Here is a 55,648-nt window from a genome sequence, read left to right on the forward strand (position 1 = left end):
CCCCCTGGTCGAGGACCTGGGCGAAGGCGTCCAGATCGGAGGCGAGCACGGGCGCGCCCGCCGACATCGCCTCGACCAGGACGATCCCGAAGCTCTCGCCCCCGGTGTTGGGCGCCACGTACAGGTCGACGCTGCGCAGGAAGCGCGCCTTGTCCTCGTCGCTGATCATGCCGAGGAACTCCACGCGCGGGCGCAGCTCGGCGGGGAGCGTCTCCACCGCCTCCTCCTCGTCGCCCCGGCCGGCCACCAGCAGCCGGGTGCCCGGGCGCGCGGCCAGGATCTTCGGCAGGGCCTTCATGAGGACCGGCAGGCCCTTGCGGGGCTCGTCGATGCGGCCTATGAAGCCGATGGTGTTGCCCGCCTGTTCCCCGCGGCCCTCGACGGAGCCTCGCGCTTCCTCGGACTGCCACTCGGCCTTGGGTTCGGCCTTCGCGAAGAAGTCGACGTCCACGCCGTTCGGGATCACCACGGCGTCGCCGCCCAGGTGTTCGACGAGCGTGCGCCGCGCGTACTCGCTCACCGCGATGCGCGCGCTGATCTTCTCCAGGGCCGCCTGGAGGATCGAGTAGGCGGCGACCATCGCCCGCGAGCGCGGGTTGGAGGTGTGGAAGGTCGCCACGATCGGGCCCTGCGCCGCCCAGCAGGCCAGCAGGCCCAGCGAGGGCGAGGCCGGCTCGTGGATGTGGATCACGTCGAACCCGCCCTCGTGCAGCCAGCGCCGCACCCGGGCCGCGCTGAGGAAGCCGAAGTTCAGCCGGGCCACCGAGCCGTTGTACGGCACCGGGACCGCGCGGCCGGCGGAGACGACGTAGGGCGGCAACGGGGTGTCGTCGTCCGCGGGGGCGAGGACGGAGACCTCGTGCCCGAGGCGGATGAAGTACTCGGCCAGATCCCGGATGTGGAACTGGACGCCGCCCGGCACGTCCCAGGAGTACGGGCAGACGATGCCGATCCTCACTCCGTACCCTCCCGTGGGGCCCTGTTCCGGGGCTCCTTGCCGGAATCCAGGTCGGCGAGCCACAAGCGCTGCAGCATGTGCCAGTCCTCCGGGTGCTCGGCGATCCCCGTGGCGAAGGCGTCTGCCAGCGCCTGTGTCATGACAGACGTCTTCTCGGCCCGGGTACCTGACTCGGGTACCTCGATCGGGGGATGCACGCGCCCGCGCATGACGGGCGAGTCGTCATACCAGAGCGTCACCGGCAGGAGCAGCGCGCCGGTCTGCTGGGCGAGCAGCGCCGGTCCCGCGGGCATGCGCGCGGTCTCCCCGAAGAAGGTCACCTCGACGCCGGAGGCCGACAGATCGCGGTCGGCGACCAGGCAGACGAGTCCGCCGTCGCGCAGCCGCCGGGCCAGGGTGCCGAACGCCGAGCCGCCGCTGTGCGGGAGCACCTCCATGCCGAGGCCCTCGCGGTAGGCGACGAAGCGGTCGTAGAGCGTCTCGGGCTTCAGCCGCTCGGCGACCGTCGTGAACGGCGTCTCCAGTTTCGTGGTGACCCAGGCGCCCGCCAGGTCCCAGTTGGCCAGGTGCGGCAGCGCGAGGACGACGCCCTTGCCCGTGGCCAGTCCGTCGGTGAGGAAGTGCAGGTCCTTGGGGTCGAAGCCGTCCTTGATGCGCTCCGCGCTCCAGGACGGGAGCCGGAAGGACTCCATCCAGTAGCGCAGATACGAGCGCATGCCCGCCCGCGACAGCTCGGCGAGCCGCTCGGGGCTCGCGCCGGGCACCACGCGCGCGTAGTTGCTCTCGAGCCGCTGCACGCCCTTGCCGCGCTGTCTCCAGGCGACGTCGGCGATGGTCCGGCCGAGCCGGGTGGCGACGGGCTCGGGCAGTGTCCTGACCGCGCCCCAGCCGAGTCCGTAGAGCCCGTCGGTGAGCCGCTCCCGCAGGCTGGTCACGTCGTCACCCCGCTTCTGTGCACGTCCTTCACTGTGCCGTCCCGCTTCCGTGCGAGGCGTTCCGGTTGTGGTGATCCGCCGCCGCCTCCGCCTCGGCGGATTCCCGGCGAACCGTGACGACCCGCTGGATCAGAGTGATCAGGCTGCCGACGGCGACGATCCACAGCGCGATCGGCAGCAGCACCTGGATGCCGGGCACGCCGAACTTGTGCAGACCCGCGAACCCAGCCGCGACCAGCGAGATGACCAGCCGCTCGGCCCGCTCGACGAGTCCGTTCACGGCGACGGGCAGGCCGATCGACTCGCCGCGGGCCTTGGTGTACGACACCACCTGGCCGCTGGCCAGACAGAAGATCGAGACCGCGCACAGGACGTTGTCGTTGCCGTTGCCCGCGTACCACAGGGCGAAGCCGCCGAAGATCGCGCCGTCGGCGACCCGGTCGAGGGTGGAGTCCAGGAAGGCGCCCCAGCGGCTGGTGCGGCCGAGCTGGCGGGCCATGTTGCCGTCGACGAGGTCCGAGAACACGAACAGGGTGATGACGACCGTGCCCCAGAAGAACTCGCCCCGGGGGTAGAAGACCAGCGCGCCCGCGATCACGCCGGCGGTACCGATGAGCGTGACCGTGTCAGGGCTCACGCCCCTGCGGATCAGAAACGCGGCGAACGGTGTGAGGACACGCGTGAAGAATGCACGCGCGTACTTGTTCAGCATGGCCTTCCCGACGGTCGGTGAGCCGCGCGGCCCCTGCTGGCCACCGGCTGGCCCATCGTAGCCACGCGCGTGTGTGCGCGACGGCCGGGCACCCACAGCCCGTGTCACGTCCCGGCCGGCGCCGGGGTCAGGGGCGAACGCCGCGGGCGCTGCCCGCGGGTGGCGGGATGCCGTCCTTCGTATGGACGCACCGTGACGGGAGTGCAAAGCTCGAAGACACCGCGGGCGTCACCGGATCCGCCTACCGCACGCGGGTCCGCATGTCCGCGCCCACAGAGACCTCACCGTGCACGGGAGGCAAGGCCATGGGCGACAAGGCGAACGTACACCCTGGAGCCGCCGGCAGGGCTACGGCGGCCGACCACCCCGCGTCCGTACGGAATGTGGTGCTGGTCGGCCACAGCGGATCCGGCAAGACGACACTGGTGGAGGCTCTCGCGCTGACCGCGGGAGCGGTGAACCGGGCGGGCCGCGTGGAGGACGGCGGCACCGTCTCCGACTACGACGAGATCGAGCACCGGCAGCAGCGTTCGGTGCAGCTCTCGCTGGTCCCCGTCGAATGGGACGGGGTCAAGATCAATCTGCTGGACACTCCCGGATACGCCGACTTCGTCGGGGAGCTGCGGGCCGGTCTGCGCGCTGCGGACGCGGCCCTCTTCGTGGTCTCTGCCGCGGACGGGGTGGACGGCTCCACCCGCATGGTCTGGGACGAGTGCGCGGCCGTCGGGATGCCGCGCGCCCTCGTGATCACGCACCTGGAGGCCGCCCGGGCCGACTTCGAGGAGATGACCCGGGTGTGCGCGCAGGAGTTCGGCCGGGACGACCCCGACGCCGTACTGCCCCTGTACCTGCCGTTGCACGGCCCTCAGGGGCACGACGGGCACGCGCCTGTGACCGGGCTGGTCGGGCTGCTGTCGCAGCAGCTGTTCGACTACTCCTCCGGCGAGCGCAAGGAGACCGAGCCGGGGCCCGAACATCTGCCGCTGATCGAGGACGCCCGCAACCGGCTCATCGAGGGGATCATCTCCGAGAGCGAGGACGAGACCCTCATGGACCGCTATGTGGGCGGCGAGGAGATCGACATCGGCACCCTGGTGCAGGACCTGGAGCGGGCGGTCGCGCGGGGGGTCTTCTTCCCGGTGCTCGCCGCCGCGCCGGCGGCCGAGGGCGCCCGCCAGGGACTCGGCACCGTCGAGCTGCTGGAACTGATCACGGGCGGCTTCCCCACCCCGCTGGAGCGGGAGGCGGCCGCGGTCACCACCCCCGACGGCAAGCCCCGTGAACTCGCGCTCTGCGACCCCTCGGGGCCCCTGGTGGCGGAGGTCGTCAAGACGTCCTCCGACCCCTATGTGGGCCGTATCTCGCTGGTCCGCGTCTTCTCCGGCACCCTGCGTCCCGACGACACGGTCCATGTCTCCGGGCACGGATTGTCCGACCGCGGCCACGAGGACCACGACGTCGACGAGCGCATCGGCGCCCTGTCCGCCCCCTTCGGCAAGCAGCAGCGCCCGCTCGCGCAGTGCATCGCGGGCGACCTGGCGTGCGTGGCGAAACTGAACCGGGCCGAGACCGGCGACACCCTGTCCGCCAAGGACGACCCGCTGCTCATGGCGCCCTGGGAAATGCCGGACCCGCTGCTGCCGCTCGCCATCCAGGCGCACAGCAAGCCGGACGAGGACAAGCTCAGCCAGGGGCTCGCCCGGCTGGTCGCCGAGGATCCGACCATGCGGCTCGAACAGAACCAGGACACCCACCAGGTGGTGCTGTGGTGCCTGGGCGAGGCGCACGCGGACGTGGCCCTGGAGCGGCTGCGCAGTCGCTACGGGGTCCAGGTGGACGTGGTGCCGCACAAGGTCTCCCTCCGGGAGACGTTCGCGGGGCCGTCCGGCGGGCGCGGGCGGCACGTCAAGCAGTCCGGCGGGCACGGCCAGTACGCGATCTGCGAGATCCAGGTGGAACCGCTGCCCGGCGGCTCCGGCATCGAGTTCGTCGACAAGGTGGTCGGCGGGGCCGTGCCCCGGCAGTTCATCCCGTCCGTCGAGAAGGGCGTGCGCGCCCAGGCCGCCAAGGGCGTGGCCACCGGGCACCCCCTCGTGGACGTGCGGGTCACGCTCCTCGATGGCAAGGCGCACTCCGTGGACTCCTCGGACGCCGCCTTCCAGACGGCGGGCGCGCTCGCGCTGCGCGAGGCGGCGGCCGACGCGACGATCCACCTTCTGGAACCGGTCGCCGAGGTCTCGGTGCTCGTCGGCGACGACTACGTCGGCGCCGTGATGAGCGACCTGTCCACACGCCGTGGCCGGGTCCTGGGCACCGAACAGACGAGTGGCGGCAGGACGTTGGTACGGGCCGAGGTGCCGGAGATCGAGATCGGCCGGTACGCGGTCGACCTCCGCTCCCTCTCGCACGGCACGGCACGCTTCAGCCGCTCCTACGCGCGGCACGAGCCGATGCCGCCGCAGCTCGCCCAGAAGATCCGCGAAGAGGCGCAGCGCTCCGCGTAGCCCGGCCCTGCACGTCTCCCTCCCCCCGGCGGGCGGCTTCTTGGCCGTCCGCCGACGGATGTCAGCGGCTGCGGATACGCTGATGACCTGATCAAGTTGAGACGCGATCACCACGATGACCTGTTCAACAGGTGTGCGGGGCAAGGAAGTCGGGAAGGCCGCAGAAGCGGGTTCGGCGGCGAGGGGGCGGGCAGTGACGGACGGATTCGATTTCAGCCCCGGGGCACAGGTGCCCCTCTCGGGCTCGGCGGGCCAGACGGCGGCGACCTATGCCCTGGCCTCGGCGGCCTACCGGGACGCGAAGGTCGAGACGATCCTCGACGCCAACAACGAATGGCACGAGTCGAAGGTCAGCCCTCCCCGTCCCTGGGCCAGGCTCTTCCGGCCGAACCTCGGCGAGGCCTTCTCGCTCGCGGTGCGCGACCGCATGCTGGGCGCCGACCGCAAGCCGCTCATCCAGTCCTTCGGCACCGAGCCCCAGGTGGTCGTGGAGCACTGCCTGGCCGCGCACCGCATCCGCCGGGAGCGCGACAACTGGCTCACGGCGGTGACCGTGCTGTGCGGGGTGCTCTTCCTGCCCGGGCTGCTCGTGTGGCTGCTGGTCTTCTCGATCCGCGCCACCATCGCCAAGCGGGACGCCAAGCGCGGGTCCGCCCTCGGCACCACGCTGCTGGTCGCGGTGGGCGCCCTCGCCGTGATCTTCCTGATCCGGATGCCGTTCACGGGCTTCTGGGGGTGGTATGCGCGCGCGGCGGTGGTCCTGCCGGTGATCGGCTGGTACTGGGCGAAGCAGATCTGTGAGCGGACCGCGCGGGACCTGCGTGAGCGCTGGGAGAGCCTGCTCGCCGGCGGCGGCCTGGGCGCGAAGATCCCCGAGGCGGTGCCGGGCAGCCCCGGGGAGAACTCCGCCGAGCGGCTGCGCCAGGCGCTCGTCCGGCTGAGCGCCGAGCAGCGGTCCAACTCCGTCTTCTACGCGGGGCCCAAGGGCATCCTCGGCATGGGCACGCGCTGGGGCAGCTGGCAGCTCGCCGAGGATCTCGTGCCGCGCGACCCGGACAAGGAGATCCACCCCTTCCGCAGCTGGGACGTGATCAAGGCGATCCACGACCAGCTGAGCATGCTGGAGCGCGGCCCGCTGAACACGGGCGGCTTCCCGACCCCGTCGATCAGGCACTGGATCGTCAGCCCGATCGGCGAGAAGGCCGGGGAGGTGTCCCGCCCCGAGGGCACGGACGTGGACGCGTACCAGATCAAAACGCACGCGATACAGGAGATCTGCAACAAGCAGCAGTTCGGCGGCGGTGAGCGGCACTATCTCGGGGTCCAGTGGACTCTGTGGGACGGCCAGCTGGTCCTCACCATGCTGATCACGGTGACGGTCCTGCACGAGACGCTGCGCATCGAGGTCACCGGGCACGCCCTGGGGCCGGTGAACGCGCTGTTCACGACCAAGCCCGCGGCGCCGACCAGGAAGGTGCAGAAGCAGATCAGGTTCTGGGAGACCCGCGAGGTGAAGCTCCCGCTGGTCGACACGGACGAGGTGGTGCGCCTGGCGGTCCGCGCCCCACTGACCTGGTATCCGCCGGTGCTGAACTGGCTCGGCGGCTCGCTGACCCTGCCGGAGCCCTTCGGTCTGCGTCACGCCTGGGCGGACCAGCCGTGGCGCCACCGCTTCATGGCGGACGACGCGCTGCGGGCGGCCACTCCGGTGCTGCGCGTGGTGCACGCGGCGGCGATCCGGGTGCTGGAGGAGAACGGCGTGGACACGGAGAAGTTCGGGACGCGGTCGGCGTTCCTCAGCACGCAGGTGCAGGATCCGATGCCGCGGAAGGCCGACGTCTACGACGCCTAGCGTCCGAGGCGGTCCTGCCGCGCCGCCGGGTGGCCCGGCAGGGCCGGGGCTGCCGCACCGGAGCCGTCAGGGCTTCGCCCTCACGCCGTGGGCCAGGCCTCGGCCAGCATCGCGCGGGTGTCGGCCAGCAGTTGCGGCAGCACCTTGGTGTGGCCGACCACCGGCATGAAGTTCGTGTCGCCGCCCCAGCGCGGGACGATGTGCTGGTGCAGGTGGGCCGCGATGCCCGCGCCGGCGACCGTGCCCTGGTTCATGCCGATGTTGAAGCCGTGGGCGCCGGAGGCGGTGCGCAGGGCGGTCATCGCCTGTTTGGTCAGCTCGGCCAGCTCCGCGGTCTCCGGCTCCGTGAGATCGGTGTAGTCGGCGACGTGGCGGTAGGGCACGACCATCAGATGGCCACCGTTGTACGGGTACAGGTTCAGGACCGTGTAGACCTGCTCGCCGCGCTTGACGATCAGCCCGTCCTCGTCGGACTTGGCCGGGATGGTGCAGAACGGGCAGCCGTCATCGGCGCCCGGACCGGTCGGCTTGTTCTCGCCCTGGATGTAGGCCATCCGGTGGGGCGTCCACAGGCGCTGGAACGCGTCCTGCGTCCCCACTCCGATCTGCTGCTCCGGCTCACTCGTCATGCAGTGCAGCATATGACTTCACCCGTGTGCGGCGTGGCGGCGGCCCTCGGACGCATCGGTCCCGGGCCGCCGGGCCGATGGAACGAGGCATCGGTACGGACCGCTGGGCGCCGTGGGCGTGGTGCCGTCCGCGGTGCGGTCCGGGAGACGAGGCATCGGTACGGACCGCTGGGCGCCGTGGGCGTGGTGCCGTCCGCGGTGCGGTCCGGGAGACGAGGCATCGCTACGGACCGCTGGGCGCCGTGGGCGTGATGCGGTCCGGGAGACGAGGCAGGGCCCTCGGGGCGCAGCGCTCCCCGAGGGCCCTGATGCCGTATGCGGATCGGACGCACACCTCAGAGGCGCGATCAGACCTGCGCCCGCTCCTCGACGACCTTCACGATCTTCGCGATGGCCTCGTCGAACGGGATGGCGTTCTCCTGCGAGCCGTCCCGGTAGCGGAAGGACACCGATCCGTTCGACATGTCCTCGTCGCCCGCGATGACCATGAAGGGGACCTTCTGCTTCTGGGCGTTGCGGATCTTCTTCTGCATACGGTCCGAGGAGGAGTCGACCTCGACGCGCAGGCCCTTCTTCCGGGCGGCCTCGGCGAACCGGTGCAGGTACTCGACGTGGGCGTCACCGATCGGGATGCCGATGGCCTGGACCGGTGCGAGCCACGCCGGGAAGGCACCCGCGTAGTGCTCGAGCAGCACCGCGAAGAACCGCTCGATGGAGCCGAACAGGGCGCGGTGGATCATGACCGGGCGCTGCTTGGAGCCGTCCGCGGACGTGTACTCCAGGTTGAAGCGCTCCGGCAGGTTGAAGTCCAGCTGGACCGTCGACATCTGCCAGGTGCGGCCGATCGCGTCCTTGGCCTGGACGGAGATCTTCGGGCCGTAGAAGGCGGCGCCGCCCGGGTCCGGGACCAGCGGCAGGCCCTGCTTCTCGGCGACCTGGCGGAGGGTCTCGGTGGCCTCCTCCCAGGCCTCGTCGGAACCGACGTACTTCTCCGGGTCCTTGGTGGACAGCTCCAGGTAGAAGTCGGTCAGGCCGTAGTCGCGCAGCAGGTTCAGCACGAAGGTGAGCGTCTTGTCGAGCTCGTCGGCCATCTGCTCGCGCGTGCAGTAGATGTGCGCGTCGTCCTGAGTGAAGCCGCGGGCACGGGTCAGGCCGTGCACGACACCCGACTTCTCGTACCGGTACACGGTGCCGAACTCGAACAGGCGCAGCGGCAGTTCGCGGTAGGAGCGGCCGCGCGCGTCGAAGATCAGGTTGTGCATCGGGCAGTTCATGGGCTTGAGGTAGTAGTCCACGCCCTCGTCGAGCTGCATGGGCGGGTACATGCCGTCGGCGTACCAGTCCAGGTGGCCCGAGGTCTCGAAGAGCTTCCCCTTCGTCGCGTGCGGGGTGTAGACGAACTCGTAGCCCTCTTCCTCGTGGCGGCGCCGCGAGTAGTCCTCCATCACACGGCGGACGATGCCGCCCTTGGGGTGGAAGACGGCGAGGCCGGAGCCGATCTGCTCCGGGATGGAGAACAGGTCGAGCTCGCTGCCCAGCTTGCGGTGGTCGCGCTTCTCGGCCTCGGCGAGGAAGTCCAGGTACGCCTTCAGCTCCTCCTTGGAAGGCCAGGCCGTGCCGTAGATGCGCTGGAGCATCGGGTTCTTCTCGCTGCCGCGCCAGTAGGCGGCCGCGTTGCGCATCAGCTTGAACGCCGGGATCAGCCGGGTCGAGGGCAGGTGGGGACCGCGGCAGAGGTCCTTCCAGCACAGCTCGCCGGTCTTGGCGTCCAGGTTGTCGTAGATCGTCAGCTCGCCGGCGCCGACCTCGACGTCCGCGCCGTCCTCGCTGGACGCCGAGCCCTTGAGGCCGATCAGCTCCAGCTTGTACGGCTCGTCCGCCAGCTCCTCGCGGGCGGCCTCGTCGGTGACGACGCGGCGGGAGAAGCGCTGGCCGCGCTTCTGGATCTCCTGCATCTTCTTCTCGATGGCCTTGAGATCCTCGGGGGTGAACGGCCGCGCCACGTCGAAGTCGTAGTAGAAGCCGTCCTTGACCGGCGGGCCGATGCCCAGCTTGGCCTCGGGGAAGATCTCCTGCACGGCCTGCGCCATCACATGCGCGGTGGAGTGGCGCAGGATGTTGAGGCCGTCCTCGGAGGTGATCTCGACGCCCTCGACGGTCTCGCCGTCCCGCACCGCGTAGCCGAGATCCTTCAGTTCGCCGGCCACGCGCGCGGCGATGATCGAGCGCTCGGCGGCGAAGAGGTCGGCGGCCGTAGTGCCCGTCGTCACCACGCGCTCTTCCCGCTCGGAATCGCGTTGGATGATCACACGGACGTCTGACACCGGTCTCTCCTGACTGCTGGCGGATGCGGCGCCATACCTGGAGCGCGCGCATGACTGGGATCGTACCGACCCACGGCCGCCCACCGCGAAACGGTTGTGGTCAGTCCCCCTCGCACGCCTCCTCGAAGATGTCCGTGTCCTTCGCGTCCTGGAGCGACTTCATCAGCCGGTCCCGTTCGGCCTCGTCCACCTGCACCGGAACCACCCCGGACGCGTCCACGAGGCGCCGGAAGCCGCCCCGGCTCTCCAGCCGCCCGTGCACCCGCACCGGCAGCCCGACGAGATGGGCGTAACACGCTGTCCGGTACGCCTCCTCGTCCAGGGTCATCCGTACCTGCGGCACCTCGGCCCCGGCGATGACCCGCAGCCGGACCGTGCCCTCGCCGCGCGGCGAGGAGCGGCGCAGACGTACGACGGAGCCGGTGATCCGCACCGGGACGGACGGCTCCTCGCGCAGATAGCGGGCGCCGGCCTCGCGCAGGACGGGCAGGTCTCCCGGCGAGAACTCGACGGGCTCGGCGGGCGTCGCACCGCCCTCGGGCACGCCGGCGGCAGGTGCCCACTCGACGGCGATACGGGCACCCTCGGAACCGCGCACAAAGGCCACCAGGGCCTCGGTCAGCTCACGGCTCACACCCGCCTCGACGGCGGCGTCGAAGGCGTCCATGCCTCCGGTGGCGCGCTGGTAGTCGACGGCCTCCCGGGCCGCGTAGAGCGCCTGGTGCAGCCGTACGGCGAGCGGCCGGCCGGTGGCGACGGGGACGAAGGCGGTGAGCCGGCGGCCCCCGGGGGCGGCGCCGACCAGTACGTCCTCCAGGGATGCGACGGCCGGCCTGCGGTGCCGGGCGCCGTAGTAGCCCGCACGCGCGCGGGTGGCGAGCGCGGCGGCCAGCAGCATGCCGCGGGCGGCGGAGCGCAGCTCGTCCTCGACGGCCCAGGGCGCGGTGCCCACGGGTCCCGTGGGCACGTCCCGCCACCAGTGGATCTCGTCACTGGGCACGGAGAGCCCGACCAGCACGTCACGGGCGGAGGGCGAGCCGCTGCGGGAGAGGGCGAGCAGGGCCTCGCCGAGCAGGTCGTCGCTGTCGGGGAAGGCCCGGCTCTCCGGCACCAGCAGGCTGGTGCCGCCGCTGCCCGGACCGGGCGGGGTCCACCGGCCGTAGCGCCCCGGGGCGCCGCCGCGGCGCTGCCAGCCGTGCCGGTGCAGGAGGGCGCCGAGCACGGCGGGATCGACCTGGTCCGGTGCGGGCGGCTGGTTCCACGGCGGCTCCGCGGGGTGTGGTCGGACGGCGCGGAGTGGCTCGTCGAGGGGACGGTGGGTCACGGTCTGCCTCCCGTTCCGACCCGGGTCATGATCTCGCACAGGGCACGGTCGTCGAAGATGCGCGCGGTGGGGATGCGCACGGTGGTGCGGTGCCGGCCTGTGATCGGGTGTCCGGCCAGATTGATCCAGTAGCAGCAGTGCCGCAGGTCGAGGCGGTCGTGGCCGGCCCGCAGCCACTGCTCCTGGGACCGTGGCACGATCATCACTACGAGGATCTTGTGCACGGAGACGGGGGTGCGGGCCAGCTTCGCCAGGTGCTCGTTGTCGAGCGTGAAGGAGAAGAAGCGGCCCGGAGGGTTCGGCGGGATCTGGTAGGTGCACTTGAGCTGCACCTTGATGGTGACCTCGTCATCGACGGTGTGGCCGGGGGCGCTGTGGCTGACGTGCCAGTCGATGCCGTTGTCCGGAAAGGGCTGGGACAGCGAGCAGCCGGCCGCGGCGGCGACCGCGTGCAGATATCCCACCTGCAGTGTCTCCATGCAGGCGGTGGTGGCGAGTGTGCCGCGAAGGGGGCCCGTGCGTTCGGGCAGCAGCCCGCCCCGCTCGGGCTGCGCTATCGCCATGGCCAACAGCCTTCCCCGTCGGATCGATCCCCGTGACGGGTCGCTGAACTGCAAAGACCCGTACTCCTGTTGTCTCCTCCCGGCGTACGACGCAAACAGCCCGGGTATCACCAAACGGGCAGAAGACGGTACGTCAACTGCCGAAGATGAACAAGGAGTTGAGTTCGTATGGCGTGCTGGTACGAGGGCCCCTTGGCCGCGTTCGACACGGAGACCACGGGCGTGGACGTCGAGACCGACCGGATCGTGTCGGCCGCCGTCGTCGTCCAGGACGCACCGGGCACCCGGCCGAGGGTGAGCCGGTGGCTGGTGAACCCGGGCGTGCCGGTGCCCGCGGAGGCGACGGCGGTGCACGGACTGACGGAGGAACATCTCCAGCACAACGGCCGCTGGCCGTCGCCGGTGATGGAGGAGATAGCCAGGGAGCTGGGCGAACATGCCGCGCTGGGACGGCCGTTGGTCGTGATGAACGCGCCGTTCGATCTGACGCTCCTGGACCGGGAGTTGCGCCGTCACCGCGCCTCCGCGCTGGACCGCTGGTTCGCGTCGGAGCCGCTGTGCGTGCTCGACCCGCGGGTCCTCGACAAGCATTTGGACCGCTACCGCAAGGGCCGTCGCACCCTCACCGACCTCTGCGCGCACTACGGCGTCGCCCTGGAGGGGGCACACGACGCGGCGGCGGACGCGATGGCCGCCCTGGACGTCGTACGGGCGCTCGGGCGCCGTTACGCGGCCCGTCTGGAGCGGCTGACGCCGGTCGAGCTGCACACCCTGCAGACCGGGTGGCATGCGGCGCAGGCACGGGGGCTCCAGGCGTGGTTCGCGCGCAGCGGCTCGGAGGAGGTGGTGGACCCGGCCTGGCCGCTGCGCCCGGAGCTGCCGGCGGCCGCCTGACGTGGGCCCGCGGGCGGGAGGCAGCCCTTCCGGACCCCGGCACCCCGCACACGAAAAACCGGTCCGTCTGTGACGGACCGGTCTTCTCCGGGTGGGCGATACTGGGTTCGAACCAGTGGCCTCTTCGGTGTGAACGAAGCGCTCTCCCACTGAGCTAATCGCCCGGGAACGCTGTGAAGAATACAGGTCCGGGGCCGGTTCGTTCAAACCGCTCGCAGACGCGCGAGCAGTCCCCTGCGTCCCGCCCGCATCATGAGCCAGTGGTTCGCGCGGAAGACGGGCCGCCCGGGCACGGCCCAGCGCCTGAGCAACGGCTTGGTGACCTCGACTTCCTGGTCGTAGCGGGCGAGGGTGCCGGAGGCGGTCGCGGTGACCGTCCAGCGGGCCCAGCCCTCGAGGTCGCCGGAGAGCGCGGCCTGAAGGACCCCGGCCGCCGGGTCGCGCCGCACCTCCCGCGCGGTGAAGGTGATGTCGTACGGGAGCAGCGAGCGGACCCGGACGACGTCGGTGGTGTCGTCGAGCCGGATCACCTCCCGCACCTGGGGCCACCACCTCGGGTAGTCCTCGCCGCGCTCCAGCACCGCGTACACGGCCGCGGGGGGCGCGGGCAGCGGCCACAGGCTGCGGAAGCGGTAGTGGTTCCGGTCCATGGACAGAGTGTGCCCGGGAGCGCCGCGGGTATCTGAGTATCCGTACTCATGCCGTACGCGGTGCGGCGGACCAGACTCGCGGTGCGAGCGCCGTCGCCCGTGCGGCGGCGCTCGCGGCACCCGCCCGTCGTCGAATTCCCGGCATCCACCTCGGACTTGAGGCCGGGAACAACGCCTCTTCCGCCGTACTCCCGGGGAATGCGCCGGTGTTGTGGAATACGTCCGTGGGATTCCCGTCGGCCGCCTGATCCGGAACTTCTCCCAAAAGGCCAGGGAAAACGGAAGTCCGTCTTCACCTCGCTCTCCGGGTGCTTCCCTTTCGACGAGCCCGGCGGGACTGGTTGACCCTCTTCCCGATCCACTTCGCGCGCGCCGGCGCCCACGAGGCGCAGTGGACCGTGACCGTTTCCCGCGGCGATGCCCTCACGGTCGTGAATCGATTAAGGAAAGCGCTTGCCGAGCTGGGCCCGCAGGGGGTGCGCATACGACGAGGGTGGCGGGGGGGGGGGGGGCGCGCGCCCCCCCCCCCCCCCCGGGGGGGGGGGGGGGGGCGCGGGCCCCCCCCCCCCCCGCCACCCTCGGTGCTGTGGGCGATACTGGGATCGAACCAGTGACCTCTTCGGTGTGAACGAAGCGCTCTCCCGCTGAGCTAATCGCCCGGGCGCAGGAAGAACATTACCCCATGTCAGGGGGTGCCTCGGACCAGGGCCGGATCACTCCTGCCCGATGCTCCGGGGCATGACGAGGCCGAACTTCCCTACATGGACCCCGGCAAGGGTCGCGGCGATCGCCATGCCCGCCGTCGTCAGGGCGATGTTCCGGTGGCGCAGCTCGGGGTCGAGCGCCCGCTGAGCCGCCGGTGACCTTCCGCCCGGTCCGGCGCAGCACCAGCCGGGCCCAGACGAACTCCGTCGCCCTGAGCGCCAGACCCGCGAAGGTCACGTGCCAGCCGGGACCGGGCGGCGGAAGCATGACCACGCCCGCGCCGACCACCGCGAGGCCGACCGCGAAAACGCCCACCTGCCGGCTGAGACGCAGGGCCCCTCGCCGCCGGATGAATTCCGGCGCCCGGGAACCGAGGGCCCGCTCGGACTTCCGCCGCTCCTCGGACACGGCACTCTCGCGCGGCTCGTCACTCCCCGTATTCATACGACCAAACCGCACCGGAGAGAAACCGGTCACCGGAATGGACGTATCGCCCGAAGAGCGTCTCGGCCGGATGAGGTACGTAAAGACAGGCAAAACTCTCAGAGGGGTTTACAACGGCACCGTAGGTGGCATGTCGATTTCGCCGACGTGCGAATCCCCGAGCGCACACTGAGCGAAAGGCCCTGGCGCTTATGAACACCACGGTCAGCTGCGAGCTGCACCTGCGCCTCGTTGTGTCGAGCGAGTCCTCACTGCCTGTTCCCGCAGGACTGCGGTATGACACGGCCGATCCCTACGCCGTGCACGCCACCTTCCATACCGGAGCCGAGGAGACCGTCGAGTGGGTGTTCGCCCGCGACCTCCTCGCCGAGGGCCTGCACCGGCCCACCGGGACCGGCGACGTCCGCGTCTGGCCGTCCCGTAGTCACGGTCAGGGCGTCGTGTGCATCGCCCTGAGCTCCCCGGAGGGCGAGGCTCTGCTCGAGGCCCCGGCGCGGGCACTGGAGTCGTTCCTGAAGCGGACGGACGCAGCCGTGCCGCCGGGCACGGAGCACCGCCACTTCGATCTCGACACCGAGCTCTCCCACATCCTGGCGGAGAGCTAGCGCACCACCCGTAGCCACCCGGCGCCGTCCACTCGGGGAGACGGCTCGGGCCGGGACAACCGCATACGGCACACCCGGGCGCCGTCATCGCGAGCCCTCGCGGAGGCGGCGCCCTGGCGTGTGCGCGCGGAGTGACCACACGGCTCCAGGTCGTGGCGTGAACGCTCCGCCGGGCGTCACGCGGCCAACCGACATCACGGCTTGGGCCCGTGACGGCCCCATGGCGGCGCCGAGCCGCTAGGCTCGGCCAGCATCGGCGGGCGTCCGCCCGACCCCCAGGCCAGGGAGCGACACGTGCTGATCACCCACGACACCCGGTGCGCGCTCGACCTCGTAGTGGATCTGGTGAACACCGCACCCGAGGGCGACGAGACGGACGGGCTTCCGGATGTCGCCACCCTCGACCGTTTCGCACGCGAGCACGATCTGAGCGATGTCGGTGTGCTGTCGGAGTTCGACCTCGCGGCGGTGCGCAGGATCCGCGGGCGGCTCGCCACGATCTTCGCCGCGCCCGATGCCCGGACCGCGGCCGGACTGATCAACGAACTGGTGGCGGCCGCCGGCACCACGCCCCGGCTCACCGATCACGACCACTACGACTGGCATGTGCACTACTTCGCGCCCGGCGCCTCCGTCGCCGACCACATCGCCGCGGACTGCGGAATGGCGCTGGCGTTCTTCGTGGTGGCCGGAGAGCAGGAACGGCTGCGGCACTGCGAGGCACCCGACTGCCGGCGCGCGTTCGTCGACCTCTCCCGCAACCGCTCCCGCCGCTACTGCGACAGCCGCACCTGCGGAAACCGTCTCCATGTCGCTGCGTACCGGGCGCGCCGCAAGGAAGCGGCGGGCTGAGCCGCGTCCGGCCGCTTCCCGGCAGCGGGGCGCCGGCGCACGCTCGCCCGGCCCGCGGTGGGCGCACGGTTGGTCCACGGTCGGCCGGAAGCCGTCGCGGCCCCGCCGGTGCCTTCGGAGCCGAGGCGGACGGAGTCTTCGGTTCCGCTACGCTCCGTGAGCGCCGATGTGGCCGAACATGGACCCTCTCGGCGCGTTCCCCTGGCGGGGCTGACGGAGCCCTCGGCGGGTGGCGCCAGGGGCTCCGCATACGGCTCAGAGCAGCAGCAGGTCGTGCAGCGATGCCATGAGCAGCAGGCAGCCGATCACCGCAAGGAAGATCATCAGCGGTGGCTGGGAAAGCGCGAAGAGACAACCCCGGCGTTCCTCGGGAGGCACGCCGGTGTCGCTCTGGGTTCTGTCCAGCATCTCGCGGCGATGATGACGCAGCCCACGCCCGCTCCGCGATCAACACGCTCGTAATGCGAGGGAGTTCGCCGATATCCGCGACACCGGGACCGAAGTTGATCTCCGTGTGGTCTCTCGTGATCGTCGGGCGCGCGCCGTCCGATCACTGTGTCGTTTCAATCCGTCATATGCCGTGCTTCTTCAGGATGGCCTCGATGTCGCCGAAGTCGTCGGCGGAATCGCCCCTGCCCGGGCTGCCCGCGGGCCGGGTCCCGGGGCCGAGGGCCGGCTCGGAGGAGGAGGGCGCGACCGCCTCCCGCCGCGCGCTCTTGTCCGCTCCGCGCTCCTTGCGCCCACGGTTTCGGCGCTCCACGGCGCGGGTTGTCAGGAAGAGGAGCCAGGCGACACCGAGCACGCCGAAGCCCGCCCAGGCCACGGGACTGAACGCCGTGTGGGCCAGCCAGCCGACGAGGCCGGTCATGACCAGGCCGACGGGCACGAGCGAGTACGCGGCGATGCGGGCGGCCGCGAGAAAACGCTTGCGGTAGGCCGTGACGGCCGCGACGCCCAGGCCGGCCACGGAGACGGCGGAACAGACTGTCTCGGCGATCATCCGGTCCTCCAGGCACAGCTCGGTGGGGTTCGTCCCTTCCATCCTGCACCGCCTCGCGCCCCCTGGGCCATGGTCGGAGCGGACCTCAGGGAGATCTCCGGGTCGGCTCGTCCTCAGGGTGCGCAAGCGTGTCCACCCCCGAGCGCAGCGGCCCCGCCCCCGTCTCCACCCCGGAAGGTCCCGCCCGCTCTCCGGCTCGGGTCCGGAGGTCTCGTTTGGGGCGTGGTCGCCGGGGCTGGGAGACTGGTGACCATGAGCGACTCCTCCCCCGTACCCGCCGCCGCGCCCGTCCTCGACGTCTGGTGCGAACTCCAGTGCCCCGACTGCCGCAGCGCCCTCGATGACCTGCGCGCGCTGCGTGCCCGCTACGGCGGCCGGCTGGAGCTGCGGCTGCGGCACTTCCCGCTGGAGAAGCACCGGCACGCCTTCGCCGCCGCGCAGGCCGCCGAGGAGGCGCTCGAGCAGGGGCAGGGCTGGCCGTATGTCGAGGCGGTGCTCGCCCGGGTCGAGGAGCTGGACCGCAAGGGGGAGGCGTTCCTGGTCGAGGTGGCGCGTGAACTCGGCCTGGACGCCGAGGAGTTCGACACCGCGCTGATCGACGGCCGGCACATCCTGATCGTCGACGCCGACCAGGCCGAGGGCAAGGCGATCGGCGTCACCGGCACCCCGACCTACGTCGTCGGCGGCGAGCGCCTGGACGGCGGCAAGAGCCAGGAAGGGCTGCGCGGGCGTATCGAGGAGATCGTGGACCGGCTGCTGGCCGAGAAGGGGTGAGCCTCGGACCGGTTCCTCGTACAGACGTCGGACCGCTTCCTTGTACCGACGGGTGAGCCCCGGACCGGTCCCTCGTACAGACGTCGGACCGGTCCCTCGGGCAGCCCTCAGATCAGTTCCTTGTACAGGTGGTACGCGGTCGTCTCGTACCCCAGTGAGGCGTAGAGCCGTTCGGCCGGGGTGTTGCCCGCGAAGACATTGAGTCCCATGCGGTCCCGGCCGGCCCCGGCCGCCTGTGCCTCCGCCAGGGCCATGAGCGTGCGGCCGTGGCCGCGGCGCCGCTGCTCCGGACGGACGTCGACGCCGAGCACGAACGCGGTCTCGGGCCACAGCCCGAGCCACAGGGTCCCGACCGGGTTCCCCTCCTGCTCCAGCACGCTGATGAGGATGTTCTCGGTCGCCAGGCCGTTCGGCAGGAACCGGGTGTGGTTCCGTTCCGCCTTGATGCGGGCCTGACTTTCCGTCACACCACGCGCGACCAGGTCGCGCACGAAGCCCTCCTGGTCACGCGCGTGCCACGGCCCGTACTCCGCCTCGGTCATGGGCCGGGCGGCGCTGCCGGCGGGCAGCCGGGGCGGGCCGGATCCCAGGCTCTTGGCCATGTTGCGGCTGCGCGGGACGTACCCGAGCGCCGTCATGAGCCGGAGGGCCGCCTCGGCGTCCCCGGGCACCGACGCCTCGATGCGCGCGCAGCCCCAGCCCCGTACCACTTCCTCGGCGGCGAGCGCGGCCACGGTGCCCCGGCCCCTGCCCCGGTCCGGTTCCTCGATGCGCAGGTCCTCCAGGCGCGCCACGGTGGGCCCGTACTCGGGGTGCGTGGCCAGCCGCAGCGCACCGACCGGACGGCCGTTCACACACACCAGATAGTGCCGTGAACGCGTTCCGTCCTCATGCTGTCGAAGCGGCTCGGTCGGCCGCAGGGTCGTGGTCATCACGAGTGTTCTACCCGCGGCGGCGATCCGTGTCAGCCCGGTTTTCCGGGCCTCACGGGTCCAGGTCGTCCCCGGACCGCTCCGTGAAGATCCGCATGGCCTTGGCGGTCACCGGTCCCGGTGCGCCGGGCAGTTCGCGGCCGTCCACCCGGTGCACGGCCTGGATGTCCCTCAGCGTGGACGTCAGGAAGATCTCGTCCGCACGCTCGAGCGCATCCAGCGGCAGATCGGTCTCCTTGGCCCCCGCCCACTCGAGGGTCAGCGCGCGGGTGATGCCCGCCAGGCAGCCGGAGGCGAGCGGCGGGGTGTGGATCTCGCCGTCGAGGACGACGAAGACGTTCGAGCCGGTGCCCTCGCAGAGCCGTCCGAGGGTGTTGGCGAACAGCGCCTCGGAGGCGCCCTGTTCGCAGGCCCGGGCGAGAGCGACGACGTTCTCGGCGTACGAGGTGGTCTTGAGGCCGGCCAGCGCGCCGCGTTCGTTGCGGGTCCACGGCACGGTGATCACGGCGGTGGAGTCGGGACGCCGGGTGCTCTCGGCGACGGCGACCACGAGGGTCGGGCCCCGGTCGCCACGGTCGGAGCCGAGCGGGCCGTAACCGCCGGTGTAGGTGATGCGCAGGCGCCCGAGCGGCATCGGGTTGGCCTCCAGGACGGCGGCGCAGGCGCGGCGCACCTCGTCGAGGTCGGGGTCGGGCAGGCCCAGGCCGCGCGCCGAGCGGGTGAGCCGTTCGAGGTGGCGGGTCAGGGCGAACGGCCGGCCGTCGGCGGCCTTGACGGTCTCGAAGATGCCGTCGCCGACGGTCAGTCCGTGGTCGAAGACGGAGACGCGGGCGGCGTCGATGTCCTGCAGCCCGCCGTCGAGCCAGAGCTTCACTGGTCTTTACCTCGCAAAATGGTGGCGGAAGCGTCATCCGACGCATGGGTGCGGCCGGGAGTCCGGCCCACGACCACGCCGCGCACGGATGCGCCGCCCCCCGGATGGGCACGGCACGGGAGGGAGCTCATGCCGGTCCCGTGCCCTGGTACTGCCCCGACGCTACCGCGAGCAGCCTGGCGGCCTTCAGTTCGGTCTCATGCCATTCCCCCTCGGGGTCGGACCCCCAGGTGATGCCCGCGCCCGCGCCGAAGCGCAGCACGGGGGCGTCACCGGCGGTCCGGTCGATCCAGAAGGTGCGGATGCCGACGGCCAGCTCACCCACGCCCCGGTCCGCGTCGACCCAGCCGATGCCGCCGCAGTAGGGGCCACGGGGGGCTGTCTCCAGGGCGTCGATGATCCGCAGGGCGCTGGACTTGGGGGCGCCGGTGATCGACCCGGCCGGGAACGTGGCGGCGAGGAGCTCCGGCCAGCCCGCGTCCGCGCGCAGCTCACCGCGGACGGTGGAGACGAGATGGACCAGCCCGGGGTGCTTCTCGACGGCGCACAGATCGGGGACGGTCACGCTGCCCGTGGTGCAGACGCGCCCGAGGTCGTTGCGCACCAGATCGACGATCATCACGTTCTCGGCGTAGTCCTTGTCCAGGAGTTCCGCCTCGGTCCGCGCGGTGCCCTTGATCGGGCCGGAGGACACGGAGCTGCCGTCGCGGCGCAGAAACAGTTCGGGGGACGCCGTGGCCGTCTCCACTCCGTGACGCGGCAGGCGAATCGTTCCTGCATACGGTGCCGGGTTGCCCCGGGCCAGCACGGAGGTCAGGGCGTCCACATCGGCGTCGGGCGCGATCGGCGCGGAGAGCACGCGGCAGAGATTCACCTGGTACACCTCGCCGGTCGCGATGTGCCGGCGGATCCGGCGCACGCCGGCCGTGTACGCGGCGCGGTCGAGCGAGGACGTCCAGTCACCGACCGCCGGGCCCCGCCACCTCCCGGGCCGGGGGGCGGGCACCGGCTCCTGCCGTACGTCCGCGAAGCGGGCACAGGTCAGGCGCCCCTCGTAGTCCGCGCAGACGGCCCAGAAACCGGTGGAGTCGAGGGCCGCGGGATCGCTGGTGACATCGCGGAGACCGCTGGCGACGCGATCACCGAAACGCGCGAGAGGAGGGAGGTCGGACACACAGCCGAGTCTATGGCGGGTGTCGCGGAGGTGGCTCACGCATGTCCTCGCGGGACCCTGACCATGTACGCGACCAGGTGCAGCGCAGCACGCTGCGCAAACGCGTTTTTGTACTGGCCCGGGAATCCGCTAGAGTTCAACACGTCGCCGGGACGCGCAAGCGTTCCGAAAAGACAAGCGGACGTAGCTCAGTTGGTAGAGCGCAACCTTGCCAAGGTTGAGGTCGCGAGTTCGAGCCTCGTCGTCCGCTCGAAGGAACCAGGGGATCTTCCCGACCCCCTGCACTCCTGGTGGAGTGGCCGAGAGGCGAGGCAACGGCCTGCAAAGCCGTCTACACGGGTTCAAATCCCGTCTCCACCTCCAAGGACGATTAGCTCAGCGGGAGAGCGCTTCCCTGACACGGAAGAGGTCACTGGTTCAATCCCAGTATCGTCCACTGGACCCCGGCGACGGGTGTCCGACCAGCGCGATTAGCTCAGCGGGAGAGCGCTTCCCTGACACGGAAGAGGTCACTGGTTCAATCCCAGTATCGCGCACGCAGTACCCCCGACCGTCTCCCCGGAGCGGTCGTGGTCCCGAGGACGATTAGCTCAGCGGGAGAGCGCTTCCCTGACACGGAAGAGGTCACTGGTTCAATCCCAGTATCGTCCACACCCCGTTGCCCCCGGCCCTGCGGCCGGGGGCTTCGTCGTGGGCTCAGCTGGAGAACAGCATGTGGCCGAAGCTCTTGTGGCCGTGGTGGCCGTAGTGACCGTGACCGCCATGGCCCCCGTGGCCGCCGTGCGGGGCACCCCAGGCGGGAGCCGCCGGGTAGCCACCCGGGGCGGGAGGGGGCGGCGGGGCCGGCTGGGCCCACTGGGACTCCAGGCGGGTCAGCGCCTCCAGCTCCCCGTAGTCGAGGAAGATGCCGCGGCAGCCGCTGCACTGCTCGATCTGGACGCCGTTGCGGTTGTACGTGTGCATCGGCGCATAACACTTCGGACACTGCATGGTCTGCTCAACTCCTCGCACTTCGGTGCTGCTTCGCCGGATAGGGACTCGGATCGAAGCCGATCGGTTGCAGCCTACTGGGCACCTGCTTGCACCAATTGAGGCGGAATCGCCCCCATTCGGACACAGGCGTCGACGACCGCCTGCTCCACCTCGTCCAAGGGGCGCCCCGCCGCCGTGGACTTGGCGATGGCCAGGGCCGCCGTCTGCACGGTGAGGGCGCGGGCGGGGACATCGAGCAGCGGCCAGGGGTCGCCCGTGGACGGGACGGCCGGGCCGCCCTCCTCCCGGTACGCGGAGAGGAAGCGGGACCACTCGTCGGGCGGGAGCAGACCGCAGGCGTACCAGGCGGCCGGGCGGGCCAGGTCCCAGGCCGGGTCGCCCACGCCGAGGTCGTCGACGTCGATGAGCAGCCATCCGCCGGTGTCCGCGGGGTGGCGTACGAGCTGGCCGAGGTGGAGATCGCCGTGGCACAGGGTCCGCGCGCGCGGCGGGGGAGCCTCCGCCCGGGCCCAGGCCGGGAGGGCGGCCCAGGCGCGCAGGACGGGCTCGGCGGCGGGGTGGGGACCGGCCGCGCGAAGGCGCCCGAGCGCGCGGGCGGCCTTGGCGGGACCGCGCATGGGCGGCAGTCCGGCGGGAGCGGGGGCCCGGTGCAGCCGCGCCAGGAGCGTGGCGGCGGCCTCCCAGGGAGCGGCCTCGGGGATGCCGGGATCCACCGGGGTGCCGTAGGGCCAGAAGGTGACGAGGCGCTCGTGGAGGGTCACGGGGGCCGGCCGGAGAGGCGTCAGCAGGATGCCGGGGAGCCGGGCGGCGGTGGCGAGCCGGAGAGACAGTTCGACGGGGTCGGTGCCGGGGGCGTGGGCCTTGGCGACGGTGTCGCCGTGGCGGACGACGGCCGCGTCGTCCTCGCGCTCGGCCAGGACCGCGCCCGCGATCGCGCAGCGGCAGGCCCCGTCGGCGGGATGCGCCGCGGAGCGCACCGTCGCCGTCAGCGCGGGCAGGAGTACGTTCACGGGTCCCCAGAGGTGTGCGGAGGGCTGTGTCGGGAGGGTACGGGCCCGGGCGGTGGCCGGGTGGAGGGGGCCGGGAGGTGGGCGGTGGCCGGGTGAAGGGGGCCGGGGGTGGGCAGGGGGTCGGACAGGGGCCAGGGGTCGGACAGGGGCCGCGTGACAGGGCCGGGGCCGTGCAGGGGCCGGATGAAAGGGCCGGGGGGTCGGACACGGGCCGGTGCTCCGGCACGGGCCCGTGGTGCGGCGGACACCGGCCGCTCGGGCACGAGCCAGGCGCTGCGGCGGGCACCCGGCGCTCTGCGCGAGCCCCGTGCCTCTCAGACAGCCCGGGGAGTAATCCGCCTCCCGGGCCGGGCCGGGAGGCACCTCCCCGCGCCGGGCCAGGATGCAGCCTTCCCGGGCTCGACGGGTCCCCCGCCAAAAGCAACGCCCGCGCAGCTCCCCAGCTGCGCGGGCGTCTGTGCCGTCCGCCGCACCCCCGTCCCCACGGGGTTTCATGGGTGGATGTCCCCGCCCGGACCGCTCTTCCGGGCCTGGGGCGCCGCTCAGCGCCCCAGCATCACGCCCACGGACGACGCTTGTGTGACCACTGCCTCCCAGCCGCCGAAGGCGTACACGAGCAGGGCCGCCAGGGGGAGGACCATCACGGCCGCCACCAGCGGGTGGCGACGGCCCGGGCGGCGGGTGCCGAACGCCGCGTACGTCCTGCGTCCCCGTGTGCGGATCAGCGTCCGCGGTGCCGTGTGGGCCATGGTCCCTCTCCTGACCGTGATTCTGTTGTCGTGGCAGCGGCGGGTGTCTGACCTCGGGGGACGAGTGCTCCACCCGCCGCTTGACCTCAAATCTAGGCTCCGGGCGCGCCGTGCACGTCATGCCCTCGTATCGATTGCCGGGCCTCCCGGAGGATGAGCGAAGAACTGCGGCGTACTCCCCTGGGTGGAGACGCGGTCCCAGGTCTCAGGGTCTTCCCTGAGGGGACAACCGCCGCGCCCGTTCCGCCCGCGCCCTCGCGGCGCTCACCGGGTGACTTCGCTCACCTCCGCCCTTCCCCCGGGCACCGTGGCCGCCACCCGGTGATCCACACCCCTGGTCACCACCGCGTCGCTGCGCGTCGGTGACCCGGCGTCCACGGCCGTCCCGGCACGGTCACCCCTCACGGATCCAACCCCCTTACTCTGAAGGCCTGTTGAGGTCAAGAACCATGCGCGGCCGGCCCGTTCGCCTCTCTCCTGACCGACCTTCAAGTTTCCCGCCCCGCACGGACACTCGATCGGTGCGAGAGGGCGCGGCCTCTGCGCGGACATGGCCGTGGAAACGTAAGCTGTGGCTCGTCAGACGGACCGGGCAGCGGGGATGGACATGGCGATGATGCGCCTGAGGCGTGAGGACCCGCGTGTCGTCGGCTCGTACAGACTTCACCGGCGGCTCGGCGCGGGCGGGATGGGCGTCGTCTACCTGGGCTCCGACAAGCGGGGCCAGCGGGTCGCGCTGAAGGTGATCCGGCCGGACCTGGCGGAGGATCAGGAGTTCCGGTCGCGGTTCGCTCGTGAGGTCTCGGCGGCACGTCGGATTCGTGGTGGGTGTACGGCGCGCCTTGTGGCCGCCGACCTCGAGGCGGACCGTCCGTGGTTCGCCACGCAGTACGTGCCCGGCCCCTCCCTGCACGACAAGGTCGCCGAGGAGGGACCGCTCTCGGCCGCCGACACGGCCGCCGTGGGCGCCGCCCTGTCCGAGGGACTCGTGGCGGTGCACGAGGCCGGGGTCGTCCACCGCGATCTGAAGCCGTCCAACATCCTGCTGTCCCCGAAGGGGCCGCGGATCATCGACTTCGGCATCGCGTGGGCGACGGGCGCCTCGACGCTCACCCACGTCGGCACGGCCGTCGGGTCGCCCGGCTTCCTCGCTCCCGAGCAGGTGCGCGGGGCTGCCGTCACTCCGGCCACGGACGTGTTCTCGCTCGGTGCCACGCTGGCGTACGCGGCCACCGGCGACTCCCCCTTCGGGCACGGCAGTTCCGAGGTCATGCTCTACCGCGTGGTGCACGAGGAGCCCCAGCTCCACGGGGTGCCGGACGCGCTGGCCCCGCTCGTCCGCGCCTGTCTGGCGAAGGACCCCGAGGAACGGCCCAGCACGCTTCAACTCTCCCTGCGGCTCAAGGAGATCGCGGCCCGGGAGGCGCAGGGTCTCACGGATGTGCGGCCGCCCGCCCAGCGCGGCGAGCCGGACCGGCCGACCGGGCGGCTGGCGGAGCAGTACGCCGAACAGCGCACCGTACGGCGCCCTCAGGGGCCCGGTACTCCCCCGCCCCGCAGCACCGGCTCCCGTCCCGGGACGCGCCCGACGCCCGCGCAGCGCAACACGACCCGCTCGGGCGGCCGGCCCGCTCCGCGCAGCGGGGCCGGACGGCCGGCGCCCCGCACCACCGGGACCGGCCGCCGCCCGGCCAACCCCCGGCTGCTGCGCCAGCGGCTGTTCGTGTTCGTGGTGGTGACGCTGCTGGTGGCGCTGGGCATCGCGGCCGCCCAGGGCTGTCAGGGCCCGGCGCGCGGGCTGGACGACGGGCGCGTACGCAAGGACGTACGCCTCGAGCAGTCGCACGCTCCCCTGCCCGGGCCGTTGATGGCCGGGCAGTACAGGAGCGAGCTGAGCCAGGACGGCTGAGCGGCGCCCGCACCCACCCGCCCCCTACTGTGGACGGCTGAGCGGCGCCCGCACCCACCCGCCCCCTACTGTGGACGGCTGAGCGGCGCCTGCACCCGGTCGCCCCCTTCTGTGGCCACCGGGGCCGTCAAGGAGCGGGGTGGCGGCCCGCCGGCACCGGGGACGGCCGCCCGTTGGACCGGGGACGGCCGCCCGTTGGACCGGGGACGGCCGCCCGTTGGACCGGGGACGGCCGCCGGCTGGACCGTGGGACGCGGCCCGTCAGGGCTGAGGGCGGCCGGTGGCCACCGCGTAGAAGGCCACCGCGGCCGCCGCGCCGACGTTGAGGGAGTCCACTCCGTGGGCCATGGGGATGCGGACCCATTCGTCGGCGGCGACCAGCGCCTGGGTGGACAGGCCGTCGCCCTCCGCGCCGAGCATCAGCGCGACCCGCTCCATCCGGTGCGGTGCCGCCTCGTCGAGCGCCTTCGCCTTCTCGTCGGGGGTGAGCGCGAGCAGGGTGAAGCCCGCGCCGCGGACCGCGTCCAGGTCCCTCGGCCAGGTGTCGAGGCGGGCGTAGGGCACCGAGAAGACCGCGCCCATGGAGACCTTCACGCTGCGGCGGTAGAGCGGGTCGGCGCAGTCGGGCGACAGCAGGACCGCGTCCATGCCGAGCGCGGCTGCCGAGCGGAAGATCGCGCCGATGTTGGTGTGGTCGTTCACCGACTCCATGATCACCACCCGGCGGGCGGCGGCCAGCAGCTCGTCCGCCGTCGGCAGCGGTTTGCGCTGCATGGAGGCGAGGGCGCCGCGGTGCACGTGGTAGCCGGTGACCTGTTCGGCCAGCTCGGGGCTGACCGCGTACACCGGCGCCGGGAGTTCGTCGATGACGTCCCGCATGACGTCGACCCACTTCGCGGACAGCAGCATGGAGCGCATCTCGTACCCCGCCGCCTTGGCCCGTCGGATGACCTTCTCGCCCTCGGCGATGAACAGGCCCTCGGCGGGCTCGCGTTTGCGGCGCAGCTCCACGTCGGTCAGGCCCGTGTAGTCACGAAGCCGCGGGTCGGTGGGGTCCTCGACGGTGATGAGATCGGCCACAGGGTGATACTGCCTTGTCCTGGGAGCGGTGCCAACGGCTGGAACGGGCCGGGTTACCGCGGGTTACGAACGGCTGGAACAGGTCGGTGGGGCCCGGTCACGCGCCCGGACGCGGGCCTTGCTTCACGACCGGGCCGATGACGATGACGGCCGGTGGCCGCACGTCCTGGGCGCGTACGGTCTCGGCGACCGTCTCGAGGGTGGCGTCGACCCGGCGCTGGGCGGCCGTGGTGCCCTCCTGGACCAGGGCGACGGGTGTGTCGGGCGCCTTGCCGTGGGCGACGAGCGTCTCGGCGATCTTCCCGATCTTGTCGACCCCCATGAGGATCACGAGGGTGCCGGTCAGCCTGGCCAGCGACGGCCAGTCGACCAGCGAGCGCTCGTCGTCAGGGGCTACATGGCCGCTGACCACGGTGAACTCGTGTGCGACACCACGGTGGGTGACGGGGATGCCGGCCGCGCCGGGCACCGAGATCGAGCTGGAGATGCCCGGGACCACGGTGCACGCGATGCCGGCCTCGGCCAGTGCCTGCACCTCTTCCATCCCGCGGCCGAAGACGAAGGGGTCACCGCCCTTGAGCCGCACGACCGACTTGCCCTGCCGGGCATGCTCGATCAGCGCGTTGTTGATGGCCTCCTGGGCCATGTAGCGGCCGTAGGGGATCTTCGCCGCGTCGATCACCTCGACATGCGGCGGCAGTTCGGCGAGCAGGTCACGGGGGCCGAGCCGGTCCGCGATGACCACGTCGGCCTCCGCGAGCAGGCGCCGGCCGCGGACCGTGATGAGGTCGGGGTCGCCCGGGCCGCCGCCGACCAGCGCGACCCCGGGGGTGCGGGTGCGGTGGTGCGGGGCCACGAGCGTGCCGTCGCGCAGCCCTTCGACGACGGCGTCGCGGATGGCGGCGGTGTGCCGGGGGTCGCGGCCCTTGGCCTCGGTCGTGAGCACGGCGACCGTGACGCCCTCGCTGTGGCCCGTCGCCGGGGTCCAGGCGGTGGCCGCGTCGGCGTCGTCGGAGCGGACGCACCACACCCGGTGGCGCTCCGCCTCGGCGGAGGCGGCCGCGTTGGCCTCGGGATCGCTGCTCGCGATGAGGGCGTACCAGGCGTCCGCCAGGTCCCCGTCCCGATACGGGCGCCTCAGCCAGGTGATCTCCCCCGCGTCCGCCATGGCCTCGACCGAGGGGGTCGCCTCGGGGGACACGAGACGGACGTCCGCGCCGGCCGCGATCAGCGCCGGGAGACGGCGCTGGGCGACCTGGCCGCCGCCGAGGACGACCACGCGGCGGCCGGCGAGGCGAAGCCCTACGGGGTACGGGGGGTGTTCGGCCATGGAGGTGCTGCTCCTCGTCCAGGCGGTGCGCAACGATGCCTCTGCGGCTCTGCAGCGGCCCTGACATGCGGATTTTACGGTGCGGGTGACGGACGGGGCAGGTGGGCCCAGGCCCTGGGCACATTGGCCCGCGCAGGGTGGGCTGCGCGCTGCGGTGAGGGGCGCGGGCAACGGCGGCCCGCGCCCGGCCCGATGACGAGAGGCCCGATGACGAGAGGCCCGGGGCCGCGGGGCCCCGGCACCGCTCTACTTCTCCGTGACTCCCGCCGAGTCGAACGTCGCCACCTCGTGCATCGCCCGCGCGGCGCTCTGCACAAGCGGCAGCGCGAGCAGCGCGCCGGTGCCCTCGCCGAGACGCAGGTCCAGGTCGACGAGCGGGCGCAGGCCGAGCTTGTTCAGGGCGGCGACATGGCCGGGCTCCGCGCTGCGGTGACCGGCGATGCAGGCCGCGAGGACCTCGGGGGCGATCGCGCGGGCCACCAGGGCGGCGGCGCCCGCGCTGACGCCGTCCAGGATCACCGGGGTGCGCAGGGAGGCGCCGCCGAGCAGCAGGCCCACCATCGCCGCGTGTTCGAGGCCGCCGAACGCCGCGAGGACGCCGATCGGGTCGGCCGGGTCCGGCTGGTGCAGTTCGATCGCGCGGCGCACGACCTCCGTCTTGCGGGCCAGCGTCTCGTCGTTGATACCGGTGCCCCGTCCGGTCACCTCGGACGGGTCGGTGTCGGTGAAGACCGCGATCAGGGCGGCGGAGGCCGTGGTGTTCGCGATGCCCATCTCACCGGTGAGCAGCGCCTTGTTACCGGCCGCCACCAGATCGCGGGCCGTCTCGATGCCGACCTCGATCGCCTGCTTGACCTCTTCGCGGGTCAGCGCCGGGCCGGTCGTCATGTCCGCCGTGCCCGCGCGGACCTTGCGCGGCAGCAGGCCCGGGGTCGCCGGCAGGTCGGCCGCCACGCCCACGTCGACGATGCAGACCTCGGCGCCCACCTGGTTGGCGAACGCGTTGCAGACCGCGCCGCCGCCGAGGAAGTTGGCGACCATCTGGCCGGTCACCTCCTGGGGCCAGGGGGTGACGCCCTGGGCGTGCACCCCGTGATCGCCGGCGAAGATCGCGACGGCCGCGGGCTCCGGGATCGGCGGCGGGCACTGCCGGGACAGCCCGGACAGCTGCGCGGAGATGATCTCCAGCATGCCGAGCGCGCCCGCGGGCTTGGTCATGCGCTTCTGCCGCTCCCAGGCCTCGCCGAGCGCCTTGGCGTCCAGCGGGCGGATGCCCGCCACGGTCTCGGCGAGCAGATCGTGCGGCTCCTCGCCTGGCAGCGCGCGACGCCCGTACGTCTCCTCGTGGACGACCCAGGACAGCGGGCGGCGCTTGGACCAGCCCGCCTGCATCAGCTCGGGCTCCTCCGGGAACTCGTCGACGTAGCCCACGCAGAGGTACGCCACGACCTCCAGGTGCTCGGGCAGGCCGAGGGCGCGGACCATCTCGCGCTCGTCGAAGAAGCTGACCCAGCCGACGCCGAGGCCCTCGGCGCGTGCCGCGAGCCACAGGTTCTCGACGGCGAGCGCGGAGGAATAGGGGGCCATCTGCGGCTGGGTGTGCCGGCCGAGGGTGTGGCGGCCGCCACGGGTCGGGTCGGCGGTGACCACGATGTTGACCGGGGTGTCGAGGATGGCCTCGATCTTCAGTTCCTTGAACTGCTTCGCCCGGCCCTTGGGCAGCGACTTGGCGTACGCCTCCCGCTGACGCTGGGCCAGTTCGTGCATGGTGCGGCGGGTCTCGGCGGACCGGATCACCACGAAGTCCCACGGCTGCGAGTGGCCGACGGAGGGCGCCGTGTGGGCGGCCTCCAGGACGCGCAGCAGCACGTCGTGGGGGATCGGGTCACCACGGAAGCCGTTGCGGATGTCGCGGCGCTCGCGCATCACGCGCAGCACCGTCTCCCGCTCGGCGTCGTCGTATCCGGGCGCCGCCGGGCCGGTGGACTCGATGACGTCTGCCACTGCGGCCGTGCTCTCTTCCTGGTCGGCGGCCCGGGTGTCCAGGTCCTCCGCCTGCTGTGCGACTTCGGGCTCGGGGTGCGCGGGACGCGGCTCCCGGGCTGATGCCTCGCCCTCGCGGGGCGCGGGAACGAGGGCGACGGACTCCTGCGTCGCCGGTACGGCGGCCGCCGGCTCCTGCTGCTCGGCGCCGGCCGGAGCGGCTTCGCCCAGGGCCTGCTGCCCCTCGGGGCCCGGCGGCACGATCAGGGCCTGCGGCGGGGTGGGGGCCAGATGCGGACCACCGGGCACAGTGCCCTCGACCGGCAGGAAACGGCCGAGCGCGTGGTCCGTCCCGGACTCCGCCGGGGCGGCGGCCTGCTCCTCGTGCGCCGGATGCTCGCCGGGAACCTGGTCGGCGGCGGCCAGAGGCGCCGCGGCCTGGGCGGCGACGGCGGCCGGCACGGCCTGGACGGGCTCGGCTCCCGCGGACTGCGCCTCCTCCGCGGCGGGCTCCGGGAACGGGGCCGCCGGATCCGGAACCGGGCCGTCAGCCATCTGGAGGGACGGTGCGCCGAGCCCCGCCCCGGCCGGCTGCTGGTCCGGCGCGGGCACACCGGCCTCGGAGGCCGGATCGGGAACGCCGGGCTGCTGGTCCGGTGCGGGCCGCTCCGCGAGGGGGGCCGCGGTGGTCTGGACGTCGGGCGACTGCGCGGGCACACCCGTGCCGGACGCGTCGTCCGCAGGCTGCGGGGCGTCCGGCGCGGCGGCGAGGGAAGCGGCGTGCGACGGCTCTGTGTCCGGTGCCGCGTGGGGGGCCTGGGGGGCGACCGCGGCCGGCGGCCCGTCCGGGGCCTCCACCGGGAGGGATCCGGCGGGTGAAGTCTCCGGTGCCGGTACGGCTTCGGGGGTCGGCGCGGCGGCCCCGGCGAGCGACGCCTCGGGGGCCGGCGTGCCCTCGGGGGCCGGCTCGACGGCCTGGAGCGGTACGCCCACCGCGGCGGGCGCGGCACCGGCGGCCGGGTCCTCGGCGCCGGCGGGCGGTGCGTCGGGGGTGGGGACCACAGCGGCGTCGGGCGGCAGATGGGCAGCCGCGGGCTGGGCCGTGGACGGGTCGTACGCGTCCTGCGGCAGACCCTGGATGCGCTGCGACTGGTCCGGGATGTGGTGCGGCAGACTCCGGCCGTCCTGCGGCGGGACCGGGACGTGCTGCGACTCGGAGGCGGCCGGCGCCGCGGGCGCGGGGGTGGCGGGGGCGTGCGGGGCCCGGGGGCCCACCGGAGCCGCCGGCATCTCGAACTGGCCCGAACCCTCGGGAGCCTGGGCGGCCCCGGGGGCGAACGGCGCGGCCTCCGGGGCGAACGAGGGGGCCTCCGGGGCGAACGCGACCGGTTCCGCCTCGGACGCCCCAGCCGGAACGACCGTTTCTGCGGCGCTCCCCTCATGACCCACCGGGCCCGGGACCGGCGCCTGATTCGGGGCACCCCACGGCACCGCTCCCTGCGGGGAGTTGTCCCCGGGCTGCGGCACGTCGAGGTACTCGGGGCCGGTCGTCGGCGGTCCCGCCGGGCGCATCGGCGCGTGCGCCGGACCGCGGTCGGAAAGCGAACGCACCGGGCTCAGGGAGGCGTCGGGGATGGGCGGGCCGAGGTGCAGCGGACGGCGCGACGGGGCCGGCTGCGACACGGGCGCGGTAGGCGGCGTACGGACGGCGCCGAGGTCGATCGAGCCGCTGTCCCGGCCGGCCGTCTCGTGCGGGCCGGGCTCGTGGGGGTACGACGCCGGGGCCGGGGCGGACTGCGGCATCTCGTTGCCCCACGCGCCCTGCTGGCCGGGCATCAGGAGCAGATCGTCGTCTTCGGTGGCGCCGTCGGAGGGGTCGAGGTAGGTGTACGCGCCCGGCGCGAGGACGCCCGGCTGATCCACCATGCCTGCGCTCTCCGGCAGCCCCTCGCCCGGGACCTGGCCGGTGTCGGTCATGCGTACCCCTCGCCCATCGGTTTAGTGCTTCTACGACCAGCTCGCCCGGAACGGCGCGCCGACCGCCCGCAGTGAAGAACGAGCGTGCGTGCCCAGCGGCACGAACGACCCGCCAACAATGACGACAAAGCCATTGAACGGCATTGTCGCGGCCGTCCGGCCGTCCTGGCAGCCTGATCCGCGACGCCCCGCTGTGGACTGCGCCACGTTGCGCGCCCTCCGGTTCTGCCGTACCACACTGCCCCCAAAAGAGGCATGCTTTCCGGACATTGACTGACGAAATGCCGGATCACCCAAGTGCGGTACAACGATCGGCCAGCCTACCGCGCCGGTACGACAACCGGATCACGGGGCGCGTTCGGGCAGTCGCCCGCTGAGCAGGAACGCGACACTCCGTTCCCTCTCCGTCCAGGCCCGCGTGTCGAGCTCGACGGACTGGAGCAGAGCGCACTCGACGTCGTAGCCGTGCTCCGACAGGTCCCGGCCGACGAGTTCGGCCGCGTCGCGGGTGGCCGCGTGCGCGACGATGCGCTGCGGGCGTCGGTCGGCGACCGCGGAGACCACCGCGGCTCCCCCGCCTCCGACGCGTACGACGTCCGGCTCGGGAAGGTTCTCGAGGACGTGCGGGGCCAGGCCGTGCACCACCTGGAGCTGGACGCCGAAGCGGCGGGCAGCGGCCGTCGTGCGGCCGCACGCGTCCGGGTCCCGGTCGACGGCGAGGACGGCCGCCCCGCAGCGGGCGGCCTCCACGGCGAACGCCCCGCTGCCGCTGCCGATGTCCCACACCAGGTCTCCCACCCGTGGTCCGAGGCGGGCGAGTTGGACGGAGCGCAGCAGATCCGTTTCCCCTTCGCCGAGTCCGCCGCCGTACGCCTCGGCGGGCAGCGCCCAGCCGCGCGGCGCGGCGCCCGGGTCGCGGCCGGCGATCCAGCCGCCGTCGTCCGCCGCGGTCACCGGCCCCCCGATGACGATGACGACATTGGGGTCCCGCCAGGTGTGGTCGGCGGCCTTGTCGGAGGTGACGACGCTGACCTGTTCCCGGTCGGTGCCGAGTTCCTCGCAGATGACGAAGGTGCGGTGGACCCCTTCGAGGAGCAGACCGAGTTCGGCGGGCCCGGCACCCGGTGAGGTGAGGACCGCGACCTTGGCGTGCGCCCGGCATACATTCACCGCACGTCGCAGGGTGCGGCGGTGTGCGACGACCACCTGTGCGTCGTCCCAGGGCATCCCGGCGCGTGCGAAGGCGGCGGCGACCGAGGAGACGGCGGGGACGACCTCGACCTCCAGTCCGAAGGCGGGGGCGCGCAGGGTGCGTACGACGCCGAAGAAGCCCGGGTCGCCGTCGGCGAGGACGACGGCGGTGCCCCGGTGGGCGGCGATGCGGCGGGCGGCGAGCGCGAGGCTGCCGAGGCGGATCCGCTCGGCCGACTGCGGCACCTCGGGGAGCGCGAGGTGGTGGGCCGCGCCGGCGACGAGCGTGGCTGCACCCAGTGCGGAGCGCGCCGCGGCGGTCAGCGGCGAGCCGTCCCAGCCGATCACCGTGACCCGGTCGGCCATCGTCGTCAGTCTCCCAGCAGGTCTTCGCAGGTCGTCAGGGGGAATCCCGCACGGCGGGCTCCGTGAGAGTACCGGGTCGAGCCGGCTCCGGCCGCCCCGGGTCCCGGCCGGTGGGAGAGGATCGCCGGGGTCAGCGCCAATTCGAGAACGACGTGAAACCGCCGCTGTCGGCCAGCTCCTCGCTGACCCCGTCCAGATCCTCCGGCAGCAGGCTCCAGACGATGTAGTCGGTGCGTACGTCGGTCCAGGTGCCGTCCTCCGCGCGGAGGTGGGCTATGCAGGCGTTGCGCAGGACGCCCTCGCTGATGCAGCCGATCTTCTGGGCGACCTGCTGGGAGGCGGTGTTGTCGGCCGCCGTGCGCACTTCGATCCGCTCGAACTCCTGGTCGCCGAACAGCCATTGGGCGGTGGCGAGGGCCGCCTCGGAGGCATAGCCCTCGCCGCGGGCCCAGGGGGCGATGATGTACGACAGCTCGGTGGACCGCACATGCCAGTTGGTCCTCCCGAGCCGGACGACGCCCACGAGCCGCTGGGTGAGGAACTCGGTGACCGCGAGGTCGAGGCCGCCGCCCGTCTCGCGCTGGGTGGGCGCGTACTCGGTGATCCAGGTGCGGGCGGCCTCCTCGGTGAAGGGCTGCGGCACATCCGTCCAGGCTCCGACCAGCTCGTCGTTCATCATCTCGGCCAATGCGGGGATGTCGTCCTCGTCGAGAGGGCGCAGTACCAACCGCTCCGTGCTGATGGAGACGTTGGGGAAGGTGCTCGTCATTGCGCCGCTCCGTAACCTTCGGAAACCGTCAGTGCCTGCTGAACTGCCCAGCATGCAGCATGAAAGCACCGAACCGCACCACGGGGTCCACACCCGGTGAGGGCGTGGACCCCATGCGTGGCGATGCGCGGTGTACGCGATGTGCCGGGCCCGCGGTGAGGCGGGATCAGAAGGACGGGATGACCGAGCCCTGGTACTTGTCCTCGATGAACTTCCTCACCTCGGGCGAGGTGAGGAGCTTCGCGAGCTTCTTGACCCGCGGGTCGTTCTCGTTGCCCTTCTTGACCGCGAGGAAGTTGCCGTACGGGTTGTTCTTCGCGGACTCCAGGACGAGGGCGTCCTTCGCGGGCTTGAGCCCGGCGGAGATGGCGTAGTTGCCGTTGATCACCGCCGCGTCCACGTCGTCCAGGGAGCGCGGGGTCTGTGCCGCCTCGACCTCCTTGAACTTCAGGTCCTTGGGGTTCTTGGTGATGTCCTGCGGGGTCGCCTCGTTGCCGGCGCCGTCCTTGAGGGTGATGAGCCCCTTGGAGGCGAGCAGCTTCAGGGCCCGTGCCTCGTTGACGGAGTCGTTGGGGACGGCGATGGTCGCACCGCTCTTCAGCGCGTCGGCGCTCTTCACCTTGTGGGAGTAGAGGCCCAGCGGCTCCAGGTGCACCGTGACGACGGGCACGATGTGGGTGCCGCGCTTGTTGTTGAAGTCGTCCAGGTACGGCTGGTTCTGGAAGTAGTTGGCTCCCACGGAGCCGTCCTCGGTCGCCGTGTTCGGCGTGATGTAGTCGGTGAACTCCTTGACCTGGAGGTCCAGGCCCGCCTTCTTCGCGAGGTTGTCCTTCACGAAGTCGAGGATCTCGGCGTGCGGGGTCGGGCTCGCGGCGACGACCAGCGGGCCGCTGGTGTCGGCGGCGGAGGACGAGCTCTTGCCGGCGCCGCAGGCGCTGAGCCCGAAGGTGAGGGCTCCGGCGGCGAGGACAGCGGTGGTGATCTTGGCGGTGTTACGCACGAAAAGTGCCTTTCCTTATGGGTGGTGCGACCCCGTCTTGGGTGGGCGGGGAGTCGGGGGGCAGGCGAGCCGGGTGGGGCGGGCGGCCTGCGGGGGTCCAGGCGGCTCGGACGGGACTCAGGCGGCCTTGCTCACGTCGGCCGCCGCGGGCTCCTTGGCCTTGAGCAGCCGCAGCTTCGGCACCGGGCCGGAGCGCCCGCCGCGCCGGTGCAGGGAGCGGGCCGCGTAGTCGCCGGCGAACTGGATGAGCGAGATGACGACGGCGAGGATCACCACGGTGATCCACATCAGCTGGGTCTCGAAGCGCTGGTAGCCGTAGCGGATGGCGATGTCGCCGAGGCCGCCCGCGCCGACCGTGCCCGCCATGGCGGAGTAGCCGATGAGGGCGACGACCGTGGTGGTGGCGGAGGAGATCAGCGACGGCAGGGCCTCCGGCACGAGGACCTTGCGCACGACGGTCCAGGTGTTGCCGCCCATGGCCTGCACGGCTTCCACGAGCCCGCCGTCCACTTCGCGGACGGCCGTCTCGACCAGCCGCGCGAAGAAGGGAATGGCGCCGATGGCGAGCGGGACGATGGCCGCCTCGCGGCCGATGGTCGTCCCGGTGACCCAGCGGGTGAAGCTCATGAGGGCGACCATGAGGATGATGAAGGGCATCGAGCGGGCGATGTTCACGATCTGCCCGAGGACCTTGTTGGCGGCGACGTTCTGCAGCAGCCCGCCCCGGTCCGTGAGAACCAGCAGGATGCCGAGCGGAAGTCCGCCGAGGACGGCGACGAGGGTGGACCAGCCGACCATGTAGAGGGTGTCCCAGGACGCCTGCGACAGCAGCGGCTGCATCTCGGACCAGGTCACTTGGCACCTTCCTTGACCAGTGCGGGCTCCTCGGCGGCCCGGCCCACGACGTCGATCTGCAGGCCCTGCTCACGCAGGAAGCCGATCGGCACCACGTTCTCCTCGTAGCGGCCGGGCAGTTCGATGCGCATCCGGCCGACCTGCCTGCCGCCCACGGTGTCCATCGCGGCGCCGAGGATCGAGATGTCGATGTTGTAGGTGCGCGAGAGCTGCGAGATGACGGGCTGGGTGGCGGCGTCCCCGTGGAAGGTGACGTCGACGACGGTGCGCTCGTCGCCGGACGCGGCGCCGCTGAGCGGGAAGAGGGCGGCGGCCAGTTCGGAACCGGGTGTGGCGAGCAGTTCGCTGACCGTGCCGGACTCGACGATGCGGCCCTTCTCCATGAGTGCGGCCGAGTCGCAGATGGTCTTGACGACGTCCATCTCGTGGGTGATGAGCAGCACGGTGAGACCCAACTGCCGGTTCAGGTCGCGCAGCAGCTGGAGGATGGAGCGGGTGGTCTCGGGGTCGAGGGCGCTGGTCGCCTCGTCGGAGAGCAGCACCTTGGGGTCGCCGGCGAGGGCGCGGGCGATGCCGACGCGCTGCTTCTGCCCGCCGGACAGCTGGGCCGGGTAGGCCCCTGCCTTGTCGGCGAGGCCGACGAGGTCGAGCAGTCCAAGGGCCTTGCGGGAACGTTCCTTCCCGGATTTGCCGAGGATCTCCAGCGGCAGCTCGATGTTGTCCTGGACCGTCCGCGAGGACAGCAGGTTGAAGTGCTGGAAGACCATGCCGATGCGGCTGCGGGCCCGGCGGAGTTCCCGGCCCGCGCGCGGACCGCGGCCGGCGAGCGCGGTGAGGTCCTGGCCGGCCACGGTCACCGTGCCGGAGGTGGGGCGCTCCAGGAGGTTCACGCAGCGGATGAGCGAGGACTTGCCGGCGCCGGACCGGCCGATGACGCCGTAGACCTCGCCCTCGCGTACATGCAGGTCGACGCCGTCGAGGGCGGTCACCTCGCGGCCGCGCGAGCGGTAGACCTTGCTAAGGCCCGATGTGGTGATCACTGGGGTTTCCGTCACTGTCGGGTGCAGGGCGTGGGTGTGCGCCGGGCACGGGTGCGTGCGGGGGAACGCGGCACGGTTCTCGCGATCGCGAGCGAACCGGGGGAGAACATGTGCGCGGTGGGGGTTCCCGACGCCGGGAGGGCGAGGGGGAAAGGCTCAGTCGCGTACGCGACGGGCGTACGGACAGGGCACGGCGGACTCGCTTCGGGGCGCGAGGCTCTGGATGGTGCGGGGGCCCTCTAGCAGGCGCACATTCGACACATACAACGAGCACCGGGCGTCAAGGTCGCCTCGGTCGCAAGGGTGCGGCAGCTCGTCGTGGTCATGGGCCCCAGTAAAGCAGACACACCGCCCGGGGCCTCCACGCCTGTCCGCTATTCGGACAGGCGTGGACGGGGTGCGGTCCCGTCCGGTGGGCGCTTGGACAGGCCCGTTGACCAGTCGGGTCGGGCCTGGCAGGCCCCGCGCGCGGCATGGCGTCCGGCGAGTGGACCGGGCGGCTTGTGGTCAAGGCCACGGTGACCGGACCGGCCGGTCCCGGCCGCCGGTGTCCGCCGGGGGCGAGCGCTCCGGCCCTTTTGGCCCGTAATAGGGTCACGGCATGCTTGATGCCCTGACGCTGGCGACCGGTGTCGCCGCGCTGCTGCTCGCCGCCTGGTGCGGCTGGGCGGCCTACCGTGATCAGCCCACCAAGGACTGGCACTTCATCGGCATGGCCGTGGTGACGCTGCTGGCGCTGGTCCAGCTGATCGTCGGCATCGTCCAGCTGGCGCGTGGCGAGAAGCCGGAGCAGGGCACGACGATCTTCGTGGCGTATCTGCTCGGCGCCTTGGCATGCGTCCCGGCCACGGGCTTCATGTCGCTGGCGGAGCGCACGCGATGGGGTTCGGTGACGGTCGCGGCCGGCGGTGTGGTCCTCGCCGTACTGGAGGTGCGGCTCTATGACATCTGGGGAGGCTGAGATGGCGGCCACGGAGGAGAAGCCGGCGAAGGCGCGGCTCATCACCGGGCCCGGCATGCTGCTCGTGTGGCTGTACGGCGTGATGGTGGTCGGGGCGACGGCGCGCTCGGCCGTGCAGATCTCGACGCAGTTCGACAAGGCCCCGCTGGCGTACTCGCTGTCCGCGGTGGCCGGGGTCGTCTACGGCTTCATCACCTACTCCCTGGTGCGCGGCGGCGAGACGGCCCGGCGGGCGGCGTTGGTGTGCTGCGCGGCGGAGCTGGTGGGTGTCCTCACCGTCGGCACCTGGACCCTGGTGGAGCCGTCCGCGTTCCCGGACGCGACCGTGTGGTCGGACTACGGGATGGGGTACCTCTTCATCCCCGTGCTGCTGCCGCTGTCGGCCATGTACTGGCTGCGCAAGGCGCACGCGCGGCAACAGCAGGGCTGAGCCGCGCCAGTCGGGGCCGCGCCCCTTGCGGGGCGCGGTGCCGGGCTCAGGCCGTCGTCGCGTACGTCGCCGCGGGGGCCTGCTTCTCCAGGACGATCATCGGTACGCCGTCGGCGCCCTGGGACGTGCCCGCGGTCTCGTAGCCGAGGCGGCGGTACAGCCGCAGACTGCCCTCGCTGCGGTGGCCCGCGCTGAGGCGGAACCTCGTCGCGCCGCGCTCCTCGACCAGCGCCGCCTCCGCGGCGCGCAGCAGCCGGGCGCCGATGCCGTGCCCCTGCAAGCGGGGGTGCACGCACAGCTTGCCGATGGACGCCGCGCCGTCCTCGGTGGCGCTGCCGCGTACGGAGCCGACCACCTCCTCGCCGAGGCGCGCCACGAAGACGCAGTCCGAGGCGACCTCCTCGCGGACCGAGTCCAGGCTCTGGACCAGCGGGTCGATGCGGTAGTTGCCGTACAACGCGGCCTCGCTCTGGAAGCACAGGTACTGCAGCCTGAAGATCTGCTCGGCGTCCTGCTCGGTCGCCACAGAGATGGTCACGCTCATGCCCATGTGCGCATGCCTCCCGCTCACCTGATCGCCGGTCGTCCCCCACTCCTATCCCCGCGGTTCGCAGGCCGCAACCTCCGCCGCCAGCAATCGCCGCAGACATCCAAGGCATTTGGAGCGTTCAGGACCAAGACTGCCCTGTGAGATACCCAACTCCCCTGCGATTTCCCGATAGGTCAGGTCATGGGGGGAGAGCAGAGCGGCCATGAGGCGGGGACAGCGGCCGGGCAGCCGGCGTACGGCCGCGTACAGGGCCCGGCGGCGGGCCGCCATGAGGGCCTGCTGCTCGGGATCGCGCCCCGTGTCGTCCGCGGGCTCGGCCCCGTAGGGCAGTTCGAGGCGGGCGGTGCGCCGGCCGCGGCGCGCCTCGGCGCGGACGGCCCGGCGCAGCCATCCCTGCGGGTCGGTGGGCGGCCGGTCCCCTTTCAGCCGCTCCAGGAGCCGCAGCCACACCGCCTGTTCCAGATCGCCCGGCTCCATCCCGGACGCGTGTGCCTCCGCCGACGCCTCGGCGGTGAGCAGCGGGCGCAGGGCCGTCAGCAACTCGTCGGTCATATGCGGCGGGACGCGGCCGCCCCGGCAACGGGTTGCCGGGGCGGCCGGGAATCACCCCATCGGGGTCCCCGCGTCAGGCGTTGACCCCACCTCCGCGCAGGAAGTCCTCGCGGGCCAGCAGTCCGGTGTCGGCATTGTCGGTGAAGACGCCGTCGATGCCGGTCGCGAAGTACGTCTTGAAGGCGCCGAAGGCGTCCCCGTACGCCGACGGGTCGGTGCCCCTGTGGAAATCCGTGGGCAGGAAGGTGTTCTCGTTGCGCATCGTGTAGGGGTGCAGGATCAGGCCCGCGGCGTGCGCGTCGGCGACGAGCGTGGACGGCTGGGCGAGAGCGCCGTTCGCGTCCTTGGGGATGACCAGGTCGAGGGTCGGGCCGATGCCCTGGGCGTACGAGGCGATCTCCTTGAGGCCCTTGGGGGTGATGAGGTCGGCGACCGTCCGCGGGTCGCCCGTCTCGACGAAGTCCCACGGGCGCGTGTTCGCGGCCGACAGCAGCACGACGAGCGGGTTGCCGACCAGCTTGTTCAGGCGCCGGATGCTGGTCGATTCGAAGGACTGGATGATGACGGGCGACTTCCGGCGGTCCTTGCCGTGCGCCCGCAGGATCTTCGCGAGCCGCTCCTCCAGGCCGAGGCCCAGCCTGCGGAAGTACGTCGGGTGCTTGGTCTCGGGGTAGATCCACACCTGCTTGCCGCGCCTGCGGGTCTGCTCGTCCTGCCACCGGAGCACCTCTTCGAAGGTGGGGATCTCCCAGCGGCCGTTGTAGAGCGTGTTGCGCTGCCGGGTGGCCGGGATGCGCTCGATGGCGCGCAGCGTCTTCAGCTCGGCGAGGGTGAAGTCCTCGGTGAACCAGCCCGTGGTGGAGACGCCGTCCAGGACCTTGGTGGTCTTGCGGCCGGCGAACTCGGGGTGGTCGGCGACGTCGGTCGTGCCGCCGATCTCCGGCTCGTGCCGGCACACGAGGTGGCCGTCCTTGGTGGGCACCAGGTCGCCGGCCTCCACGATGTCGGCGCCCAGGTCGAGTGCCAGCTCGTAGGAGCCGAAGGTGTGCTCCGGACGGTAGCCGCCGGCGCCCCGGTGCCCGATGACGGCCGGCACCGGCAGGCCCTTCAGTCCGCCGCCGTGCCGCGCGTCCGCGTTCGCGGCGCCGGGCAGTCCGAGAAGCGCGCCGCCCGCGCCCAGCACCGCCGCCCCGAGCAGCGCCCGCCGGCCCGTCCCTCGCCTCTGCTCGTACGACTCCTGCGTCCCCATGGGTTCCTCCCGCCACATATGTCGTAAGCGGGTCGATCGTAGGTGCGGGCGTGTGACGGCCGGGAGACGGAAACAGGAACGCCTGACGCACGCGGGCCGTCCTGCCGGACGCATGGAGACGCCCGTGCGGGACACCCGTGATAAGGACAGCGCGTGACGACCCGTCACCCCCGGGCGCGATGTGCGTCACACCCGTCCGGCGGATGACGAGCGTGCAACGCGACGCCGCCGCAGGTAAACAGTCGTCCATGACTCGTCACGACCCGGTGAACCCGATGTGCGCCGGACCGGGCGCCACGAGTATCGTCCTCACCTGCACAGACTCATACCGCATCCCTTGACACCGGAGGGCCCGTTGTCCCGCTTCGTGCTCATCAAGGCAGTGCTCGCACCGATCATGCGCCTGATGTTCCGCCCACGGGTGGAGGGCGCGGAACACATCCCGGGAGACGGCCCGGTCATCCTGGCGGGCAACCACCTGACCTTCATCGACTCGATCGTGCTGCCGATCGTGACCACCCGGCAGGTGTTCTTCATCGGCAAGGACGAGTACGTCACCGGCAAGGGGTTCAAGGGCCGGCTGATGGCCTGGTTCTTCACGGGTGTCGGCATGATCCCGGTGGACCGGGACGGCGCGAACGGCGGTGTGGCCGCGCTGATGACGGGCCGCCGGGTGCTGGAGGAGGGCAAGGTCTTCGGCATCTACCCGGAGGGCACCCGCTCCCCCGACGGCCGTCTGTACCGCGGCCGCACCGGCATCGCCCGCCTCACCTTGATGACCGGCGCCCCGGTGGTCCCCTTTGCGATGATCGGCACGGACAAGCTGCAGCCGGGCGGGCGCGGCATGCCGCGTCCGGGACGGGTCACCGTGCGCTTCGGTGCACCGATGGAGTTCTCCCGGTACGAGGGGATGGACCGGGACCGCTATGTGCTGCGGGCGGTCACCGACTCCGTGATGACCGAGGTCATGCGGCTGTCGGGGCAGGAGTACGTGGACATGTACGCCACGAAGGCGAAGGCCGCGTAGCGCCCCCGGCGACGAGCCCGGTTTTCCCTGGTGCGGTCGCTCGCGCCCACGCGGCGGCGCGAGACCGCCCGCGCCCCTGGAGGAGCCGCGCCCCGACCGGAGCGCGGCTCCTTGCTCATGACGAGCTGTCCAGACGCTGGTCCCGGAGCAGGAACCACGCCGTCACGGCCGTGGCCAGCAGGACCGCCGCGCCCACGCCCGTCGCCAGCCGCAGGCCTTCGACAAAGGTCTCGCGGGCCGACGACAGCAGCGCCTGGCCGGCGCCCACGGGCAGGTGCCTTGCCGCCTCGACCGCGCCCCCCAGCGACTCGTGGGCCATGGCCGGGGTGCCCGCGGGAGCGGTGAAGTCGCGGTAGACACCGGTCACGACCGAGCCGAGCAGGGCGATGCCGAGGGCCGCGCCCAGTTCGTACGCCGTCTCGGACACCGCCGAGGCCGATCCCGCCTGCTCGCGGGGCACGCTGGAGAGGATCACGTCCGCGGTCACGGTGAACGACAGTCCCGCGCCCACGCCCACGACCAGCAGTGCGGCCCCGATCAGCGGATAGCCGGTGGCCCGGCCGAGCAGGGTGAGGGCGCCCAGCGCCAGCCCCACCGCGGCGAGCCCGCCGGAGACCACCGCGCGCACGGAGAAGCGCCGTGCCGCCGTGCCCGCCATGAGGCCCGCCGCCACCGCGCCGACGGCGGCGGGCAGTTCGGCGAGACCCGCCTCGAAGGGCCGCCTGCCCTGCACGAGTTGCAGATACTGCGAGAGGAAGAAGACCAGCCCGGACATGCCGAGGACGGTCAGCAGGTCGGCGAGGACCGCGCCGCTGAAGCCGCGGCGGCGGAACAGCCGCATGTCGAGCAGCGGCACGGCAAGCGTCAGCTGGCGGCGTACGAAGCCGGTGAGCGCCGCGACGCCGAGGACACCGGTGGCCGCGCCCGCCCAGGTGAACCCGTGCACGGCCGCCTCCTTGACCGCGTACACGACACCGACCATGCCGATGAGCGACAGTCCGACGCTGATCAGGTCCCAGGGGCCGGGGTTCGGGTTGCGCGACTCGGGCAGCGTGCGGATGCCGACGAGGACGAGGACCACCATCACGGGCACGTTGATGAGGAAGACCGAGCCCCACCAGAAGTGTTCGAGCAGGAAGCCGCCGGCGATCGGGCCGACCGCCGTGCCGGCCGAGGCGGTGGCGCCCCAGACCCCGACCGCGACGCTGCGTTCGCGCGGGTCGTGGAAGATGTTGCGGATCAGGGCGAGGGTGGCGGGCATCAGGGTCGCGCCCGCGACTCCGAGCAGCGCCCGCGCGAGGATCATCATCCCCGCCGTCGCCGCGTAGGCGTTGAGGACGGATATCAGGCCGAAGGCCGCGGCGCCGCCGAGCAGGATCCGCTTGCGGCCGATGCGGTCGCCGAGGCTGCCCATGGACACGAGCAGACCGGCGATGACGAACGAGTAGACGTCCCCGATCCACAGCAGCTGGGTGCCGGACGGCTTCAGGTCCTCGCTGATGTATGGGGTCGCGAGGCCGAGGACGGTCGCGTCCACGGCCACCAGCAGCACGGCGAGCACGAGGACGGAGAGCGCGAGCCACCGGCCCGGTCGCCGCTCCGCCCGCAGTGCCCTCTCCCCCGAGCTCTCGGCTTCGCTCGAGTGGGGGGCGCCCCCGTGCCGCAGGGTGCTGGTCATGGTTCCTCTCTCCGTAGCGCGCCGCCGAGGAACATCTCGGCGATCATGTAGGTGAAGTCCTTGGAGGCCAGTCGGCCCTCCGTCACGGCCCAGGCGCCCGAGGCCAGCAGGCCGTACAGCGCGTCGGTGAGCCAGACGGGGGTGAGGTCGATACGGAATTCGCCACTCGACTGACCGCGCCGGAACAGCGCGGCCATCCGGGCGTCGATCCGGGCCCAGCCCTCGTTCTGCTCCCCGCCCTCGTAGAGCTGGTTCTCGCTGTAGAGGAAGGCGAGCAGGGCCGCGGCGGGCTCGATGCGGGTCACGAACCGGCGCAGGGCCTCCTGGGCCGAGCCCTCATCGAGCCGGGCGGAGTCCAGAGCCCCCTCGCACTCCTCGATGCCGAGTGCCTCCAGGGCCCGTACGAGGGCGTCACGCCCGGCGAAGTGGCGGTGCAGCGTGGCCCGGCTGATCCCGGCCGCCCTGGCGACCTCGTCCATGGTGGCGGTGGATTTCCGGGTGAGCAGGGCGGCTGCGCTGCGCAGCACGTGGTCACGGTCTACGGCCATGAGACGAGAATAGCGCATGTGAGACATTGACGTCTCAGACGAAGCACGAAGGTCTCAGAATTCGCGGCTTCGCCGGAGCATCAGTGCCAGGGCAGCTGTCCGCGCCGCTCCCAGTACGCGCGCGGGTCCTCGGCGAGGGACTCCAGCCGGGCGAGCTGGTCCCCGTCCAGGTCGACGGCGGCGGCGTGCAGATTGGAGGCGAGCTGGGCCGTGGTGGCGGCACCGGAGAGGACGACGTCGGCCCAGGGCCGGTGCAGCACCGCGGCGAGGGCGACCGCGTCGGAGCCGAGTGACGTCTGCGCGGCCACGGCCCGCAGCGCCTCGGGCGCGTGGGGATCCGCCAGCCGGCCGTTGGCCATGCCCTCCTTGACGATCACCGTGAGCCCGGCGTCGTGGGCCTCGGCGAGCGCGGGGGCGGCCGATGTCTCCAGGAGGTTGTACGTGGACTGGACGGTACGGAAGAGGGGCTCGCCGTCGACGGTCACGGCGAGCGCGGCGCGGATCGCGTCGGCCTGCGCCGGGCCACTGGTGGAGAACCCGATCGTCAGGCCCTGGGCTGCGGCCCCGGCGAGCTTCGCGTGGAGTTCCTTGTCGGTGAGCGCCGGGCTGTCGGGGGTCACCGAGTGGATCTGGTAGAGGTCGAGCCGGTCGCCGAGCAGGGCGGCGGTCTCGGCGCGCTGCCGCTCGTAGGTGGCCGCGCTGTGGTCCTTGACCTCGTGCTGCTCGGCGTCGGTGGTCCAGCCCGCGGTGTAGGTGTAGCCCCATTTGCTGCCGACGACGACGTCGTCGATCCCGGGGTGCGCGGTCAGCCAGTCGGCGAGGAACTCCTCGGATCGGCCGTAGGAGCGGGCCGCGTCGAAGTAGCGGACGCCCTGGGCGTAGGCCGCGTCCAGCAGTTCATGGGTACGGGCGCGCAGTGCGCCTGCGCTGCGGACGGCCGGGAGGTCCTGCTCACGGCCCAGGTTGATGTAGCCGGGGCGTCCCACGGCGGCCAGGCCGAGGCCGAGGTGGCAGGTGGGCGTGGTGGCTGAGGCCAGTCGCGCGAAGGGCATCGCGGGCTCCCGTTCGGTCGGCTCCTTGCTGCTCCGACCAACGTAACCCGCGCCGCCCCTTCCCCCGCGCGCCGTCTACTTCCTCAGTTTCGCGGTGGCCCACGCGTGCTGCGCCGCCAGGTCCGCCTTCACCTCGGCGAGCTGGACGGCGACCGCCTCGGGCGCCGTACCGCCGCGGCCGTTGCGCGAGGCGAGGGCACCGGGCACGTCGAGGACGGTGCGCACCTCGGGGGTGAGATGGGTGCTGATTGTGGCGAACTGCTCGTCCGTCAGCTCGTCCAGCTCCTTGCCCTCGGCCTCCGCGGCCTTCACGCACTCGCCGGCGACCTCGTGCGCCACCCGGAAGGGCACGCCCCGCTTGACCAGCCACTCGGCGATGTCGGTGGCGAGCGAGAAGCCGGCCGGGGCCAGTTCCTCCATGCGCTCGCGGTGCACGGTCAGCGTGGCCATCATGCCGGTGAAGGCGGGGAGCAGGACCTCGAGCTGGTCGATGGAGTCGAAGACCGGCTCCTTGTCCTCCTGGAGGTCGCGGTTGTACGCGAGCGGCAGGGCCTTGAGGGTGGCGAGCAGGCCCGTCAGATTGCCGATCAGACGGCCGCTCTTGCCGCGCGCCAGCTCCGCGATGTCCGGGTTCTTCTTCTGCGGCATGATCGAGGAGCCGGTGGAGAAGGCGTCGTGGAGGGTGACGAAGGAGAACTCCTTCGTGTTCCAGATGATGACCTCCTCGGCGATCCGGGAGAGGTTGACGCCGATCATCGCGGTGACGAAGGCGAACTCGGCGACGAAGTCACGGGAGGCCGTGCCGTCGATGGAGTTGGCAGAGCTGCCGTGCTCGAAGCCGAGGTCCCGTGCGACCGCCTCCGGGTCGAGACCGAGGCTGCTGCCCGCGAGCGCGCCCGAGCCGTACGGGGAGACGGCCGTGCGCTCGTCCCACTGGCGCAGCCGCTCGGCGTCCCGGGACAGCGCCTGGACATGCGCGAGCACATGGTGGGCGAAGAGCACCGGCTGGGCGTGCTGAAGATGGGTGCGACCGGGCATGGCCACGTCCGGGTGAGCCTCCGCCAGGCCGACCAGGGCGTCCTGGAGATCGGCGATCAGCCCGCCGATGACGCGGGCGTGGTCGCGCAGGTACATCCGGAAGAGGGTGGCGACCTGGTCGTTGCGGGAGCGGCCCGCGCGCAGCTTGCCGCCGAGGTCGGGGCCGAGCCGCTCGAGGAGACCGCGTTCCAGGGCGGTGTGGACGTCCTCGTCGGCGATGGTGCCGACGAAGGAGCCGTCGGCCACGTCCGCCTCCAACTGATCGAGCCCGGCGATCATCCGCGTCAGCTCGTCCTCGGTGAGCAGCCCCGCCCGGTGCAGCACGCGCGCGTGGGCGCGGGAACCGGCGATGTCGTACGGCGCGAGCCGCCAGTCGAAGTGGACGGACGCGGACAGCCTGGCCAGGGCCTCGGCGGGACCGTCGGCGAACCGGCCGCCCCAGAGCCGTACGTCACCGCTGTTGCTGCTCAACTCTGTACTCCTCGGGAAGGTGGGGATGTGCCACCGCCTCCCCACCCGGGGGTGAGGAGGCGGCTGTCAGCTCATGCGTGTCTGTGGCGTGGAGCGAACGGCCCCCTGCCCTACGCGAGGTCCCGCTTGGCGGCGATCTTCGACGAGAGGCTGTAGATGTCGATGAAGCCCTTGGCCGCGGACTGGTCGAAGGTGTCGCCGGTGTCGTAGGTCGCGAGGTCGAAGTCGTACAGCGACTCCTGGGAGCGCCGGCCGGTGACGACCGCCCGGCCGCCGTGCAGCGTCATGCGGATGTCGCCGGAGACGTGCTGGTTGGCCTCGTTGACGAAGCCTTCCAGGGCGCGCTTGAGCGGGGAGAACCACTGGCCGTCGTAGACCAGTTCGCCCCAGCGCTGCTCGACCTGGCGCTTGTAGCGGGCGAGTTCGCGCTCGACGGTGACGTTCTCCAGCTCCTGGTGGGCGGTGATCAGGGCGATCGCGCCCGGAGCCTCGTAGACCTCGCGGGACTTGATGCCGACCAGCCGGTCCTCGACCATGTCGATCCGGCCGATGCCCTGGGCGCCGGCCCGCTCGTTGAGCTGCTGGATGGCCTGGAGGACGGTGACGGGCTTGCCGTCGATGGCGACCGGGGCGCCCTCCTTGAAGGTGATGACCACCTCGTCGGCCTCGCGGGGCTCGGCCGGGTTCGAGGTGTACTCGTAGATGTCCTCGATCGGCGCGTTCCAGATGTCCTCGAGGAAGCCGGTCTCGATGGCCCGGCCGAAGACGTTCTGGTCGATGGAGTACGGGGACTTCTTGGTGGTCGCGATCGGCAGGCCCTTGGCCTCGCAGAAGGCGATGGCCTTGTCGCGGGTCATCGCGTAGTCACGGACCGGCGCGATGCACTTGAGATCGGGGGCGAGGGCCACGATGCCGGCCTCGAAGCGAACCTGGTCGTTGCCCTTGCCGGTGCAGCCGTGGGCGACCGTGGTGGCGCCGTGCTTCTTGGCGGCGGCGACGAGGTGCTTGACGATCGTCGGCCGGGACAGGGCGGAGACCAGCGGGTAGCGGTCCATGTAGAGGGCGTTGGCCTTGATCGCCGGGAGGCAGTACTCGTCGGCGAACTCGTCCTTGGCGTCGGCGACCTCGGCCTCGACGGCACCGCAGGCGAGCGCGCGCTTGCGGATGACGTCCAGGTCCTCACCGCCCTGGCCGACGTCCACGGCGACGGCGACGACCTCGGCCCCGGTCTCCTCCGCGATCCAGCCGATGGCGACGGAGGTGTCCAGACCGCCGGAGTAGGCGAGTACGACGCGCTCGGTCACGGGTTTCTCCCTCACAGTGCATTCGCTGTTATGCATGAGTATGCAGCAGTCTGCATGGTTCGTCAATCTCATCGCCGTCGTGGCGTGGGTCGCGGCGGGGATCGCGTGGGGTCATGCCGGGTCGAGGTGGGATGGTCGCGTGGCCGAGGCGGGGTCGCGGCGGGGATCGTGTCGGCCCCCGTGGCGGGGTCGCGGCGGAGCCCCGTGGCGGCCTCGCGCTGGGGTCAGGGCGGGGCCGCGGCGGACGTTCGAAAGGAGATGCCAAAACTCGTGAACGCCCGAAACCGGTTTCCCGTATCTCTCACCGAACGCAGGCGCCACGTTTGCCGCAGGGCCTGGACTCCCCGGCCGCCTGCACGCTCAGCACATGACGTGACAGGCACCGTGGCCGCCCCGCGCGCCGGCCGGGGCGGCCACGGACTTCTCCGCGGACGACACCTCCCTCGATGCGTACTTCCGGAGGAAAAAGCACGTCGAAACCAGCCTCGACGGCCTGCCCGGACTGCCGTTGCCGCTGCCGCCCTCTACGTTCTGAGGCATGCGCTCCGGTGTCGTCGCCGCCCTTGTCTCCGCCTCTCTCCTCTCGCTGCTCGGTGCCGCGCCGCACACCGCCGGGGAGGTCCCGCTGCCCGCGCGGATGGCGGACACCGGCGGCGGCGCCCAGCTGATCACCGCGGAGGCTGTCACGACCGCCGCCACCTCGGGCACGGTCGCCTGGTGGGACCGGCGCGGCGGCCAGTGGTTGAAGGCCGGTTCGGCGGCGGCGCGCTTCGGCGCGCGCGGTCTCGTGGAGGGCGGCTCACGCAAGCAGGGCACCAGCACGACGCCGACGGGGCTGTACGACCTGCCGTACGCGTTCGGCATCGCGGCCGCGCCCCCCGGGACGAGGTCACCGTACCGCCGGGTGCATCAGGACTCCTGGTGGTGCCAGGACAACGGCTCGCGCTCCTACAACCGCTGGACGGAGCCTCTGCCGGCCGACTGCCGGGCCTCCGAGTCCGAGCATCTCATCAGCTACGACCCGCAGTACTCCCATGCCCTGGTCGTCGGCTTCAACTACCACGCCCCGGTGCATGACCGCGGCGCCGGCATCTTCCTGCATGTGAACGGCAGGGCGGCGACGGACGGCTGTGTGTCGGTGCCCGGGGAGGCGATGCGGGCGATCCTGGCCTGGGCGGACCCCGGGCGGGCACCGCACATCGCGATCGGCACGACCGGCGGGACCACCGCGCTCACCCGCTACTGACCCGGGCCCGTCCGTCCCCCGTCATCCGCTGCCCCGGCAGCCGTACCGTGAACGTCGTCGAACCGGGGCGGCCGGCCAGCTCCACCGTGCCCCCGTGCGCCTCCGTCACCGCCGCCACGATCGACAGGCCCAGCCCCGCGCCGCCGCCGTGGTGGCCGGGGCGGCGGCGGTGATCGGCCCGGGTGAAGCGTTCGAAGACGCCGGAGCGCAGGTCCTCGGGCACTCCGGGGCCGTCGTCGTGCACCGCGAGGACGGCCCCCCGGCCGTCGGTCTCCAGCGAGACGCGCACGCTGGTGCCGGCAGGGGTGTGCAGACGCGCGTTGGCCAGCAGATTGGCCAGTACCTGCTGGAGCCGGTGGGTGTCGCCGGTCACCGTGACCGGCTCCTCGGGCAGCTCCATGGTCCAGCGGTGGGCCGGGCCCGCGGCCCGCGCGTCCGTGACCGCGTCGAGGACCAGGCGGGTGAGGTCGACGGGACGGCGCTCCAGCGGGCGGCCCGCGTCCAGCCGGGCGAGCAGCAGCAGATCGTCGACCATCTCGCCCATGCGCGCGGACTCGGCGGCGATCCGTTCCAGGGCACGCCGCACCTCGGGCGGGACGGGACCCGGGTGCAGCAGCGCCAGCTCGGCGTGACCGCGCACCGAGGCGACCGGCGTCCGCAGCTCGTGGCTGGCGTCGGCGGCGAAACTGCGCAGCCGTTCCTCGCTCGCGTGCCGCTTGGTCAGCGCGTCCTCGACATGGCCGAGCATGCGGTTGAAGGCGGTGGCGACCCGGCCCACCTCGCTGCGCGGTTCGCTCTCGGGGGCGCGCGGCGGCAGAGCGACCTCACCGCTGGCGAGCGGCAGCTCGCTGACCCGGGCGGCGGTGTTGGCGACCCGGCTGAGCGGCCGCAAAGACCAGCGCACCCAGACGGCGCCCGCGACACCGGTGACCACGAGGGCCACCCCGAAGACGATGGCGGCGACCCACTCCAGCCGGTGCACCGCCGCCTCAACCGGTTCCAGCGGCAGCCCGGTGAGCAGGACGTCGCCGTCCCGGCCGTCCGTCGCCAGCACGCGGTAGCCGCCGAGGGACGACAGCCGGACGCTGTGGCCCCTGCCGTCCGTGGGGACCGCCGCGAGCGTGTGCTGGTCCCGGGCGCTCAGCGGAGCACGCAGACCGGCGCTCTGGTCGCCGGGGCGCACGACGGCGGCCTGGGTGACCGTCTCGCCGACCAGCCGGGCGCCGAAGGTGCCGGCGGACTGCTTGCGGGTGTCACCGTGTTCGTCGCCGTCATGATCCGACGGTTTGACGCCGTGTTCGAGGCTCGCCGGGAACCGTGGGCCGGCATCGCGCAACTGCTGGTCCAGCCGCCCGGTGAGGAAGCCGTTCAGCTCCACCACGGCGGCCACCCCGACGGTGGCGCAGCTGAGCGCGAGCAGCACGACGAGCCCGGCGGTGAGCCGGGCCCGCAGGGTGCGCGGCCGCGGCAGGCGCCGCGCCCGCCGTATCGCCGCCCTCACCGGACCACCGGCTTGAGCACATACCCGGCGCCGCGCACGGTGTGGATCATGGGCTCACGCCCGGCGTCCATCTTCTTGCGCAGATAGGAGATGTACAGCTCGACGACATGGGCCTGGCCGCCGAAGTCGTACGACCACACCCGCTCCAGGATCTGTGCCTTGCTGAGCACGCGCCGCGGATTGCGCATCAGGAAGCGCAGCAGCTCGAACTCCGTCGGGGACAGCTCGATCAGCTCACCGGCCCGGGTCACCTCACGGGCCTCCTCGTCCATGACCAGGTCGCCGACGGTCAGCCGGGGACCCTCTTCGAGTTGCCGGGCCATGCCGGCGCGGCGCAGCAGTCCACGCAGCCGGGCGACGACCTCCTCCAGGCTGAACGGCTTGGTCACATAGTCGTCACCGCCGGCGGTGATGCCGGCGATGCGGTCCTCGACGGCGTCCCGGGCTGTGAGAAACAGCACACAGACGTCCGGCCGCACCTCACGCAGGGAGCGCAGCACCGCGAAGCCGTCGGTGTCCGGCAGCATCACATCCAGGACGACGGCGTCGGGCATGAGGTCACGGGCCTCGGCGACGGCCGTGGCCCCGTCGCCGGCCGCGCGCACGTCCCAACTCTCGTAGCGCAGAGCCCCCGCCAGCACCTCGGCGAGGTCCGGGTCGTCGTCGACGACGAGGACCCGTACGGGTGTGCCGTCGGGGCGGGAGAGGGCGGGGCGGCCGGATCGGGGTGTGTTCATCGCACTCACCAGGATCCACCCTCCCCGAGGCGACCGGCGCCGCCGGGACCTCTGAGTTCGCTGTGAGTGTCCGGCACCCCGCCGCGGGCGACCTGCGCGACCGCCACCGCCGGCTGCCGCCCTTCAGGCGGGGCTCATGTTCCTCAGAGCACCCTCAGAGGTTCCACCTGCACAGTTGCATCCTCGACAGGCGAAAGGAACCGCCATGGCCACCGTGTACCAGCAGCAGGCGCCGCCCGTGCCGGCGATCGTCCGGCGCTCCCCGGCACCGTGGCTGCTGGCGGCTCTGTGGGCCGGGGCCGCCGCCGTGGTCGCCCTGTGGTGGCAGCACACCGGATCGGTGGTGGGCACGGCCGGCTGGCTCACCGGGGCCGGGAGGATCGCCGGGCTGCTGTGCGGGTACGCCTGCGCGGTCCTGGTCGGGCTGATGGCCCGGGTGCCGCTCCTGGAGCGGCGGATCGGCTCGGACCAGGTGGCCCGCTGGCACGCGGCGGCCGGACGCTACACGGTCTGCCTGCTGCTCGCGCACCTCGTCCTGATCATCGCCGGGTACGCCGCCCAGGACCGGGTCTCACTCGTGCGGGAGACGCTCACGGTGGTCCTCGACTATCCGGAGATGCTCAAGGCCACCCTCGGGACGGTCATCCTGTTCGCCGTCGGGATCACATCGATGCGCGCCGTACGCCACCGGACCGGCCATGAGTTCTGGTACTACGTGCACCTCCTGACCTACGCCGCCGTCTTCCTGGCCTTCGGCCATCAGCTTGCGCTGGGTGCGGAGTTCGCCGGGAACGCCCTGGCGCAGGGTGTCTGGTACGCGCTGTATCTGGGGGTCGCGGCCCTGGTGCTGTGGTTCCGGATCCTCGCCCCCGTGCGGCTGAACCTGCGCCACCGGCTGCGGGTGGAGGCGGTCCACCAGGAGGCACCGGGCGTGTGGTCCGTGGTCGTGGGGGGCCGGCACCTGAACCGACTGGGCGCGGCGCCGGGGCAGTTCTTCCGCTGGCGGTTCCTCGCGGACGGCCTGCGCTGGACCTCGACGCCGTACTCCCTGTCGGCGCCGCCGCACCCCACCCGGCTGCGCATCACCGTCAAGGCGCTCGGCGACCACAGCACCTCCGTCGCGCTGCTGCGGCCGGGCACCCGGGTGTGGGCCGAGGGCCCGTACGGATCGCTGACCGCCGACCGGCGGGAGTCCGGCAAGTCCCTGCTGATCGCGGGCGGCGTCGGGATCACCCCCCTGCGCGCCCTGTTCGAGACGCTGCCGGGCGAGGTCACGCTGCTGTACCGGGCGCGCTCGGCCGTCGACCTGGCGCTGGGGGGCGAACTGGAGGCCATCGCCCGCCGGCGGGGCGCCCGGGTGCTGTACGCCCTCAACGGCGAGGACGGCTCACGCCCGCGGCTGACCCCCGGCGCGCTGCACGCCTCGGTGCCCGAACTCGTCGACCACGACGTCTTCCTGTGCGGCCCGCCCGCCTTCGCCAAGGACATGTACGAGGCGCTGCACGCGGCCGGGGTCCCGGACCGCCGTATCCACCACGAGTCGTTCGAGCTGTGAGGGCGTCATGCACCCGTTGAAGAGGAAGAGCCCGCTGCGGCGCGTCGTCCTGGCGAGCGCCGCCACGGTGACCGGCATGGTGACGCTGCTGTCGCTGAAGCCGCACGCGTCCCCGTCCGTGGCGGTGGGCGCACCCGCGCCGTCGGGGTCGAGCACGGCGGGCGCCTCGGGCGGATCAAGCGGGTCGGATGGATCTGCCGGGTCGACGGGTTCCGGCGGATCCGGCGGCTCGACCGGTTCCGGTGGGTCCGGCGCGGCCGGCGGGTCCGGCGGGTCCGGCGCGGCCGGTGGCACCAAGACCGTCACCGGGAACTCCGTGCAGACCCGGTGGGGACCCGTCCAGGTCCGGGTCACGGTGACGAGCGGCAGGGTCACCGACGTCACGGCGGTCGACTACCCCCGGGACAATCCCAGGGACCAGGAGATCAGCAGCTATGCGCTGCCGCAGCTGCGCAGGGAGGTCCTCGCCGCCCAGAGCGCAAACATCGACACGGTCTCCGGCGCCAGTTACACCAGCGAGGGTTACCGCCAGTCACTTCAGTCGGCCCTTGACTCCGCGGGGCTTTGAACGCGGGGCAGGTCCCGCACGTACCTCTGGGCCAAGGGGGCCTCTGGCCTCACCCGTCCCACGGAGGAACACGGAGGAGCCCGTGTCCACGATCGCCGGTGGCCGCGCCGCGCGGCGCCAGACGATGCGCGCCATCCGCCCACGCCGCTCCCCTGCCGTCCCACTGCTGGTCGCGGTCTGGGCCGGCGCGGCGGGCGTGATCTGGCTGTGGTGGATGAACACCCCGTCCATCGCCGACAACAACAGCAGGATCCTCAACGCGGGGCGGATCACCGGCCTGCTCGCCGGCTATCTGATGGCCCTGGTCGTGCTCCAGATGGCGCGGGTGCCCGCGCTGGAGCGGCGGGTCGGCTCCGACCGGGTCGCCCGCTGGCACGCCATGACCGGCCGGTACACCATCTGCCTGGTCCTCGCCCACCTCTTCCTGACCATGTGGGGCTACGCCCTGCAGGCCGGCAAGGGGCTGGGCGGGATCGTGCAGCAGACCATCGACTCGATCAACCAGCTGCCGGACGTGGGCAAGGCCACCATCGGCACGGGCCTGCTGGTGCTCATCGGGCTCATCTCGATCGGCCCGATCCGCCGCAGGATCTCCTACGACCTGTGGTACCACGTCCATCTGCTCACCTACGCGGCCACGTATCTGTCGTTCTGGCACCAGCTGTCGACCGGCAACGAGTTCGCCGTCCAGCCCGCGGCCAAGACCGCCTGGTACGCCCTCTACGGCTCGGTGACCGCGCTGGTGGTCTGGTACCGGATCGTCACCCCGATCCGGCTGAACCTGCGCCACCGGCTGCGGGTCGAGGCGGTCATCGAGGAGACGCCCGGAATCGTCTCGGTGCTGATGACGGGCCGGAAGCTGCACCGGATGGGCGCGACGGCCGGGCAGTTCTTCCGCTGGCGCTTCCTCGCGCCGGGCATGCGCTTCAGCTCTCACCCGTACTCGCTGTCGGCGGCGCCCCGTCCCAACATGCTCCGCATCACGGTGAAGGCCATCGGCGACCACAGCTCGGCGCTGCGGGACCTCACCCCCGGCACCCGGGTGTGGGCGGAGGGCCCCTACGGGGCACTGACGGCGGACCGGCGCAGCCGCGGCAAGGTGCTGCTGGTGGCCGGTGGTGTCGGTATCACGCCGATGCGGGCGCTGTTCGAGACGCTGCCCGGCGCACCCGGCGATCTGACCCTCCTCTACCGGGCGAACACCACCCAGGACCTGGCCCTGTGGGACGAGCTGGCCCAGATCGCCGAGGAGCGCGGCGCCCGGCTGATGTACGCGGTCAACAGCCCGGAGGGAGAACGCCCGGACATCTCGGCGGACACCCTGCGCCGCAAGCTGCCGGACATCGACCGCCACGACGTCTTCATGTGCGGACCGCCCGGCTTCGCACAGCAGGTGTACGAAGCAGTGCGCGGCGCGGGGGTTCCCGCCCGCCGCATCCATCACGAGTCGTTCGAGATGTGAGCGACGGGATTCAGGAGCTTTGGGAGCCATGAGGAAGACCCACCCCGTGCGGCGTGCCGTGCTCGCCGGCGCCGCCACCGTGTCAGGGATCGTCCTGCTGCTGTCGCTGAAGCCGGCGTCGAATCCGGCCTCCCCCCAGGCGGCGGGCGGAGTCGCACCGCGGCAGACGGCCGCGGCCCAGGAGGCGCCGCAGGGCGGCAGCGGACAGCAGGCCGGCACGCAGAGCGTCACCGGTGACGTGGCCAAGACGCAGTACGGCGACGTCCGGGTGCGTCTGACGCTGAGCGGCGGGAAGATCACCAAGGCCGAGGCCGTCCAGGCGCCCAAGGGCGGGCTGAGCGACCAGAAGACCGCCATGTCCGTGCCCAGGCTCAACCAGGAGGCCGTCGCCGCGCAGAGCGCGCAGATCGACGCGGTCTCGGGCGCCACCTACACCAGCGGCGGCTACAAGCAGTCGCTCCAGTCGGCGATCGACAAGGCGAAGGCCGCGCCGGGCGGCGCCTCTTCGGGCTCGGCGGGCGGCAACGGCTCCGCGGGCGGCTCCGGCTCGTCGTCGGGATCGTCGGCCCAGGCGCGTACGGTCTTGGGTACCGTGTCCCAGACCCAGTACGGCAATGTCCAGGTGCGGGTGACCGTCAGCGGTGGGAAGATCACCAAGGCGGAGGCCGTCCAGGCGCCCGAGGGCGGGGTCAGCGACCAGAAGACCGCGCTGGCCATCCCCAAACTCAACCAGGAGGCGGTGAGCGCACAGAGTGCGAACAT

The 55,648-nt window shown here is 72.2% G+C and carries 49 protein-coding genes, 7 tRNA genes and 2 pseudogenes (2 of these 58 cut by a window edge); 21 read left to right on the top strand and 37 right to left on the bottom strand.

Features of this window, described 5'->3' with window-relative positions; all coding sequences use genetic code 11:
- The 3 genes in view from ACIP94_RS20670 to pgsA are tightly spaced (at most 28 nt apart) and all read right to left on the bottom strand, a layout consistent with a single transcriptional unit that may run on beyond the window.
- Nucleotides 1-958, bottom strand: the 5' portion of a protein-coding gene (locus ACIP94_RS20670; protein ID WP_402427292.1) for a glycosyltransferase family 4 protein. Its footprint begins 248 nt before the window's first position; 958 of the gene's 1,206 nt are visible here — the first part of the coding sequence; the start codon lies at nt 956-958; its stop codon lies off the left edge, out of view.
- Nucleotides 955-1,893 (bottom strand): phosphatidylinositol mannoside acyltransferase, encoded by a 939-nt coding sequence (locus ACIP94_RS20675; protein WP_402427295.1) that lies wholly within the window; start codon nt 1,891-1,893, stop codon nt 955-957. Before ACIP94_RS20675 ends, ACIP94_RS20670 begins: the two co-directional genes overlap by 4 nt.
- 28 nt (nt 1,894-1,921) lie before the next feature.
- Entirely contained in the window at nt 1,922-2,605 is a 684-nt protein-coding gene (gene pgsA, locus ACIP94_RS20680; protein ID WP_402427298.1) for a phosphatidylinositol phosphate synthase, read from the bottom strand.
- Between the two features lie 305 nt (nt 2,606-2,910).
- On the opposite strand from pgsA, the gene ACIP94_RS20685 reads away from it, so the two are divergent.
- Together ACIP94_RS20685 and ACIP94_RS20690 are read left to right on the top strand one after the other, a co-directional pair.
- Complete coding sequence (locus ACIP94_RS20685) at nt 2,911-5,109, top strand: elongation factor G-like protein EF-G2 (protein WP_402427576.1); 2,199 nt, start codon at nt 2,911-2,913, stop codon at nt 5,107-5,109.
- A 193-nt stretch (nt 5,110-5,302) separates the two neighbouring features.
- Nucleotides 5,303-6,961: a hypothetical protein gene (locus ACIP94_RS20690; protein ID WP_402427300.1), complete on the top strand. Its 1,659-nt coding sequence runs from the start codon at nt 5,303-5,305 to the stop codon at nt 6,959-6,961.
- Between the two features lie 80 nt (nt 6,962-7,041).
- Here the strand turns inward: ACIP94_RS20690 and ACIP94_RS20695 are convergent, their stop codons facing one another.
- The 4 genes from ACIP94_RS20695 to ACIP94_RS20710 form a co-directional block, all read right to left on the bottom strand.
- Complete coding sequence (locus tag ACIP94_RS20695) at nt 7,042-7,602, bottom strand: HIT family protein (RefSeq protein ID WP_402427303.1); 561 nt, start codon at nt 7,600-7,602, stop codon at nt 7,042-7,044.
- A gap of 335 nt (nt 7,603-7,937) precedes the next feature.
- Nucleotides 7,938-9,914: a threonine--tRNA ligase gene (gene thrS, locus ACIP94_RS20700; protein ID WP_402427306.1), complete on the bottom strand. Its 1,977-nt coding sequence runs from the start codon at nt 9,912-9,914 to the stop codon at nt 7,938-7,940.
- Nucleotides 9,915-10,014: 100 nt separating this feature from the next.
- The gene (locus ACIP94_RS20705) at nt 10,015-11,238 is read right to left on the bottom strand and encodes a hypothetical protein (RefSeq protein WP_402427309.1); all 1,224 of its coding nucleotides are present in this window, start codon (nt 11,236-11,238) and stop codon (nt 10,015-10,017) included.
- Entirely contained in the window at nt 11,235-11,801 is a 567-nt protein-coding gene (locus tag ACIP94_RS20710; RefSeq protein ID WP_365167226.1) for a DUF4365 domain-containing protein, read from the bottom strand. Before ACIP94_RS20710 ends, ACIP94_RS20705 begins: the two co-directional genes overlap by 4 nt.
- A 168-nt stretch (nt 11,802-11,969) precedes the next feature.
- On the opposite strand from ACIP94_RS20710, the gene ACIP94_RS20715 reads away from it, so the two are divergent.
- Nucleotides 11,970-12,695, top strand: a complete 726-nt coding sequence (locus tag ACIP94_RS20715; protein ID WP_402427312.1) for a 3'-5' exonuclease — start codon at nt 11,970-11,972, stop codon at nt 12,693-12,695.
- Nucleotides 12,696-12,787: 92 nt separating this feature from the next.
- Here ACIP94_RS20715 and ACIP94_RS20720 read toward each other — a convergent pair.
- The 4 genes and pseudogenes from ACIP94_RS20720 to ACIP94_RS20735 all read right to left on the bottom strand — a co-directional run bounded on the left by ACIP94_RS20720 (nt 12,788) and on the right by ACIP94_RS20735 (nt 14,494).
- Nucleotides 12,788-12,859: transfer RNA gene (locus tag ACIP94_RS20720), tRNA-Val, on the bottom strand.
- Nucleotides 12,860-12,898: 39 nt separating this feature from the next.
- Nucleotides 12,899-13,345, bottom strand: a complete 447-nt coding sequence (locus ACIP94_RS20725; protein WP_402427315.1) for an SRPBCC family protein — start codon at nt 13,343-13,345, stop codon at nt 12,899-12,901.
- Nucleotides 13,346-13,932: 587 nt separating this feature from the next.
- A tRNA-Val gene (locus ACIP94_RS20730) sits at nt 13,933-14,004 on the bottom strand.
- A gap of 54 nt (nt 14,005-14,058) precedes the next feature.
- Nucleotides 14,059-14,494, bottom strand: a pseudogene (locus ACIP94_RS20735) (TIGR02611 family protein).
- A gap of 191 nt (nt 14,495-14,685) precedes the next feature.
- On the opposite strand from ACIP94_RS20735, the gene ACIP94_RS20740 reads away from it, so the two are divergent.
- Nucleotides 14,686-15,099 (top strand): SsgA family sporulation/cell division regulator, encoded by a 414-nt coding sequence (locus tag ACIP94_RS20740; protein WP_003959770.1) that lies wholly within the window; start codon nt 14,686-14,688, stop codon nt 15,097-15,099.
- Between the two features lie 294 nt (nt 15,100-15,393).
- Nucleotides 15,394-15,951, top strand: coding sequence for a CGNR zinc finger domain-containing protein (locus ACIP94_RS20745; protein WP_402427318.1), 558 nt, complete (start codon nt 15,394-15,396; stop codon nt 15,949-15,951).
- Nucleotides 15,952-16,206: 255 nt separating this feature from the next.
- On the opposite strand, the gene ACIP94_RS20750 is transcribed toward ACIP94_RS20745, so the two are convergent.
- Nucleotides 16,207-16,359 carry a hypothetical protein gene (locus tag ACIP94_RS20750; RefSeq protein ID WP_402427321.1) on the bottom strand — a complete coding sequence of 51 codons (153 nt, stop codon included), beginning with the start codon at nt 16,357-16,359 and terminating at the stop codon, nt 16,207-16,209.
- A gap of 163 nt (nt 16,360-16,522) precedes the next feature.
- Nucleotides 16,523-16,993 (bottom strand): hypothetical protein, encoded by a 471-nt coding sequence (locus ACIP94_RS20755; RefSeq protein WP_402427324.1) that lies wholly within the window; start codon nt 16,991-16,993, stop codon nt 16,523-16,525.
- Between the two features lie 210 nt (nt 16,994-17,203).
- Here ACIP94_RS20755 and ACIP94_RS20760 point away from each other — a divergent pair, with 210 nt between their 5' ends.
- A complete protein-coding gene (locus ACIP94_RS20760; RefSeq protein WP_402427327.1) occupies nt 17,204-17,725 on the top strand; it encodes a DsbA family protein in 522 nt (173 codons plus the stop codon).
- A 107-nt stretch (nt 17,726-17,832) separates the two neighbouring features.
- Here the strand turns inward: ACIP94_RS20760 and ACIP94_RS20765 are convergent, their stop codons facing one another.
- From ACIP94_RS20765 to ACIP94_RS20775, 3 genes are all read right to left on the bottom strand, one after another.
- Nucleotides 17,833-18,657, bottom strand: a complete 825-nt coding sequence (locus ACIP94_RS20765; protein ID WP_402427330.1) for a GNAT family N-acetyltransferase — start codon at nt 18,655-18,657, stop codon at nt 17,833-17,835.
- Between the two features lie 52 nt (nt 18,658-18,709).
- Nucleotides 18,710-19,531 carry an aminotransferase class IV gene (locus tag ACIP94_RS20770; RefSeq protein WP_402427333.1) on the bottom strand — a complete coding sequence of 274 codons (822 nt, stop codon included), beginning with the start codon at nt 19,529-19,531 and terminating at the stop codon, nt 18,710-18,712.
- A 127-nt stretch (nt 19,532-19,658) separates the two neighbouring features.
- Entirely contained in the window at nt 19,659-20,705 is a 1,047-nt protein-coding gene (locus ACIP94_RS20775) for a chorismate-binding protein (protein WP_402427336.1), read from the bottom strand.
- Between the two features lie 177 nt (nt 20,706-20,882).
- On the opposite strand from ACIP94_RS20775, the gene ACIP94_RS20780 reads away from it, so the two are divergent.
- From ACIP94_RS20780 to ACIP94_RS20800, 5 genes are all read left to right on the top strand, one after another.
- Nucleotides 20,883-20,955, top strand: a tRNA-Gly gene (locus ACIP94_RS20780).
- Nucleotides 20,956-20,994: 39 nt separating this feature from the next.
- Nucleotides 20,995-21,068: transfer RNA gene (locus ACIP94_RS20785), tRNA-Cys, on the top strand.
- A gap of 1 nt (nt 21,069) precedes the next feature.
- Nucleotides 21,070-21,141: transfer RNA gene (locus tag ACIP94_RS20790), tRNA-Val, on the top strand.
- Between the two features lie 28 nt (nt 21,142-21,169).
- A tRNA-Val gene (locus tag ACIP94_RS20795) sits at nt 21,170-21,241 on the top strand.
- Between the two features lie 43 nt (nt 21,242-21,284).
- Nucleotides 21,285-21,356 (top strand) — tRNA-Val (locus ACIP94_RS20800).
- Nucleotides 21,357-21,401: 45 nt separating this feature from the next.
- On the opposite strand, the gene ACIP94_RS20805 is transcribed toward ACIP94_RS20800, so the two are convergent.
- The 3 genes from ACIP94_RS20805 to ACIP94_RS20815 form a co-directional block, all read right to left on the bottom strand.
- Entirely contained in the window at nt 21,402-21,695 is a 294-nt protein-coding gene (locus ACIP94_RS20805; RefSeq protein ID WP_402427339.1) for a zf-TFIIB domain-containing protein, read from the bottom strand.
- A 74-nt stretch (nt 21,696-21,769) separates the two neighbouring features.
- A complete protein-coding gene (locus ACIP94_RS20810; RefSeq protein ID WP_402427342.1) occupies nt 21,770-22,708 on the bottom strand; it encodes a phosphotransferase family protein in 939 nt (312 codons plus the stop codon).
- Nucleotides 22,709-23,250: 542 nt separating this feature from the next.
- Nucleotides 23,251-23,457 carry a hypothetical protein gene (locus tag ACIP94_RS20815; protein WP_402427345.1) on the bottom strand — a complete coding sequence of 69 codons (207 nt, stop codon included), beginning with the start codon at nt 23,455-23,457 and terminating at the stop codon, nt 23,251-23,253.
- A gap of 601 nt (nt 23,458-24,058) precedes the next feature.
- Between ACIP94_RS20815 and ACIP94_RS20820 the strand changes: the two genes are divergently transcribed.
- Nucleotides 24,059-25,366, top strand: coding sequence for a serine/threonine-protein kinase (locus tag ACIP94_RS20820; RefSeq protein WP_402427579.1), 1,308 nt, complete (start codon nt 24,059-24,061; stop codon nt 25,364-25,366).
- 261 nt (nt 25,367-25,627) lie between these two features.
- Here ACIP94_RS20820 and ACIP94_RS20825 read toward each other — a convergent pair whose 3' ends face one another.
- The 8 genes from ACIP94_RS20825 to ACIP94_RS20860 all read right to left on the bottom strand — a co-directional run bounded on the left by ACIP94_RS20825 (nt 25,628) and on the right by ACIP94_RS20860 (nt 36,957).
- Entirely contained in the window at nt 25,628-26,446 is an 819-nt protein-coding gene (locus tag ACIP94_RS20825; RefSeq protein WP_402427348.1) for a TrmH family RNA methyltransferase, read from the bottom strand.
- A 97-nt stretch (nt 26,447-26,543) separates the two neighbouring features.
- Nucleotides 26,544-27,776: a uroporphyrinogen-III C-methyltransferase gene (cobA, locus tag ACIP94_RS20830; protein WP_402427351.1), complete on the bottom strand. Its 1,233-nt coding sequence runs from the start codon at nt 27,774-27,776 to the stop codon at nt 26,544-26,546.
- Nucleotides 27,777-28,022: 246 nt separating this feature from the next.
- Nucleotides 28,023-31,736: a nicotinate-nucleotide--dimethylbenzimidazole phosphoribosyltransferase gene (gene cobT, locus ACIP94_RS20835; RefSeq protein ID WP_402427354.1), complete on the bottom strand. Its 3,714-nt coding sequence runs from the start codon at nt 31,734-31,736 to the stop codon at nt 28,023-28,025.
- Between the two features lie 345 nt (nt 31,737-32,081).
- On the bottom strand, nt 32,082-33,293 hold the full coding sequence (gene cbiE / locus ACIP94_RS20840) for a precorrin-6y C5,15-methyltransferase (decarboxylating) subunit CbiE (RefSeq protein ID WP_402427357.1): 1,212 nt from the start codon (nt 33,291-33,293) through the stop codon (nt 32,082-32,084).
- Nucleotides 33,294-33,423: 130 nt separating this feature from the next.
- Nucleotides 33,424-34,062 carry a GNAT family N-acetyltransferase gene (locus tag ACIP94_RS20845; protein WP_402427360.1) on the bottom strand — a complete coding sequence of 213 codons (639 nt, stop codon included), beginning with the start codon at nt 34,060-34,062 and terminating at the stop codon, nt 33,424-33,426.
- A gap of 166 nt (nt 34,063-34,228) precedes the next feature.
- A complete protein-coding gene (locus ACIP94_RS20850) occupies nt 34,229-35,062 on the bottom strand; it encodes a MetQ/NlpA family ABC transporter substrate-binding protein (protein ID WP_402427363.1) in 834 nt (277 codons plus the stop codon).
- A 117-nt stretch (nt 35,063-35,179) separates the two neighbouring features.
- Nucleotides 35,180-35,917, bottom strand: a complete 738-nt coding sequence (locus ACIP94_RS20855; protein ID WP_402427366.1) for a methionine ABC transporter permease — start codon at nt 35,915-35,917, stop codon at nt 35,180-35,182.
- On the bottom strand, nt 35,914-36,957 hold the full coding sequence (locus ACIP94_RS20860; RefSeq protein ID WP_402427369.1) for a methionine ABC transporter ATP-binding protein: 1,044 nt from the start codon (nt 36,955-36,957) through the stop codon (nt 35,914-35,916). The genes ACIP94_RS20855 and ACIP94_RS20860 overlap by 4 nt, the downstream gene beginning before the upstream one ends.
- Before the next feature lie 601 nt (nt 36,958-37,558).
- Between ACIP94_RS20860 and ACIP94_RS20865 the strand changes: the two genes are divergently transcribed.
- Nucleotides 37,559-37,918 carry a hypothetical protein gene (locus tag ACIP94_RS20865; RefSeq protein ID WP_402427372.1) on the top strand — a complete coding sequence of 120 codons (360 nt, stop codon included), beginning with the start codon at nt 37,559-37,561 and terminating at the stop codon, nt 37,916-37,918.
- A 1-nt stretch (nt 37,919) separates the two neighbouring features.
- Nucleotides 37,920-38,348, top strand: a complete 429-nt coding sequence (locus tag ACIP94_RS20870; RefSeq protein WP_402427375.1) for a hypothetical protein — start codon at nt 37,920-37,922, stop codon at nt 38,346-38,348.
- A gap of 46 nt (nt 38,349-38,394) precedes the next feature.
- Here ACIP94_RS20870 and ACIP94_RS20875 read toward each other — a convergent pair whose 3' ends face one another.
- The 3 genes from ACIP94_RS20875 to ACIP94_RS20885 all read right to left on the bottom strand — a co-directional run bounded on the left by ACIP94_RS20875 (nt 38,395) and on the right by ACIP94_RS20885 (nt 40,699).
- Nucleotides 38,395-38,898, bottom strand: a complete 504-nt coding sequence (locus tag ACIP94_RS20875) for a GNAT family N-acetyltransferase (RefSeq protein ID WP_402427378.1) — start codon at nt 38,896-38,898, stop codon at nt 38,395-38,397.
- Between the two features lie 45 nt (nt 38,899-38,943).
- Nucleotides 38,944-39,450, bottom strand: a complete 507-nt coding sequence (locus ACIP94_RS20880; protein WP_402427382.1) for a sigma-70 family RNA polymerase sigma factor — start codon at nt 39,448-39,450, stop codon at nt 38,944-38,946.
- A 73-nt stretch (nt 39,451-39,523) separates the two neighbouring features.
- Nucleotides 39,524-40,699, bottom strand: a complete 1,176-nt coding sequence (locus tag ACIP94_RS20885; protein WP_402427385.1) for a glycerophosphodiester phosphodiesterase — start codon at nt 40,697-40,699, stop codon at nt 39,524-39,526.
- A gap of 397 nt (nt 40,700-41,096) precedes the next feature.
- On the opposite strand from ACIP94_RS20885, the gene ACIP94_RS20890 reads away from it, so the two are divergent.
- Nucleotides 41,097-41,726 (top strand): lysophospholipid acyltransferase family protein, encoded by a 630-nt coding sequence (locus ACIP94_RS20890; RefSeq protein WP_402427582.1) that lies wholly within the window; start codon nt 41,097-41,099, stop codon nt 41,724-41,726.
- Nucleotides 41,727-41,841: 115 nt separating this feature from the next.
- Here the strand turns inward: ACIP94_RS20890 and ACIP94_RS20895 are convergent, their stop codons facing one another.
- From ACIP94_RS20895 to ACIP94_RS20915, 5 genes are all read right to left on the bottom strand, one after another.
- On the bottom strand, nt 41,842-43,404 hold the full coding sequence (locus ACIP94_RS20895; protein ID WP_402427388.1) for an MFS transporter: 1,563 nt from the start codon (nt 43,402-43,404) through the stop codon (nt 41,842-41,844).
- Nucleotides 43,401-43,952 carry a TetR/AcrR family transcriptional regulator gene (locus tag ACIP94_RS20900; RefSeq protein WP_402427391.1) on the bottom strand — a complete coding sequence of 184 codons (552 nt, stop codon included), beginning with the start codon at nt 43,950-43,952 and terminating at the stop codon, nt 43,401-43,403. Before ACIP94_RS20900 ends, ACIP94_RS20895 begins: the two co-directional genes overlap by 4 nt.
- A gap of 80 nt (nt 43,953-44,032) precedes the next feature.
- Entirely contained in the window at nt 44,033-45,004 is a 972-nt protein-coding gene (locus tag ACIP94_RS20905) for an aldo/keto reductase (RefSeq protein ID WP_402427394.1), read from the bottom strand.
- A 75-nt stretch (nt 45,005-45,079) separates the two neighbouring features.
- Nucleotides 45,080-46,513, bottom strand: coding sequence for an argininosuccinate lyase (gene argH / locus ACIP94_RS20910; RefSeq protein ID WP_402427397.1), 1,434 nt, complete (start codon nt 46,511-46,513; stop codon nt 45,080-45,082).
- A gap of 110 nt (nt 46,514-46,623) precedes the next feature.
- Complete coding sequence (locus tag ACIP94_RS20915; protein ID WP_402427400.1) at nt 46,624-47,817, bottom strand: argininosuccinate synthase; 1,194 nt, start codon at nt 47,815-47,817, stop codon at nt 46,624-46,626.
- A gap of 430 nt (nt 47,818-48,247) precedes the next feature.
- Here ACIP94_RS20915 and ACIP94_RS20920 point away from each other — a divergent pair.
- Nucleotides 48,248-48,352: pseudogene (locus ACIP94_RS20920) on the top strand (pyridoxamine 5'-phosphate oxidase family protein); the annotation flags it as partial.
- A gap of 3 nt (nt 48,353-48,355) precedes the next feature.
- Complete coding sequence (locus tag ACIP94_RS20925; RefSeq protein ID WP_402427403.1) at nt 48,356-49,063, top strand: L,D-transpeptidase; 708 nt, start codon at nt 48,356-48,358, stop codon at nt 49,061-49,063.
- Here the strand turns inward: ACIP94_RS20925 and ACIP94_RS20930 are convergent.
- Together ACIP94_RS20930 and ACIP94_RS20935 are read right to left on the bottom strand one after the other, a co-directional pair.
- The gene (locus tag ACIP94_RS20930; protein ID WP_402427406.1) at nt 49,050-50,564 is read right to left on the bottom strand and encodes a sensor histidine kinase; all 1,515 of its coding nucleotides are present in this window, start codon (nt 50,562-50,564) and stop codon (nt 49,050-49,052) included. The genes ACIP94_RS20925 and ACIP94_RS20930 overlap by 14 nt on opposite strands.
- Nucleotides 50,561-51,301, bottom strand: coding sequence for a response regulator transcription factor (locus ACIP94_RS20935; protein ID WP_402427410.1), 741 nt, complete (start codon nt 51,299-51,301; stop codon nt 50,561-50,563). The genes ACIP94_RS20930 and ACIP94_RS20935 overlap by 4 nt, the downstream gene beginning before the upstream one ends.
- Nucleotides 51,302-51,506: 205 nt before the next feature.
- On the opposite strand from ACIP94_RS20935, the gene ACIP94_RS20940 reads away from it, so the two are divergent.
- The 4 genes from ACIP94_RS20940 to ACIP94_RS20955 form a co-directional block, all read left to right on the top strand.
- Nucleotides 51,507-52,856, top strand: coding sequence for a ferric reductase-like transmembrane domain-containing protein (locus ACIP94_RS20940; protein WP_402427413.1), 1,350 nt, complete (start codon nt 51,507-51,509; stop codon nt 52,854-52,856).
- A 7-nt stretch (nt 52,857-52,863) separates the two neighbouring features.
- The gene (locus tag ACIP94_RS20945) at nt 52,864-53,424 is read left to right on the top strand and encodes an FMN-binding protein (protein ID WP_402427416.1); all 561 of its coding nucleotides are present in this window, start codon (nt 52,864-52,866) and stop codon (nt 53,422-53,424) included.
- 124 nt (nt 53,425-53,548) lie between these two features.
- Nucleotides 53,549-54,886, top strand: a complete 1,338-nt coding sequence (locus tag ACIP94_RS20950) for a ferric reductase-like transmembrane domain-containing protein (protein WP_402427586.1) — start codon at nt 53,549-53,551, stop codon at nt 54,884-54,886.
- Between the two features lie 28 nt (nt 54,887-54,914).
- On the top strand, nt 54,915-55,648 hold the 5' portion of the coding sequence (locus tag ACIP94_RS20955) for an FMN-binding protein (protein ID WP_402427419.1). 82 nt of this gene lie beyond the right edge of the window; the window shows 734 of its 816 coding nt (coding positions 1-734); its start codon is at nt 54,915-54,917; its stop codon lies off the right edge, out of view.

This window comes from Streptomyces sp. NPDC093261 (genome assembly GCF_044753645.1).
Classification (GTDB): Bacteria; Actinomycetota; Actinomycetes; order Streptomycetales; family Streptomycetaceae; genus Streptomyces.

Bases quoted from the DNA above. Each gene is read 5' to 3' on its own strand.
- pgsA (WP_402427298.1), bottom strand. From the start codon at position 2,605: ATGCTGAACAAGTACGCGCGTGCATTCTTCACGCGTGTCCTCACACCG.
- ACIP94_RS20685 (WP_402427576.1), top strand. From the start codon at position 2,911: ATGGGCGACAAGGCGAACGTACACCCTGGAGCCGCCGGCAGGGCTACG.
- ACIP94_RS20695 (WP_402427303.1), bottom strand. From the start codon at position 7,602: ATGCTGCACTGCATGACGAGTGAGCCGGAGCAGCAGATCGGAGTGGGG.
- ACIP94_RS20710 (WP_365167226.1), bottom strand. From the start codon at position 11,801: ATGGCGATAGCGCAGCCCGAGCGGGGCGGGCTGCTGCCCGAACGCACG.
- ACIP94_RS20715 (WP_402427312.1), top strand. From the start codon at position 11,970: ATGGCGTGCTGGTACGAGGGCCCCTTGGCCGCGTTCGACACGGAGACC.
- ACIP94_RS20725 (WP_402427315.1), bottom strand. From the start codon at position 13,345: ATGGACCGGAACCACTACCGCTTCCGCAGCCTGTGGCCGCTGCCCGCG.
- ACIP94_RS20740 (WP_003959770.1), top strand. From the start codon at position 14,686: ATGAACACCACGGTCAGCTGCGAGCTGCACCTGCGCCTCGTTGTGTCG.
- ACIP94_RS20750 (WP_402427321.1), bottom strand. From the start codon at position 16,359: ATGCTGGACAGAACCCAGAGCGACACCGGCGTGCCTCCCGAGGAACGC.
- ACIP94_RS20755 (WP_402427324.1), bottom strand. From the start codon at position 16,993: ATGGAAGGGACGAACCCCACCGAGCTGTGCCTGGAGGACCGGATGATC.
- ACIP94_RS20760 (WP_402427327.1), top strand. From the start codon at position 17,204: ATGAGCGACTCCTCCCCCGTACCCGCCGCCGCGCCCGTCCTCGACGTC.
- ACIP94_RS20765 (WP_402427330.1), bottom strand. From the start codon at position 18,657: ATGACCACGACCCTGCGGCCGACCGAGCCGCTTCGACAGCATGAGGAC.
- ACIP94_RS20805 (WP_402427339.1), bottom strand. From the start codon at position 21,695: ATGCAGTGTCCGAAGTGTTATGCGCCGATGCACACGTACAACCGCAAC.
- ACIP94_RS20815 (WP_402427345.1), bottom strand. From the start codon at position 23,457: ATGGCCCACACGGCACCGCGGACGCTGATCCGCACACGGGGACGCAGG.
- ACIP94_RS20820 (WP_402427579.1), top strand. From the start codon at position 24,059: ATGGACATGGCGATGATGCGCCTGAGGCGTGAGGACCCGCGTGTCGTC.
- cobA (WP_402427351.1), bottom strand. From the start codon at position 27,776: ATGGCCGAACACCCCCCGTACCCCGTAGGGCTTCGCCTCGCCGGCCGC.
- cobT (WP_402427354.1), bottom strand. From the start codon at position 31,736: ATGACCGACACCGGCCAGGTCCCGGGCGAGGGGCTGCCGGAGAGCGCA.
- cbiE (WP_402427357.1), bottom strand. From the start codon at position 33,293: ATGGCCGACCGGGTCACGGTGATCGGCTGGGACGGCTCGCCGCTGACC.
- ACIP94_RS20845 (WP_402427360.1), bottom strand. From the start codon at position 34,062: ATGACGAGCACCTTCCCCAACGTCTCCATCAGCACGGAGCGGTTGGTA.
- ACIP94_RS20865 (WP_402427372.1), top strand. From the start codon at position 37,559: ATGCTTGATGCCCTGACGCTGGCGACCGGTGTCGCCGCGCTGCTGCTC.
- ACIP94_RS20870 (WP_402427375.1), top strand. From the start codon at position 37,920: ATGGCGGCCACGGAGGAGAAGCCGGCGAAGGCGCGGCTCATCACCGGG.
- ACIP94_RS20875 (WP_402427378.1), bottom strand. From the start codon at position 38,898: ATGGGCATGAGCGTGACCATCTCTGTGGCGACCGAGCAGGACGCCGAG.
- ACIP94_RS20880 (WP_402427382.1), bottom strand. From the start codon at position 39,450: ATGACCGACGAGTTGCTGACGGCCCTGCGCCCGCTGCTCACCGCCGAG.
- ACIP94_RS20885 (WP_402427385.1), bottom strand. From the start codon at position 40,699: ATGGGGACGCAGGAGTCGTACGAGCAGAGGCGAGGGACGGGCCGGCGG.
- ACIP94_RS20890 (WP_402427582.1), top strand. From the start codon at position 41,097: ATGCGCCTGATGTTCCGCCCACGGGTGGAGGGCGCGGAACACATCCCG.
- ACIP94_RS20895 (WP_402427388.1), bottom strand. From the start codon at position 43,404: ATGACCAGCACCCTGCGGCACGGGGGCGCCCCCCACTCGAGCGAAGCC.
- ACIP94_RS20900 (WP_402427391.1), bottom strand. From the start codon at position 43,952: ATGGCCGTAGACCGTGACCACGTGCTGCGCAGCGCAGCCGCCCTGCTC.
- ACIP94_RS20905 (WP_402427394.1), bottom strand. From the start codon at position 45,004: ATGCCCTTCGCGCGACTGGCCTCAGCCACCACGCCCACCTGCCACCTC.
- ACIP94_RS20925 (WP_402427403.1), top strand. From the start codon at position 48,356: ATGCGCTCCGGTGTCGTCGCCGCCCTTGTCTCCGCCTCTCTCCTCTCG.
- ACIP94_RS20935 (WP_402427410.1), bottom strand. From the start codon at position 51,301: ATGAACACACCCCGATCCGGCCGCCCCGCCCTCTCCCGCCCCGACGGC.
- ACIP94_RS20940 (WP_402427413.1), top strand. From the start codon at position 51,507: ATGGCCACCGTGTACCAGCAGCAGGCGCCGCCCGTGCCGGCGATCGTC.
- ACIP94_RS20945 (WP_402427416.1), top strand. From the start codon at position 52,864: ATGCACCCGTTGAAGAGGAAGAGCCCGCTGCGGCGCGTCGTCCTGGCG.
- ACIP94_RS20950 (WP_402427586.1), top strand. From the start codon at position 53,549: ATGCGCGCCATCCGCCCACGCCGCTCCCCTGCCGTCCCACTGCTGGTC.